General features: G+C 68.0%; 59 protein-coding genes and 1 pseudogene (1 of these 60 cut by a window edge). 33 read left to right on the forward strand and 27 right to left on the reverse strand.

The window, feature by feature from the left end:
• The 9 genes from SK571_RS21380 to SK571_RS21420 form a co-directional block, all read left to right on the forward strand.
• On the forward strand, window positions 1-786 hold the 3' portion of the coding sequence (locus SK571_RS21380; RefSeq protein ID WP_319985859.1) for a Gfo/Idh/MocA family protein. Its footprint begins 207 nt before the window's first position; only the last 786 of its 993 coding nucleotides appear in the window; the start codon falls outside the window, past its left edge; its stop codon occupies window positions 784-786.
• A gap of 112 nt (window positions 787-898) precedes the next feature.
• A complete protein-coding gene (locus tag SK571_RS21385; RefSeq protein ID WP_319985860.1) occupies window positions 899-1,096 on the forward strand; it encodes a hypothetical protein in 198 nt (65 codons plus the stop codon).
• A gap of 19 nt (window positions 1,097-1,115) precedes the next feature.
• Entirely contained in the window at window positions 1,116-1,760 is a 645-nt protein-coding gene (locus SK571_RS21390) for a DUF1707 SHOCT-like domain-containing protein (RefSeq protein ID WP_266039227.1), read from the forward strand.
• A complete protein-coding gene (locus SK571_RS21395; RefSeq protein WP_319985861.1) occupies window positions 1,760-2,074 on the forward strand; it encodes a hypothetical protein in 315 nt (104 codons plus the stop codon). The genes SK571_RS21390 and SK571_RS21395 overlap by 1 nt, the downstream gene beginning before the upstream one ends.
• 130 nt (window positions 2,075-2,204) lie before the next feature.
• Entirely contained in the window at window positions 2,205-2,543 is a 339-nt protein-coding gene (locus SK571_RS21400) for a hypothetical protein (protein WP_319985862.1), read from the forward strand.
• Window positions 2,540-4,699 (forward strand): bifunctional polysaccharide deacetylase/glycosyltransferase family 2 protein, encoded by a 2,160-nt coding sequence (locus SK571_RS21405; protein WP_319985863.1) that lies wholly within the window; start codon window positions 2,540-2,542, stop codon window positions 4,697-4,699. Before SK571_RS21400 ends, SK571_RS21405 begins: the two co-directional genes overlap by 4 nt.
• A 10-nt stretch (window positions 4,700-4,709) precedes the next feature.
• The gene (deoC, locus tag SK571_RS21410; protein WP_319985864.1) at window positions 4,710-5,666 is read left to right on the forward strand and encodes a deoxyribose-phosphate aldolase; all 957 of its coding nucleotides are present in this window, start codon (window positions 4,710-4,712) and stop codon (window positions 5,664-5,666) included.
• Between the two features lie 4 nt (window positions 5,667-5,670).
• Window positions 5,671-7,098, forward strand: a complete 1,428-nt coding sequence (locus tag SK571_RS21415; protein ID WP_319985865.1) for an aldehyde dehydrogenase family protein — start codon at window positions 5,671-5,673, stop codon at window positions 7,096-7,098.
• Entirely contained in the window at window positions 7,091-7,954 is an 864-nt protein-coding gene (locus SK571_RS21420; protein ID WP_319985866.1) for an aldehyde dehydrogenase family protein, read from the forward strand. The genes SK571_RS21415 and SK571_RS21420 overlap by 8 nt, the downstream gene beginning before the upstream one ends.
• A 5-nt stretch (window positions 7,955-7,959) precedes the next feature.
• Here SK571_RS21420 and SK571_RS21425 read toward each other — a convergent pair whose 3' ends face one another.
• The 3 genes from SK571_RS21425 to SK571_RS21435 are packed head-to-tail and all read right to left on the reverse strand — an operon-like array spanning window position 7,960 to window position 9,916.
• Window positions 7,960-8,166: a helix-hairpin-helix domain-containing protein gene (locus SK571_RS21425; protein WP_319985867.1), complete on the reverse strand. Its 207-nt coding sequence runs from the start codon at window positions 8,164-8,166 to the stop codon at window positions 7,960-7,962.
• On the reverse strand, window positions 8,163-8,789 hold the full coding sequence (locus SK571_RS21430) for a response regulator transcription factor (protein ID WP_319985868.1): 627 nt from the start codon (window positions 8,787-8,789) through the stop codon (window positions 8,163-8,165). The genes SK571_RS21425 and SK571_RS21430 overlap by 4 nt, the downstream gene beginning before the upstream one ends.
• Window positions 8,786-9,916, reverse strand: coding sequence for a sensor histidine kinase (locus tag SK571_RS21435; protein ID WP_319985869.1), 1,131 nt, complete (start codon window positions 9,914-9,916; stop codon window positions 8,786-8,788). Before SK571_RS21435 ends, SK571_RS21430 begins: the two co-directional genes overlap by 4 nt.
• A 109-nt stretch (window positions 9,917-10,025) precedes the next feature.
• Here SK571_RS21435 and SK571_RS21440 point away from each other — a divergent pair, with 109 nt between their 5' ends.
• The 5 genes from SK571_RS21440 to SK571_RS21460 all read left to right on the forward strand — a co-directional run bounded on the left by SK571_RS21440 (window position 10,026) and on the right by SK571_RS21460 (window position 14,649).
• Window positions 10,026-10,712 (forward strand): ABC transporter ATP-binding protein, encoded by a 687-nt coding sequence (locus tag SK571_RS21440; RefSeq protein WP_319985870.1) that lies wholly within the window; start codon window positions 10,026-10,028, stop codon window positions 10,710-10,712.
• Window positions 10,709-12,886 carry an FtsX-like permease family protein gene (locus SK571_RS21445; RefSeq protein ID WP_319985871.1) on the forward strand — a complete coding sequence of 726 codons (2,178 nt, stop codon included), beginning with the start codon at window positions 10,709-10,711 and terminating at the stop codon, window positions 12,884-12,886. Before SK571_RS21440 ends, SK571_RS21445 begins: the two co-directional genes overlap by 4 nt.
• Window positions 12,887-12,963: 77 nt before the next feature.
• The gene (locus SK571_RS21450; RefSeq protein WP_319985872.1) at window positions 12,964-13,485 is read left to right on the forward strand and encodes a VanZ family protein; all 522 of its coding nucleotides are present in this window, start codon (window positions 12,964-12,966) and stop codon (window positions 13,483-13,485) included.
• Between the two features lie 48 nt (window positions 13,486-13,533).
• On the forward strand, window positions 13,534-13,992 hold the full coding sequence (locus SK571_RS21455) for a hypothetical protein (protein WP_319985873.1): 459 nt from the start codon (window positions 13,534-13,536) through the stop codon (window positions 13,990-13,992).
• Window positions 13,993-14,058: 66 nt separating this feature from the next.
• A complete protein-coding gene (locus tag SK571_RS21460; RefSeq protein WP_319985874.1) occupies window positions 14,059-14,649 on the forward strand; it encodes a MarC family protein in 591 nt (196 codons plus the stop codon).
• Here SK571_RS21460 and SK571_RS21465 read toward each other — a convergent pair.
• On the reverse strand, window positions 14,646-15,182 hold the full coding sequence (locus SK571_RS21465) for an SMI1/KNR4 family protein (RefSeq protein WP_319985875.1): 537 nt from the start codon (window positions 15,180-15,182) through the stop codon (window positions 14,646-14,648). The genes SK571_RS21460 and SK571_RS21465 overlap by 4 nt on opposite strands.
• A gap of 92 nt (window positions 15,183-15,274) precedes the next feature.
• On the opposite strand from SK571_RS21465, the gene SK571_RS21470 reads away from it, so the two are divergent.
• Window positions 15,275-15,601, forward strand: coding sequence for a hypothetical protein (locus SK571_RS21470; RefSeq protein ID WP_319985876.1), 327 nt, complete (start codon window positions 15,275-15,277; stop codon window positions 15,599-15,601).
• Entirely contained in the window at window positions 15,598-16,779 is a 1,182-nt protein-coding gene (locus SK571_RS21475) for a C40 family peptidase (protein ID WP_319985877.1), read from the forward strand. The genes SK571_RS21470 and SK571_RS21475 overlap by 4 nt, the downstream gene beginning before the upstream one ends.
• 1 nt (window position 16,780) lies before the next feature.
• On the opposite strand, the gene SK571_RS21480 is transcribed toward SK571_RS21475, so the two are convergent.
• Window positions 16,781-17,203: a tautomerase family protein gene (locus SK571_RS21480; RefSeq protein WP_319985878.1), complete on the reverse strand. Its 423-nt coding sequence runs from the start codon at window positions 17,201-17,203 to the stop codon at window positions 16,781-16,783.
• Window positions 17,204-17,287: 84 nt separating this feature from the next.
• On the opposite strand from SK571_RS21480, the gene SK571_RS21485 reads away from it, so the two are divergent.
• The 6 genes from SK571_RS21485 (at window position 17,288) to SK571_RS21510 (ending at window position 21,764) form a co-directional block, all read left to right on the forward strand.
• Window positions 17,288-17,878, forward strand: coding sequence for a TetR/AcrR family transcriptional regulator (locus SK571_RS21485; protein WP_319985879.1), 591 nt, complete (start codon window positions 17,288-17,290; stop codon window positions 17,876-17,878).
• A gap of 5 nt (window positions 17,879-17,883) precedes the next feature.
• Complete coding sequence (locus SK571_RS21490) at window positions 17,884-18,237, forward strand: YbaB/EbfC family nucleoid-associated protein (RefSeq protein WP_256334565.1); 354 nt, start codon at window positions 17,884-17,886, stop codon at window positions 18,235-18,237.
• Window positions 18,225-18,671 (forward strand): YbaB/EbfC family nucleoid-associated protein, encoded by a 447-nt coding sequence (locus tag SK571_RS21495; protein ID WP_319985880.1) that lies wholly within the window; start codon window positions 18,225-18,227, stop codon window positions 18,669-18,671. The genes SK571_RS21490 and SK571_RS21495 overlap by 13 nt, the downstream gene beginning before the upstream one ends.
• A gap of 54 nt (window positions 18,672-18,725) precedes the next feature.
• On the forward strand, window positions 18,726-19,940 hold the full coding sequence (locus tag SK571_RS21500; RefSeq protein WP_319985881.1) for a primosomal protein: 1,215 nt from the start codon (window positions 18,726-18,728) through the stop codon (window positions 19,938-19,940).
• A gap of 91 nt (window positions 19,941-20,031) precedes the next feature.
• A complete protein-coding gene (locus SK571_RS21505) occupies window positions 20,032-20,775 on the forward strand; it encodes a GntR family transcriptional regulator (RefSeq protein ID WP_319985882.1) in 744 nt (247 codons plus the stop codon).
• Window positions 20,776-20,777: 2 nt separating this feature from the next.
• A complete protein-coding gene (locus SK571_RS21510) occupies window positions 20,778-21,764 on the forward strand; it encodes a dTDP-glucose 4,6-dehydratase (RefSeq protein WP_319985883.1) in 987 nt (328 codons plus the stop codon).
• Here the strand turns inward: SK571_RS21510 and SK571_RS21515 are convergent.
• Entirely contained in the window at window positions 21,754-22,842 is a 1,089-nt protein-coding gene (locus SK571_RS21515) for an adenosine deaminase (protein WP_319985884.1), read from the reverse strand. The genes SK571_RS21510 and SK571_RS21515 overlap by 11 nt on opposite strands.
• 359 nt (window positions 22,843-23,201) lie before the next feature.
• Between SK571_RS21515 and SK571_RS21520 the strand changes: the two genes are divergently transcribed.
• Window positions 23,202-24,647 (forward strand): hypothetical protein, encoded by a 1,446-nt coding sequence (locus tag SK571_RS21520; protein ID WP_319985885.1) that lies wholly within the window; start codon window positions 23,202-23,204, stop codon window positions 24,645-24,647.
• A gap of 396 nt (window positions 24,648-25,043) precedes the next feature.
• On the forward strand, window positions 25,044-26,504 hold the full coding sequence (locus tag SK571_RS21525) for a serine/threonine-protein kinase (RefSeq protein ID WP_319985886.1): 1,461 nt from the start codon (window positions 25,044-25,046) through the stop codon (window positions 26,502-26,504).
• Window positions 26,505-26,507: 3 nt separating this feature from the next.
• Here SK571_RS21525 and SK571_RS21530 read toward each other — a convergent pair whose 3' ends face one another.
• The 6 genes from SK571_RS21530 to SK571_RS21555 form a co-directional block, all read right to left on the reverse strand.
• Window positions 26,508-27,782 carry a thymidine phosphorylase gene (locus tag SK571_RS21530; protein WP_319985887.1) on the reverse strand — a complete coding sequence of 425 codons (1,275 nt, stop codon included), beginning with the start codon at window positions 27,780-27,782 and terminating at the stop codon, window positions 26,508-26,510.
• A complete protein-coding gene (locus tag SK571_RS21535; RefSeq protein ID WP_030478475.1) occupies window positions 27,779-28,168 on the reverse strand; it encodes a cytidine deaminase in 390 nt (129 codons plus the stop codon). Before SK571_RS21535 ends, SK571_RS21530 begins: the two co-directional genes overlap by 4 nt.
• Window positions 28,161-29,414, reverse strand: a complete 1,254-nt coding sequence (locus tag SK571_RS21540) for an ABC transporter permease (RefSeq protein ID WP_319985888.1) — start codon at window positions 29,412-29,414, stop codon at window positions 28,161-28,163. Before SK571_RS21540 ends, SK571_RS21535 begins: the two co-directional genes overlap by 8 nt.
• The gene (locus SK571_RS21545) at window positions 29,411-30,484 is read right to left on the reverse strand and encodes an ABC transporter permease (protein ID WP_319985889.1); all 1,074 of its coding nucleotides are present in this window, start codon (window positions 30,482-30,484) and stop codon (window positions 29,411-29,413) included. The genes SK571_RS21540 and SK571_RS21545 overlap by 4 nt, the downstream gene beginning before the upstream one ends.
• Window positions 30,484-32,064 (reverse strand): ABC transporter ATP-binding protein, encoded by a 1,581-nt coding sequence (locus SK571_RS21550; RefSeq protein ID WP_319985890.1) that lies wholly within the window; start codon window positions 32,062-32,064, stop codon window positions 30,484-30,486. The genes SK571_RS21545 and SK571_RS21550 overlap by 1 nt, the downstream gene beginning before the upstream one ends.
• An 81-nt stretch (window positions 32,065-32,145) precedes the next feature.
• Window positions 32,146-33,276 carry a BMP family lipoprotein gene (locus tag SK571_RS21555; protein ID WP_319986033.1) on the reverse strand — a complete coding sequence of 377 codons (1,131 nt, stop codon included), beginning with the start codon at window positions 33,274-33,276 and terminating at the stop codon, window positions 32,146-32,148.
• Window positions 33,277-33,819: 543 nt separating this feature from the next.
• Between SK571_RS21555 and sdhC the strand changes: the two genes are divergently transcribed.
• From sdhC to SK571_RS21575, 4 genes are read left to right on the forward strand one after another with little or no spacing between them, the layout of a single operon-like run.
• Complete coding sequence (gene sdhC, locus SK571_RS21560) at window positions 33,820-34,242, forward strand: succinate dehydrogenase, cytochrome b556 subunit (protein ID WP_189154410.1); 423 nt, start codon at window positions 33,820-33,822, stop codon at window positions 34,240-34,242.
• A gap of 2 nt (window positions 34,243-34,244) precedes the next feature.
• Window positions 34,245-34,652 carry a succinate dehydrogenase hydrophobic membrane anchor subunit gene (locus tag SK571_RS21565; RefSeq protein WP_406602013.1) on the forward strand — a complete coding sequence of 136 codons (408 nt, stop codon included), beginning with the start codon at window positions 34,245-34,247 and terminating at the stop codon, window positions 34,650-34,652.
• Window positions 34,653-34,674: 22 nt separating this feature from the next.
• The gene (gene sdhA, locus SK571_RS21570; RefSeq protein WP_319985891.1) at window positions 34,675-36,429 is read left to right on the forward strand and encodes a succinate dehydrogenase flavoprotein subunit; all 1,755 of its coding nucleotides are present in this window, start codon (window positions 34,675-34,677) and stop codon (window positions 36,427-36,429) included.
• Entirely contained in the window at window positions 36,429-37,211 is a 783-nt protein-coding gene (locus SK571_RS21575; RefSeq protein WP_319985892.1) for a succinate dehydrogenase iron-sulfur subunit, read from the forward strand. Before sdhA ends, SK571_RS21575 begins: the two co-directional genes overlap by 1 nt.
• Window positions 37,212-37,648: 437 nt before the next feature.
• Here SK571_RS21575 and SK571_RS21580 read toward each other — a convergent pair whose 3' ends face one another.
• Window positions 37,649-38,563, reverse strand: a complete 915-nt coding sequence (locus tag SK571_RS21580; protein WP_319985893.1) for a hypothetical protein — start codon at window positions 38,561-38,563, stop codon at window positions 37,649-37,651.
• A 40-nt stretch (window positions 38,564-38,603) separates the two neighbouring features.
• On the reverse strand, window positions 38,604-38,759 hold the full coding sequence (locus SK571_RS21585; RefSeq protein WP_319985894.1) for an LPXTG cell wall anchor domain-containing protein: 156 nt from the start codon (window positions 38,757-38,759) through the stop codon (window positions 38,604-38,606).
• Here SK571_RS21585 and SK571_RS21590 point away from each other — a divergent pair.
• Complete coding sequence (locus SK571_RS21590; RefSeq protein ID WP_319985895.1) at window positions 38,743-39,180, forward strand: hypothetical protein; 438 nt, start codon at window positions 38,743-38,745, stop codon at window positions 39,178-39,180. The two genes, SK571_RS21585 and SK571_RS21590, sit on opposite strands and share 17 nt — an antisense overlap.
• Window positions 39,181-39,277: 97 nt before the next feature.
• Here the strand turns inward: SK571_RS21590 and SK571_RS21595 are convergent, their stop codons facing one another.
• Window positions 39,278-39,628, reverse strand: a complete 351-nt coding sequence (locus SK571_RS21595; RefSeq protein WP_319985896.1) for a hypothetical protein — start codon at window positions 39,626-39,628, stop codon at window positions 39,278-39,280.
• A gap of 9 nt (window positions 39,629-39,637) precedes the next feature.
• Window positions 39,638-39,865, reverse strand: a complete 228-nt coding sequence (locus SK571_RS21600) for an SCO4848 family membrane protein (RefSeq protein WP_030478462.1) — start codon at window positions 39,863-39,865, stop codon at window positions 39,638-39,640.
• 61 nt (window positions 39,866-39,926) lie between these two features.
• On the opposite strand from SK571_RS21600, the gene SK571_RS21605 reads away from it, so the two are divergent.
• Window positions 39,927-41,192, forward strand: coding sequence for a D-alanyl-D-alanine carboxypeptidase family protein (locus SK571_RS21605; RefSeq protein ID WP_319985897.1), 1,266 nt, complete (start codon window positions 39,927-39,929; stop codon window positions 41,190-41,192).
• A gap of 57 nt (window positions 41,193-41,249) precedes the next feature.
• Here SK571_RS21605 and yhjD read toward each other — a convergent pair whose 3' ends face one another.
• The 5 genes and pseudogenes from yhjD to SK571_RS21630 all read right to left on the reverse strand — a co-directional run.
• Entirely contained in the window at window positions 41,250-42,236 is a 987-nt protein-coding gene (gene yhjD, locus SK571_RS21610; protein WP_319985898.1) for an inner membrane protein YhjD, read from the reverse strand.
• A gap of 24 nt (window positions 42,237-42,260) precedes the next feature.
• Window positions 42,261-43,286, reverse strand: a complete 1,026-nt coding sequence (gene trpS / locus SK571_RS21615) for a tryptophan--tRNA ligase (RefSeq protein WP_319985899.1) — start codon at window positions 43,284-43,286, stop codon at window positions 42,261-42,263.
• 27 nt (window positions 43,287-43,313) lie between these two features.
• Window positions 43,314-43,508: a hypothetical protein gene (locus SK571_RS21620; RefSeq protein WP_319985900.1), complete on the reverse strand. Its 195-nt coding sequence runs from the start codon at window positions 43,506-43,508 to the stop codon at window positions 43,314-43,316.
• 123 nt (window positions 43,509-43,631) lie between these two features.
• Window positions 43,632-46,154 (reverse strand): bifunctional FO biosynthesis protein CofGH, encoded by a 2,523-nt coding sequence (locus SK571_RS21625; RefSeq protein WP_319985901.1) that lies wholly within the window; start codon window positions 46,152-46,154, stop codon window positions 43,632-43,634.
• A 63-nt stretch (window positions 46,155-46,217) separates the two neighbouring features.
• Window positions 46,218-47,435 (reverse strand): annotated as a pseudogene (locus tag SK571_RS21630) (TIGR03767 family metallophosphoesterase); the annotation flags it as partial.
• Window positions 47,436-47,477: 42 nt separating this feature from the next.
• Here SK571_RS21630 and SK571_RS21635 point away from each other — a divergent pair.
• Entirely contained in the window at window positions 47,478-48,932 is a 1,455-nt protein-coding gene (locus SK571_RS21635) for a recombinase family protein (protein ID WP_319985902.1), read from the forward strand.
• A 218-nt stretch (window positions 48,933-49,150) separates the two neighbouring features.
• Here SK571_RS21635 and SK571_RS21640 read toward each other — a convergent pair whose 3' ends face one another.
• From SK571_RS21640 to SK571_RS21660, 5 genes are all read right to left on the reverse strand, one after another.
• Window positions 49,151-51,484 (reverse strand): P-loop NTPase family protein, encoded by a 2,334-nt coding sequence (locus SK571_RS21640; RefSeq protein WP_319985903.1) that lies wholly within the window; start codon window positions 51,482-51,484, stop codon window positions 49,151-49,153.
• Entirely contained in the window at window positions 51,481-51,816 is a 336-nt protein-coding gene (locus SK571_RS21645) for a hypothetical protein (RefSeq protein WP_319985904.1), read from the reverse strand. Before SK571_RS21645 ends, SK571_RS21640 begins: the two co-directional genes overlap by 4 nt.
• Window positions 51,813-52,157 carry a WhiB family transcriptional regulator gene (locus SK571_RS21650; protein WP_319985905.1) on the reverse strand — a complete coding sequence of 115 codons (345 nt, stop codon included), beginning with the start codon at window positions 52,155-52,157 and terminating at the stop codon, window positions 51,813-51,815. The genes SK571_RS21645 and SK571_RS21650 overlap by 4 nt, the downstream gene beginning before the upstream one ends.
• A complete protein-coding gene (locus tag SK571_RS21655) occupies window positions 52,154-52,306 on the reverse strand; it encodes a hypothetical protein (RefSeq protein ID WP_319985906.1) in 153 nt (50 codons plus the stop codon). Before SK571_RS21655 ends, SK571_RS21650 begins: the two co-directional genes overlap by 4 nt.
• 254 nt (window positions 52,307-52,560) lie before the next feature.
• On the reverse strand, window positions 52,561-54,048 hold the full coding sequence (locus SK571_RS21660; RefSeq protein ID WP_319985907.1) for a helix-turn-helix domain-containing protein: 1,488 nt from the start codon (window positions 54,046-54,048) through the stop codon (window positions 52,561-52,563).
• 261 nt (window positions 54,049-54,309) lie between these two features.
• On the opposite strand from SK571_RS21660, the gene SK571_RS21665 reads away from it, so the two are divergent.
• Together SK571_RS21665 and SK571_RS21670 are read left to right on the forward strand one after the other, a co-directional pair.
• On the forward strand, window positions 54,310-54,750 hold the full coding sequence (locus tag SK571_RS21665; RefSeq protein ID WP_319985908.1) for an Imm1 family immunity protein: 441 nt from the start codon (window positions 54,310-54,312) through the stop codon (window positions 54,748-54,750).
• A 450-nt stretch (window positions 54,751-55,200) separates the two neighbouring features.
• Window positions 55,201-55,437: a hypothetical protein gene (locus SK571_RS21670; RefSeq protein ID WP_319985909.1), complete on the forward strand. Its 237-nt coding sequence runs from the start codon at window positions 55,201-55,203 to the stop codon at window positions 55,435-55,437.
• A gap of 158 nt (window positions 55,438-55,595) precedes the next feature.
• Here the strand turns inward: SK571_RS21670 and SK571_RS21675 are convergent, their stop codons facing one another.
• Window positions 55,596-56,048 carry a metallophosphoesterase family protein gene (locus SK571_RS21675; RefSeq protein WP_319985910.1) on the reverse strand — a complete coding sequence of 151 codons (453 nt, stop codon included), beginning with the start codon at window positions 56,046-56,048 and terminating at the stop codon, window positions 55,596-55,598.
• Window positions 56,049-56,227 lie beyond the last annotated feature (179 nt).

The following is a 56,227-nucleotide window of genomic DNA, read 5'->3' on the forward strand; positions in this document are numbered from 1 at the left end:
GCCGTCTACAACCCGCTGCCCAACGGCCTGCACGGCAAGTGGACGCTGGCCGCGCTGGAGGCGGGCAAGCACGTGCTGTGCGAGAAGCCGTTCACCGCGAACGCCGACGAGGCCGCGTCCGTCGCCAAGGCCGCCAACGCGTCCGGCCTGGTGGTGATGGAGGCGTTCCACTACCGCTACCACCCGCTGGCGATCCGCGTCGCCGAGATCATCAAGTCCGGGGTGCTCGGCCCGTTGCGGCACGTCGAGGCCTCGGTCTGCTTCCCGCTGCCGATGTTCTCCAACATCCGCTACGACTACTCGCTCGCGGGCGGCGCGATGATGGACGCCGGCTGCTACGCCGTGCACATGGCACGGCTGCTGGGCGATGAGGAACCCGAGGTGCGGTCGGCGAAAGCGTTGCTGCGCGGGCCTTCCATCGACCGCGCGATGCGCGCCTCATTGCGTTTCCCCTCCGGCCACACGGGTTCCGTGCACGCCTCGCTGTGGTCGGCGACGGTGCTCAAGCTGTCGATGAAGGCGATCGGCGAGAACGGCACGCTGAGCGTCCTCAACCCGCTCGGCCCGCACGCGATGCACCGGTTGTCGTTGAAGCTCAAGGACAAGAAGTCGACGGAGACGTTCGGCAAACGCCCGACGTACGCCTACCAGCTCGACGCGTTCACCGGCGCCGTGCTGCACGGCAAGCCGTTCCCGACGACCGCGGACGACGCGGTGAAGAACATGACGGTGATCGACTCGATCTACCGGGCGGCCGGGCTGCCGCTGCGCCAGCCGACTCCGTGAAGCGTCCGATGACCACCTGATCAGGGGGCCGGACAACCCGATCCGGGCGTCAAGAATCGACAAAGCGACTCCGAAAAGTCTCGTAGCCAGTTGAGACGCGGAGGTACGAACGGTGACGATCGAACAGAAGCCCGTCCAGCAGTTGTGTGAATCCCCGCTGGTCATCCTGGGTGTTTCGGCGTCACTCGCCGTGTTGATCGGCGTGCTTCCGCTGACGTGGGGCTACAGCCCGGCCCTCGCGGCGGCGGTCGCCGCACTCCTCGTGATCGCTTTCGCGATCACCATCAAGTACGCACCGAACCGCAAGTGAGAGCTTTAGACTCGATCGGGTGAGCGACGAGCTGGTACCGGCTGACCAGAGTCATCTGCGCGCCTCCGACGCGGACCGGGAACGGATCGCGCAGGTGCTGCACCAGGCGACCGCCGAAGGCCGCCTCGACATCCACGAGCTGGACGAGCGGCTCGGGGCGGTCTACGCCGCGAAGACGTACGGCGAGCTCATCCCCATCACCGCGGACCTGGTGCTGAGCGGCCTGCCGCAGACCCCCGCCGTGCCGCAGTACCAGCCGGCGGTGAGCGACCGCATCGGCGGCGAGCCGGGCAGCGCGGTGTCGGTGGCCTTCTGGTCGGGCGTCAACCGCAAGGGCGGCTGGGTCGTCCCCCGGATGCACAACGCCGTCGCGATCATGGGCGGCATCGAGATCGACCTGACGCACGCCAACTTCGCCGAGGCCGAGGTGACGATCAGCTGCTTCGCGTTCTGGGGCGGCGTGGAGATCCGGGTGCCCGACGACATCAACGTCAAGGTCGACGGGTTCGGGTTCATGGGCGCGTTCGAGGAGCGGGTGCCGAGCCGCCGGCACATCCCCGGCGCGCCGACCGTGCGGATCACGGGCCTGGCGATCATGGGTGGCGTCGAGGTGAAGGGCCCGAAGAGGAAGAAGTCGAGCATCCTGCGCGAACTGCTCGACTGATGCTGCTGGCCGAGTTCGTGGAACTGGCGGAGATGGCCGGTGCGCGCATCTGGCTCAAGATGGACGGCGAACGCGCCACCCACCGGTGGACCGTGATCATCTCCAGTGCTCAGGCCGACTTCCGGCACCGGCGTGACGTCAACCGCCTCGACCACGTGCTCAAGATCGTGCGTGACGAGCTGGCGAAGCTGCCGGGCGACTGGTCCTGGCTGCACGAACCGATCGACGACCTGAACGAGGTCGCGGAGTTCTACGAGGAACGCGGCAGGGCCGGGGAGATCGTCATCATCGACCGGCCTGAACTGCTGCTCTGAAGAACGACTTCCGCTGGGCGGCGTAGCCGGTTAACCTCCGGCGTCCGCTCGCCTCTCCCCCGCGAAGGTCATGACGACTCCCTCTGACAGACCCGTGTTCGTTGATCCGAGTGGCCGCCGCCGCAAGGTGATGCGCATCGCCATGGGCGCAGTCGCCGTCGGTGTGCTGGCCTACCTGGTACTTCTCGTCGTCGCGCTCGCCGGTGGCCCGGTGAACCCGACGACCCTGCTGCCCATCCCCGAGGCAGCCGAGCCCGCCGTCACGACCACGACGGACACCCCTGCTTCGTCACCCGAAGCAACATCGTTGCCACGCAACGAAACCACCACCACGCCACCGGCCACCACCACGACACCTCCCGTGGCGACCACCACCGCGGCGACCACCACGGCCGAGAACGGCAACAAGCGGACCGATCCGCCGGGTGCGTCGAACCGGCCGAGCGAGCCCGGTCAGGGCAAGCCGTGAGGCCTCAGCCGCGCGCCCACTGGGTGCTGCTGGCGTTGAGCATGGTGGTGCTGCTCGGCGCGTTGTTGCTGGACACGTTCGTGGTCGGCCGCATCGGTCAGGGCGCCCAGCCCACGGCGGGGCCTTCCGGGACCGTGCCGGAGACCGTGCACCAGGGCGGTCCGCTGGTCGGTGACACGGGCTCCGGGCTCAGCTCGCGCTCGACGCCGGACCGCACGGTGGTGCTGACGTTCGACGACGGGCCCGACCCCGAGTGGACGCCGAAGGTCCTCGACGTGCTGCGGCGCAACGAGGTCAAGGCCACCTTCTTCGTGACCGGCGCGAACGCCGCGCAGCACCAGGACGTGCTGGAACGCGTCCACGCCGAGGGCCACGAGGTGGGGCTGCACACCTTCACCCACGTCGACCTGGGCAAGGTCGGCGACACCCGCGCCCGCGTCGAACTGGGGCAGACCGGGCTCGTCGTGGCCGGCGGCACCGGCGAGTTCAGCCGGCTCGTGCGGCCGCCGTACTCGAACCGGCCGGACGCGGTCGACGACGAGGACCTGGTCGGCATCGAGCGGATCACGACGGCCGGCAACCTCGTGCTGCTCTCCGACCTCGACAGCGAGGACTGGCGCACGCCCGGCGCGGACGCCATCGCCGCGAACTCCACGCCGAAGGACGACAAGGGCGCCGTGGTGCTGATGCACGACGGCGGTGGTGACCGGTCGCAAACCGTTGCGGCACTGGAGAAGCTGATCCCGAGCTTGAAGGAGCGCGGGTTCGCGTTCCAGACGGCCCGTGACGCGTTCGGCGTGTCGCACTCCCGTCCGGCGACGGCGACCGAACGCGCCGAGGGCACCGCCGTGTCGCTCGCGGTGCGGTTCTCGCGGTTCGTCACGGAGCTGCTGACGTGGCTCGTCGTGATCTCCAGCGTGCTGGCGCTCGCCCGCGCGGCGGTGCTGCTGGTGACGACCGCGATCCACGCGCGGCGCAAGCCGGGCAAGCACGCGCCGCGGTTGCGGCCGCAGATGGTGACGGTCCTGGTCCCTGCGTACAACGAGGAAGCCGGCGTCGAGGCGACCGTCCGCACGATCCTGTCCAGCACCTGGCCGGTGCACGTGATCGTGATCGACGACGGCTCGACCGACCGCACGTCCGAGGTGGTCCAGAGCCTGCGCCTGCCCAACGTCTCGCTGGTGCGCCAGCGCAACGCGGGCAAGGCGGCGGCGCTCAACACCGGTCTGCGGCACACCCGCACCGAGCTCGTCGTGATGGTCGACGGCGACACGGTGCTGGAACCGGAGACCGTCGGGAACCTCGTGCAGCCCTTCGCCGACCACGAGGTGGGCGCGGTGTCGGGCAACGCCAAGGTGGGCAACAGGTCCGGCCTGCTCGGGCGCTGGCAGCACATCGAGTACGTGATCGGCTTCAACCTCGACCGGCGGATGTACGACGTCATGCAGTGCATGCCGACGGTGCCGGGCGCGGTCGGCGGTTTCCGGGTGGAGGCGTTGCGCGAGGTCGGCGGCGTCCCGGAGGACACGCTGGCAGAGGACACCGACCTGACGATGGCCCTGGAACGGGCCGGGTGGTCGGCGGTCTACGAGGAGTCGGCGCGGGCCTGGACGGAGGCGCCGGCCAGCCTCGGGCAGCTGTGGCGGCAGCGTTATCGCTGGTGCTACGGCACGTTGCAGGCGATGTGGAAGCACCGCGGCGCGATCTTCGAACGCGGCCTCGGCGGCAAGCTCGGCCGCCGCGCGCTGCCGTACCTCTTCCTCTACCAGGTGGCGTTGCCGGTGCTCGCCCCCGCGATCGACGTGTTCGCGGTGCTGAGCCTGTGGACCGATCCGGTGGCCGGCGCGTTCGCGTGGCTCGGGTTCCTCGCGCTGCAGCTGATCCCCGCGGTGATCGCGTTCCGGCTCGACGGCGAGCGGCTGCGGCCGCTGTGGGCCGTGGCGCTGCAACCGATCGTCTACCGGCAGCTCATGTACCTGGTCGTGATCCAGTCCGTGATCACCGCGCTGGCCGGTGCGGTGCTGCCGTGGCAGAAGCTCAAACGCACGGGCAGCGCCGCCCAGGACGCACCGGAAATCGACGAGCGAACTGTGCCGCTCAACCGTGTTGACCTGCAGAAATCGCCTCACTTAGGACGGGCGTCCCATTCCGCTTAGACTCCAGGACATGGCTGCTCCAACGACACTGCCGTCGGCCCTGGCTGACGCCGTGCGCGACGAATCGTCGCTGCGGCGTTTCCTGCACGGGCTCCCCGGCGTCGACCAGGTCGGCGTCGAGCAACGCTCCGCGGGCCTCGGCACGCGGAGCATCAAGAAGGCCTCCAAGCTGCACGCCATCGACCTGGCGATCAGCATGGTCGACCTCACCACGCTCGAAGGCGCCGACACCCACGGCAAGGTGCGCTCGCTCGCCGCGAAGGCCCGCAGGCCCGACCCCGACCGGCCGGACGTGCCGAAGGTCGCGGCGGTCTGCGTGTACCCGGACATGGTGAAGACGGCGGCCGACGACCTGGTGGGCACCGGCATCAACGTCGCCAGCGTCGCGACCGCGTTCCCCAGCGGGCGCAGCACGATGGACATCAAGCTGGCCGACACCCGGTTCGCCGTCGAGCAGGGCGCGTCCGAGGTCGACATGGTGATCGACCGCGGTGCGTTCCTCAGTGGCCGCTACGGGCAGGTGTTCGAGGAGATCGTCAAGATCAAGGAGGCCTGCGGGGACGCGCACCTCAAGGTCATCCTCGAGACCGGCGAGCTCGTGACGTACGACAACGTGCGCCGCGCGTCGTGGCTCGCGCTGCTGGCCGGTGGCGACTTCATCAAGACGTCGACCGGCAAGGTGCAGCCCGCCGCGACGCTGCCGGTGACGCACGTGATGCTGCAGGCCGTGCGGGACTGGAAGGACCAGACCGGTGAGCTGCGCGGGGTCAAGCCCGCCGGTGGCATCCGCACGACCAAGGACGCGATCAAGTACCTGGTGGCCGTGCACGAGGTAGCCGGTCCGGAGTGGCTCGACCCGAACCTGTTCCGGTTCGGCGCGTCGACGTTGCTCAACGACCTGCTCATGCAGCGTCGGACCCAGTTGGACGGCCACTACAGCGGCCCGGACTACGTGACGGTGGACTGAAGACATGTGGGAATACGCCCCCGCGCCCGAGTCGCGGGACATCGCGAACCTCAAGCCGAACTACCGGATGTTCGTCGACGGCAAGTTCGTCGAGGGCACCGGCGAACCGCTCAAGACCATCAACCCCGCCACCGAGGAGGTGCTCGCGGAGGTCTCGACCGCGAGCGAGTCCGATGTGGACACCGCGGTCAAGGCCGCGCGCAGGGCCTACGACCGCGTGTGGTCGAAGATGCCCGGATCCGAGCGGGCCAAGTACATCTACCGGATCGCGCGGCAGATCCAGGAACGCGGCCGTGAGCTCGCGGTGCTGGAGTCGCTCGACAACGGCAAGCCGATCAAGGAGTCGCGCGACGTCGACGTCCCGACGGCCGCCTCGCACTTCTTCTACCACGCGGGCTGGGCGGACAAGCTCGGCTACGCGGGCTACGGCCCGGACCCGAAGCCGCTGGGCGTCGCGGGCCAGGTGATCCCGTGGAACTTCCCGCTGCTGATGGCCGCGTGGAAGATCGCGCCGGCGCTGGCGTGCGGCAACACCGTCGTGCTCAAGCCCGCCGAGACCACTCCGCTCACGGCGCTGGTGCTCGCGGACATCATCCAGCAGTGCGACCTGCCGCCGGGTGTCGTCAACATCATCCCCGGTGCCGGTGACGTCGGTGCCGCGCTGGTCGGGCATGCGGACGTCAACAAGGTCGCCTTCACCGGCTCGACCGACGTCGGCAAGATCATCCAGGGTCAGCTCGCGGGCACCTCGAAGAAGCTCACGCTGGAACTGGGCGGCAAGGCCGCGAACATCGTGTTCGACGACGCCCCGCTCGACCAGGCCGTCGAGGGCATCGTCAACGGCATCTTCTTCAACCAGGGCCACGTCTGCTGCGCCGGATCCCGCCTGCTGGTCCAGGAGTCCATCGCCGACGAGCTGGTCGAGAAGCTGCACGCGCGCGTCAGCACGCTTCGGGTCGGCGACCCGCTGGACAAGAACACCGACGTCGGCGCGATCAACTCCCGCGAGCAGCTCGCCAAGATCAAGGAGCTGACCGAGTCGGGCGAGGCCGAGGGCGCCACCCGCTGGACGTCCTCCTGCCCGTTGCCGGACAAGGGTTTCTTCTTCGCCCCGACCGTCTTCTCCGGTGTGTCGCAGGCGATGCGCATCGCCCGCGAGGAGATCTTCGGCCCGGTCCTGTCCGTCCTGACCTTCCGCACGCCGGAAGAGGCCGTGGCCAAGGCGAACAACACGCCGTACGGCCTGTCCGCCGGTGTCTGGACCGAGAAGGGCTCGCGCATCCTCTGGATGGCACAACGGATGCGCGCCGGCGTCGTCTGGTCCAACACGTTCAACCGCTTCGACCCGACCGCCCCGTTCGGCGGTTACCAGGAGTCGGGCTTCGGCCGTGAGGGCGGCCGCACCGGTCTGGAGGCCTACCTCGATGTCTGATCGCATCACGGTCGCGAAGACCTACAAGCTCTACATCGGCGGCAAGTTCCCGCGCTCCGAGTCGGGCCGCAGCTACCCGGTGACCGACGCGAAGGGCACGTTCCTCGCGAACGCCGCCCACGGCTCCCGCAAGGACGCACGCGACGCGGTCTCCGCCGCCCGCAAGGCCTTCGCGGGCTGGTCCGGCACGACGGCCTACAACCGCGGCCAGGTCCTGTACCGCGTGGCCGAGGTGCTGGAAGGCCGCCGTGAGCAGTTCATCGCCGAGGTCGCCGCCTCGGAGGGCGTCCCGGCGAAGAAGGCGCAGTCCCTCGTGGACACCGCGATCGACCGCTGGGTCTGGTACGCGGGCTGGACCGACAAGATCGCGGCCGTGCTGGGTTCCTCGAACCCGGTGGCGGGCCCGTACTTCTCGTTCTCCACCCCGGAACCGACGGGCGTGGTCGCCGTGCTGGCCCCGCAGCAGTCGTCGCTGCTGGGCCTGATCTCGGTGATCGCACCGGTGATCGCCTCGGGCAACACCTGCGTGGTCATCACCTCGCAGGACCGCCCGCTGCCGGCGATCACCCTGTCCGAGGTGCTGGCGACGAGCGACGTCCCCGGTGGCGTGGTCAACATCATCACCGGCCGCACGGCGGAGATCGCCCCGTGGCTCGCCTCGCACGGCGACGTGAACGCGCTGGACCTGACCGGGGCGCCGGAGTCGATCCGCGCGGACCTGGAGCGGTCGGCGGCGGGCACCGTGAAGCGCGTGCTGCGCAACAAGCCCAGCGAGGACTTCACCGTCACGCCGGACATGTCCCGCCTGCGCGCGTTCCTGGAGACGAAGACGGTCTGGCACCCGATGGGTGTCTGAGGAAGCTAGTCGGCGGCGTAGGCCTTGTCCTGCGCCGCCAGCTCCTCCCCCAGGATCCTGATGGCCTTCGGGCCGACGCCGTGGATCTTCAGCAGCGTCTTCTCGGACACCTTCGTCAGCGAGTCGTACGTCGTGTACCCGTTCGCGACCAGCTCGCGGTCGGCGACCTTGCCGATGGCCCGCGGGAACTCCGATCCCGGCTGCTCGCTCACGAGTTCACCAGCCCGGCCCGCCACGCCCACGAGGCGATTCCGACGCGGTTGCGCACGTTCAGCTTCGTCTGCACCGACGCCAGGTGCGTCTTCACCGTGGACAGCGACAGGAACAACGCGGACGCAATCTCCTGGTTGCTGAGCCCACGAGCCACCTCCCGGACCACGTCCTGCTCCCGAGCCGTCAGCAACGACAGGTCAGGCCGCTCGGCGGGCCGGGCGAAGTGCTCCAGCATCCGCACGGTCACCTGGGGCGAGATCAGCGCGTTCCCCGCGGCCGCTGCCCGGACGGCCTCGACGAGCAACGCCGGACCGGCGTCCTTGGTCAGGAACCCGGAAGCCCCGTTCTCCAGCGCCGTGTGGACGTACTCGTCCAGGTCGAACGTCGTCACCACGACGACCTTCGTGGTCGGGGACAGCTTCTTGGTCACCTCGAGGCCGTCCAGGCCCGGCATGCGGATGTCCAGCAGTGCCACGTCGGGCTTGTGCTCACGGGCGGCGGTGACGGCCGAGATCCCGTCGGGGACGTCCGCGACGACGGTGATGTCCGGCTGCTTCTCCAGGATCATCCGAAACCCGACGCGAACCATCTCCTGGTCGTCGGCGATGAGAACCGAGATCACTTCTTTCCTTCCAGGGGTAGCTCGGCGAGCACCTGCCAGCCGTGCTCACGCGGGCCCGCCGAGAACAGGCCGCCGAGCAGGTCGACCCTCTCACGCATGCCTACGAGACCGTAGCCACCCTGGTTCAGCTCGTGCAGCTGACCGTCGTCGGCCACGATCACGCGCAACGCCCCGCCGGGCGTCCGCGAGATGTCCACGTCGATCATGGTGGGCGAGACGGCGTGTTTGTGCACGTTGGTGAGCGACTCCTGGACCAGGCGCAACACCGAGCGGCCGAGCTCGGGGGCCACGTCGTCGGGCAGGTCGATGCGCAGGCGGGTCTCGAAGCCGAGCTCGCGGGTGCGTTCGACGGCCGCGATGACGTCGGCGGCCAGATCGGTGGTGGCGGCATCGTTCTCGCCCTGGCGCAGCGTGCCGACGAGGCGGCGCATCGCGCCCAGGGCTTCGGTGCCCGATCGGACGATGCCGGGCAGCAGGCGGTGGGCGGCGTGCGGGTCGTCGTCGGAGACCTCCAGTGCCGCCTGGGCCTGCACGAGCATGCCCGTCACGTGGTGGGCGACGACGTCGTGCAGTTCGCGGGCCAGGGCGATGCGTTCTTCCTTCTGCGCGTCGGTGACGGCGGCGGCGATCAGGCGGCCGCCTTCGGTGTCGCGGGCGCGGAAGTACAGGCCGGTGCCGACGGCGGTGAAGCCCAGGACGAGCGAGCCGAGCATCTCGTTGTAGTTGCTGCCCGAGATCCAGTTGTCCCGGACGATCGCGGCGAAGAAGCTCACCGCGACCAGCGAGCCCACCGACCACGTGGCGGCGCGGCGGGGTTCTTCTCGCACGACGACGGCCGTGATGACCAGGCACGCGGCGGTCTCGGCGACGGTCAGCGGGCTCAGCAGCGTCGGCAGGTTCACGTTGAACAGCCGGATGACGAACGACGACACGAAGATCGACGCGACGGCCACCGGGATCGTGAAGGCACGCGACTTGAACGAGGTGACGGCCACGATGCACACCGGCACGGTCAGCAGCCACACGAGCGCCTCGGCGCTGCCACCCCCGCTCATCAGGAGGAGCTCGCCGAGCATCAGCAAGGCGAGGACGGCGGCGATCGGCCATTGGCCCCGGTGACTGTCCACGGGAGACAACGGTAGGACCACCAGACCTCTCCGGCCTCGGTCATCCGGCTGATCCGGTGTGTCGTCAAGGCTGAGGTTTTCCGGCTCCGCGCACGGCACCTTGAGGACCATGAATTCGGTTCTGGCCGCTCGGGGCCTGGTCAAGACCTACGGCGACGTGCACGCGCTCGCCGGGGTGGACATCGACATCAAGGCCGGGGACGTGCTGGCGGTCGTGGGTCCGTCCGGCTCCGGCAAGACGACGCTGCTGCACGTGCTGTCCGGCATCCTGCGCGCCGACGGCGGCGAGGTGTTCCTCGACGGGCGGGCGATCGGTGAGCTGAACGAGACGGGCCGCAGCGCGTTGCGGCGCACGGCGTTCGGGTTCGTCTTCCAGTCGGGGATGCTCGTGGCCGAACTGACCGCCGAGGAGAACGCGGCCCTGCCGATGCTGCTCGCCGGCGGCTCGCGCGAGGAGTCGCTCGGCGCGGCCAGGCTCTGGCTCGCGCGGCTCGGCCTGCAGGGACTGGAGAAGCGGCTGCCGAGCCAGCTCTCGGGCGGGCAGGCGCAGCGCGTCGCGATCGCGCGGGCCCTCGCCCACCAGCCGCGGGTGATCTTCGCGGACGAGCCGACCGGCGCCCTCGACACGCGCACCGGCCAGGAGATGATGACCGCGCTCCTGCAGGCAGCGGAGGAGACCGGCGCGGCCGTCGTCATCGTCACGCACGACAAGGCGATCGCGGACCGGGCGCTGCGCGTCGTCGAGATCCAGGACGGCAGGATCGCTCAGAGGATCAACACGGGGGTGTCCGCGTGAGGATCGCTCTCGCGGTGCTGCGCAGGGACCGCCGCAGCCAGGTCGCGACCGTTCTCGTCGCGCTCGGCGTGATGATCGCGGTGTCGCTGGTCCTGTGGCTCCTCGCCGCACCGAACGGCCTGCAGGCGCGCGCCGACCGCACGGCGTGGCGCGACGGGATCGGCCAAAGCGACAAGGGCCTCATTTCCGTTGCCGCGACTCGGGATTCCTACGACGGCAAGCTCATCGAACGGTTCGACGTCGCCCGCACCGAACAGGGCGCCGTGCCGGTCGCGGCCGGCATCGCCGAGTTCCCGGAAGCGGGCGAGGTGCTGCTGTCGCCCGCGCTCGCGGACCTCGTGCGGAACACCCCGGCGGAGAAACTCGGCAACCGCTTCCCCGGCAGGCCGATCGCCGAGCTGGGGCCGGAAGCTCTCAAGTTCCCCGGCGAGCTCGTCGCGATCGTCGGCCACGAGAAGGTCGAGAGCGGCTATCCCGCGGCCGATCTGCGGGGCGGCGCGGGCTCGTACCGCGACGACTACCACGGGATGCTCTACCTGCTCACGCGCGTCGGGCTCGTGGTGCTGGTCGTGCCGTGCCTGGTGCTGGTCGCCTCGGCCGCCAGGCTGACCGCGGCGAAACGGGAACGGCGCCTCGCCGCGCTCAGGCTCGCCGGCGCCAGTCCACGGCAGGTGGTGGTGATGACCGCCGTCGAGACCGCGATCGGCGCGGTCGTCGGCAGCGTGCTGGGCGTGGTGCTGGCACAGCCGTTCAGCCACGTCACCGCCGAGGTGCCGTGGGAGGGCGGCACCTGGTACCCCGGCGACTTCGTGCCGGAGCCCGCGGTCGTGGCGGCGGTGGCCGTGCTCGCGCCGCTGCTGGTCGTCGGGGCCGCGGTCATGGGGCTGCGACGCGTGGTGAGCCAGCCGCTCGCGGCGGAGGCGAAGCGCGGTGTCAGGTCGTGGCGGCTGCTGACCATCGCGGGCGCGCTGGGCGTGTTCTTCCTCGGCATCGTGTACGCGCAGGAGGCCGGCGGCGACAGCCAGTTCACCGTCGTGCTCCTCGGCCTCGGTGCGGTGGCGCTCGCGCTGGTGCTGGCGGGGCCCGTGCTGACCGCTTGGGTCGGCAGGTTCTTCGTCGGGCGGTGGCACAGGCCCTCGACGTTGCTGGCCGGACGCAGGCTCGCCGGGGACCCGGTGGCGGCGTTCCGCGGCTCGGCGGGCGTGGTGATCGCCGTGTTCACCGGTTCGATGGCACTCACGATGCTGCCGGGGCTGGAGAGCCAGGTCCCGTACCGCGACTCGACGTGGCGGGAGAACGCGATCGTGGCGGAGCAGGTGACGCACGACATCACGCCGTTGCGCCTGGCGACCTCGGGACCGATCGTCACGATGCTCGACGGCACGATCAGGAGTGGCGACTACGGCACGTACGTCGTCGTCGGTGAGTGCGCCGACGTCGCGCAGGTGCTGTCCGGCCTCCACTGCCGGCCGGGACCCGCCGTCTACTCGCCAGGACCGTTGCAGGGCAACGAGTTCAAGCCGAGCGGAGGCGACGACGCGATGACCGCGCAGCTACCGGCGAGCTACGAGATGCGGCCTTTCGAGGGCAGCGGCCGGGTGAGCGCGGTCATCGACCGCGACCTGCTGCCGTCGCTCGCGGGCGAGCTGTCGATGGTCGGCGTGCCGACGACACCGGAGAACCGCGACGCCGTGCACACCGCGCTGATCGGCACGCTGCCGGGCGTGCGGCTGGTGGACGGCGAGCAGCGGGGTCTCCACGGCGACACGCTGATGGCGGACCTGCAGCGGGCCACGATCATCGGCCTCTCCATCGCGGCGGTGCTCGGCGGCATCGGCGCGGCGGTGGCCGCGGCCGGGTCGGTGATCGACCGCAGGCGCACTTTCGGTGCGTTGATCGCGGCCGGAACTCCCATTCGTGTGCTGGCTCACGCATTGCGCCGAGAAGTGGTGCTGCCGGTGTTCGCCGTCACAATCGCCGCGTGCGGTGCGGGAATTGTCGTGGGCCTCGGACTGCTCACTCTGGCGCGCGGACTGGTGGGCCACGGCGAAATGCCGATCACGCCGTGGGTCATCGCCCCGGTGGGCGTCGGCGTCGTGGTCGCGCTGGTAGCGGCCTTGGCGTGCGGTCCGGTACTACGCGGCATCAGCCCGAGGGATTACGCGGCGGAGTAGCACTCGGCCGGAAGTACGAGAACGGAACTGGCCCTCAGCGCGATGTGCGCGGAGGGCCATTTTCATACCTTTGATTCATGACGAATGCACAGCTCGCGAGCATCCAGTGGGGCGTTTTCCTGTCCGTCGTTTTCCTGGCCCCGCAGCTGTTGTTCCGTCAGCTGACCTTCCGCGGCGCCACCATCACCGTCTACGCGAGCATGCTGTTCGCGGCGACGTTCCTGCCGATGCAGACGGTCGCGCCGCGCCAGTCCGTGCAGCTGGTCCCGTTCCAGTGGATCGCCGACACGTTCCGCGACGGGCAGATCGCGTTCGACCAGATGACGCTGAACGTGCTGCTGTTCGTGCCGCTCGGCGCGATGCTGATGTTCTGGGGCAGGCGCACGATCGGCCAGGCCGCGCTGATCGGCTACGGCGTCTCGCTGCTGATCGAGGGCTCGCAGCTGTTGTGGGCGAACCGGATCTTCGACGTCGACGACCTGATCACGAACACCACGGGCACCGCGCTCGGCTGGCTCGGCGCGCTGACCGCCGTGAAGGTCTACGCCCGCGTGAAGACGGCCGCCGTGCCGCAGCGGGAGCTCGCCGGGGTGCGCTGACCTGCGGATTCCAGAAAACCTGCAAGGGCCGTCTGGATGCTGGGTCGCATGAGAGCCAAGCGAACGATCGCCGTCACCGCCGCCCTTCTCGGCCTGACCGCGATGACGGTGAGCCCCGCCTCGGCCGCGGCGGGCAGCTGGAAGGCGTACGGGAACACGAACCCGATCACGTCCAGCCCTCACAAGTGGGTCTGCGCCGGCAGCAAGTCGATCGCGACCGACGTCCTCGCGCAGGTGTGCGTGATCAGGTCGTCCAGCGGGGGTTCGGTGCAGGGCGCGGTGATCGTGCGCAACAACCGGTCCAGCGGCTTCTCCACGACGGCGACGGTCGACCTGTGGACCCGGGACAGGGGCCAGCTCGGTATCTGGGACTGCCCGTCGTCCGGTGTCGCGTTGAAATCGTGGTCGGTGTGCTTCGGCCGAAGCCAGTCCGTGCCCTCCAGCGACCCGGCCAACTCCGTCGGCTGGGCCCGCGACGTGTACCTCGGCGTGACAGGACTCGTCTGACCCCGCGTTCACCCGGCGGCGTGAGGTGACGCGCGCCGCCGGGCCCTTCACCTGATCATGACGGCCATGAAGTTCGTGGAGGCGTTCAGCATCCTGGTCGCCGTGGTCGGCCCGCCGAAGATCCTCCTGGCGTTCCTGATGGACACCGAGGGCTCCGACTCCCGCAGGCGGTGGCGGGTGGCGCTCACCTCGACCGCGATCGCGCTGGGCGTCGGCCTGTTCGTCGTCGTGGCGGGGCGGGTGCTGCTCTCGATCTTCCACATCAGCGAGGGCGCGCTGTACCTGGCGAGCGGTGTGATCCTGTTCGTGCACGCGCTGGACCTCGTGCTGGGCCGCAAGCAGGACCCGTTGCACGACGAGACCCGCGGCACCCACGAACTCGCCACCGCCTACTACGCGAACCCCGTGGCGCTGGCCTACCTGTTCCTGCTCTCGGACACGAAGTCGGTCGAGACGACGTTCGTGCTGGCCGGCGGCTTCGCGGCGGTGATCGCGCTGGACCTGGCGGCGATCGCGGTGCTCGGCATCGCCCTGCGCTGGGTCAAGATGACCTACGCCTGGGTGCTCGTCCGCGTGCTCGGCGTCCTGCTCGCGGCACTCGGCGTCGACCAGATCATCGAAGGCCTGATCACGCTGGGCATCCTCGAACGGGTCTAAGTGGTGCGCCAGCCCAGTTCGCCCGCGGTGTTGACCTCCGGCACGCAGTGCCCGACCGAGCCGCGCCCCTCCAGTGCCGTCGCCACCTGGTCGAACATCTCCACGATCGACGTCCACTCCGGCTTGACCATCTCGTTGCGCTCCTGGTCCCACTCGACCACGCAGCCGCGCAGCACGCCGGGGCGCAGGTCCACCGCGAGCACGTCGCCGGTGCCGTCGAACGCGATCGGGAGCCACTCGGGGTGGAACCCCGCGGTCGGCGCGCCCGCCTCGGACGAGTCCACGGGCTTGCTCACGTGGGTCTCCCTGAGCACGAACGCGCGGTCGGCGCCCAGCGGCGTGTAGAAGGGCGGCAGGATCTCGGCGAAGAGCCCCTCCTCGGTGCCGCCGTAGACGCTCCACCACAGCTGCAGATCGATCGGAACCCGAAGATCCGGCAGCGCGTCATACCTCGGACGCAACACGGCGCGGGTGGCCGGAGCGTGCTCCGCCAGCCATGCCAGGATCCGGTTCCAGTGCTCGATCACACCCACCGTTCCATGATCTTGGCGGAACGTCGGGCGAGGTACCGCCCATCGGGGCAGGATCAAGGCGAACAGGTCACTACTGGGGGAAGAGCTTTCAGATGGCGGAACAAGGCCTCAAGGTCGACTTCGACGCCTTGACCGGTTACGCGTCGGCCGTGAGCGGCCTGGCGAGCGAGGTCGGCACGGTCGGTACCGGCACGTTGAGCGGCACCACGAGCCTGCCGGGCGACTGCTTCGGCAAGCTGGGCAACGAGGTCGGCCTCAACGCCGCGTTCCAGGCGGCCGCGCAGGCGCAGCTCGACGCGCTGAAGGCCGCGTCGACGGGACTCGCGGGCCTCGGCACCGCGGTCTCGAAGGCCCGCGAGTCCTACATCGCGCAGGAAGAGGCGCACAAGGCGTCGATCAACAAGGCGGCGCAGGTATGAGCGTCGAAGGGCTGCTGAGCCAGTTCATCGCGCCCATGAAGGAGAACCTCGCGAAGCTCGACGGTGACACCGGCGGCGCGACGCGCGCGGGTGACGCCTTCGGCCGCGCCCAGACCGCGATGACCGACCTCGGCACGCGGCACGCCTCGGCCTCGACCGCCGTGCTGAACTCGTGGTCCGGCGACAAGGCGAACGCCTTCACCGCCCGCGTCTCCACCTTCGCGTCGGCGGCGAACCTGTTGTCCTCCAACGCTTCCACGATCAAGACCGCCGCCTCGACCGGCGTGACCGCGGTGACCGGCGGCCGCACCGCGATCCAGGGCCTCATCGACGAGTTCACGTCCAAGGCGACCCCGAAGCTCGCCGCCGCGCTCGCCCTGTCGCTCGTGGCCGGGCCGGGCGTGGTGCTGGCGGCCGTCGCCGACCTCGCCGGGATGGCCTCCGACTACCAGAGCAAGACCACCGCGGAACTGCAGAAGGTGCGCGGCCAGCTCACGCAGCTCGTCGGGCAGCTCAACGCCCTGCAGAAGCCGGACGCGGGCGCGCTGGCGAAGCTCGGCGACCCGCTCGGCGGCGACGAGGGCACCACCTCGACGGCCGGCGCCTCCGACACCCCGAAGCAGCAGGAATCCGGTCCTGGCTCGAACTCCGGCAACGGATCCGGCTCCGGTGGTGGCGGCGGTGGCGGTTCAGGCGGCGGTGGCGGCGGAGGATCGGGCGGCGGTGGAGGTGGCGGCGGCTCCGGCCCGCGCCTGCCCGTCGCGATCCCGCCGCAGCCCGGTGAGGGCGTCGGCGTGAACCTGCCGGACGGCAGCAGCGCCGAGGCACCGAACGAGACCGCGGCCAAGGCCGTGCGCAACGCGTTGTCCGCCTTGGGCACCCCGTACGTGTGGGGCGGCGCGAACCCGCCCCAGGGCACCGACTGCTCCGGCCTCACCCAGTGGGCCTACGGCGGCGCCGGGTTCGACATCCCGCGCCCGGCCTCGTCCCAGGCGATGGGTGCCTCGGTGCCGGCGGACCAGCTGCTGCCCGGTGACCTCGTGGTGTGGGACGGGCACGTGGCGATGGTGATCGGCAACGGCCAGATGGTCGAGGCCGGCGACCCGGTGCAGGTGCAGCCGATCCGCACGACGAACAGCGGGATGTCGTTCTACGGCTTCTACCGCCCCACCGGGTGAGTTACTTCGCGCCCTGGGCGAGGGCCTTGAGCTCGGCGAACTTCACGATCTGACCGCCGGCGCCCCAGGTCCCCTCCGGCTGCTCGTGGATCAGCACCCACACCCGCACGGCCTCGGCCTCACCCAGTCCGGCGGCGGCGAGCACCAGCGCCGTCGCCTCCTGCACGAGGCCGGCCTTGCGGCGATCGGACAACGCGCCCACCGGCACCCGGACGTCCACCCGGAACCGCGGCGCGTCGTCCTCGGCCGTCGTCTGCGCGCCCGCGGGCAGTTCGTGCAGGTAGGTCCAGGCGACCGAGCGGAAGAACTCGTTGTCCGGCGCGCCCTCCCACTTCAGCAGCAACGCGGCCAGGTCGCGCTGCACGGACGCACGCCCGGCCGCGGTCAGCGCTCCGGCCGGCGCGGTCAGTTCGATCATCGGCATGGCGATCCCCGATCTATGACGACTGTTATATCCCCAGGCGGACGCTAACCTATGACGAGCGTTATAGCCAGAGAGGCCCGACAGATGTCCCGAGAACAGATCGTCACCGGCGCGGCCGACATGATCCGGCGCCGCGGTCTCAACGCGACGAGCATCCGCGAGGTCGCCAAGCACGCGGGCACGCCGCTCGGCTCGACGTACCACTACTTCCCAGGCGGCAAGACGCAGCTCGCGGCCGAGGCGGTGCAGTGGGCGGGCGGCACCGTCTCGAAGGTGCTCACGGCGAAGCTCCGCAAAGGTCCGGTCGACGGTCTGAGAGCGTTCTTCGCGCTGTGGCGGCAGATCGTCACCGAGTCCGGTTTCCAGGCCGGTTGTCCCGTGCTCGCGGTGTCCATCGAGGAGAACGCCAGCCCGCAGGCGCTGGTGGCCGCGGCGGACGCGTTCAGGGCGTGGACCGGTCAACTCGCGGCCTCTCTCGAAGAGCACGGCGTGGCTCCAGGGCGTGCGCGCAGCCTCGCCAACCTGTGCGTTTCGGCGGCGGAGGGCGCCGTCGCGATGTGCCGCGCGGAGCGCTCCATCGACCCCCTCGACGATGTCGCCGCCGAACTCACGGCCTTGCTACAAGCCGCCACCGAAGATCCTGAAATGCGGCACACTGTCCACAACAGGGGGTGATCGGAGTGGACGACGACGTCCAGCGCGCCGCGCGGAAGGTGCGCGATGTCGAGCAGGCGGTGTCGGAACACGTCACGCGCAGTGGTCCCATCACAGGACGTGCGTCCTCTCCGGACGGTGCGGTGACGGTGGTCGCCACCCCCGGCGGTCCACCGCGGCAGATCTCGGTGAGTCCGGCTGCGTTGCGGATGGGCCCGCAGGGACTCGCCGCCGAGATCATGCGCATCGCCGACAAGGCCCAGCGCACCGCGAACACCCGCCTGCACCAGACGCTGGACCGGGTGGTCGACCCGCGCGAACTCACCGCGCTGGGTGTCGAACGCGGTCAGGACGAGGACGACTTCGGGTGGCAGCGGTGAACGAGGAACGGATGCGGGCCACCGAGCAGCTCCAGCGCGAGCTCGGCGTCCTCACCGCCACGACCGAGCACCCGAACGGGATGTGCATGGTCACGGCGTCGCCGAAAGGTGAGATCAAGGCGCTGCACCTGCACCCGGCGCTGCTGAACCAGGGCGCGCAGGCGGTCGGCCAGGTCGTCACCGAGACCGTCCAGCTCGCCACGAACGCGGCCGTGCAGGCCAGCTTCAACAAGATGGCACTGGCCCTGGGTGACGGAATGGCGATCGACGTCGAGTCCATCGCCGGCGACTCACCCTTCCGGTCGACCTGGAATCCGGTCGTACCGCCCAAAGCCCCTGCTGAGCAGGCACCACCGGAGCGCAGGCAGAGGTCGCCGCGCGTCGAGGACCCAGACGAAGACGCTTTCTTCGAGAACCCCTTGTGGCGCCGGTGATCAGCACCGTTAGGCTCGTCGACGGCATCAGGCAGGCGTGACCGGGAGGTCAGGATGGCGCAGGACATCGTCCCCATCGAGCTGGGGCTGACGCAGGGTGACGTGGTCACCCTGTGGGCACCCCGCTGGCGCGAGAAGGGCGAGGAGTGGGAGGCGTTCCTCGGCGACGAGGAAGACCTGTTCGTCTTCCCCGACGCCGCGCATCTCGCCGCCTTCGTGCGCACCGCCGAGGAGCACGACCTGACCGATCACCCCGCGTGGCCGGTCGTGCCGTCGCTGGGTGTCGCGGACCTCTCGCCGGACGACAACCACCAGTTCGACCTCGTCGGCGTGCCGGAACTCGTCGCGGAGGACCCGGACACCTGGACGATCGGTGAGCTCGCCGACGTCATCGCGATCGTGCGCGCCCTCGCGGACGTCTGCGACCTGGAGAAGGTCCACGAGGTGCTCGACAGCGCCGAGGGCTTCTCGCTGCTGCCGCAGGGCACGCTGCCGTTCAGCGGCCGTGACGGCGGCAAGCTGTGGGGCGAGCTGTCCGAGGTCGTCTCCGAGAAGTGGGACGAGGTCCTCGACGCGATCGACAGCGTGGTGAACACGCCGGAGGTCCCCGAGAAGGAGCTCGCGGTCGCCCAGGAGGAGCTCGCCGCGCTGGAGGCCGCCACGGCCGCTGCCGCCGTCGACGCCCCCGGCGAGTCCGAGGACGAGGACAAGGCCGAGCCCACCGGCTTCTGGGCCGAGGTCGGCGTCGACCCGATCAAGATCATCACGTCGGCCGGCGAGTTCTACACGCTGCGCTGCTACCTCGGCGACGACCCGGTGTTCCTGGGCCGCCGCGGCAAGATCGAGGTCTTCACCTCGCCGCGCGGCCTGAGCCGCTTCGTCGCCGAGAACGACGAGCACGACCTGGCCGAGGTCGAGACCTGGAACGACATCAAGGTCAAGGCCACCGCGGGCGAGCTCGACGTCGAGGTGGACGACGACAACGTCTACGTGCTGACCGGCATCGCCGAGGACATGGAGGAGGGCCCCGACGCCCTCGACCCGCAGCAGCTCGACCTCGCCGTCGAACTGTTCGAGGACGCGGCCGAGTGGGCTGACGACGAGTCGGTGAAGAACGCGCTCGCCTCGTCCGAGTCGCTGGGCTGGCTCGTGTCGTTCGTCGTGTCGCCGGACCCGACGCGTCTCGCGCCGTCCGCGCCGTACGACGCCGAGGTGGCCGCGTTCCGCACGCTGCAGGCCTCGTTCGAGGACCGGCTCAACACCAACTGAGTCCGTTGACGCGAAAGAGGGCCACCCGCTCGGGTGGCCCTCTTTTTGTTGCCGCCCCGAGCTGGTTGCGTCGCCTGTATGATACAGGTTTATGACAGGTTCTCGGTCGCAGCGCCTCGCCACCGAACTGCGCGAGCGCATCACGCTCGGCGACTACGGCCCGGCGGGGTCGATCGAGAGCGAGGCCGAGCTGGGCCGCCGCTACGAGGTCAGCCGCGTGACCGTGCGCCGCGCCTTGGAGCAACTGCGCGACGAAGGCCTGCTGGCCTCGCGGAAAGGCGCCGGCTGGTACGTGGTGTCGTTCGCGCAGCCCTTGGCGCTCGGCACGTTCCAGCACGCGCAGTCGGCCGTCGCCGAAGCCGGTGTCTCACTGGTGCGGACCGTTCTCGAGTACGGCTACCGCGAGGCTCCCGCCGGTGTCGCCTCGACGCTGGGTTCCGGCGAGATGCTGCGCGTGCGTTCGTTGCGCCGCACCGGGGACACGCCGCTGGACGTCGTGACGGAGTGGGTGCCGTTGGCGCTGGCCGCACCGGTCAGCCGCGCCGACGCCGAGTCGCCCGGCACGTGGGAAACGTTGCGCCGCAACGGAAATCAGATCGCCGTCGTCCGGCAGAGCATCGCCGCCGTCGCCGCGGGTGACCTCGGCTCCCTGCTCGGCGTCACGGCCGCCACGCCGGTGCTGCTGGTGCGCCGCATCGCCCTGGACGCCGCGGAGCACCCGATCGCCCTGTCCGAGCACCACTATCTGGGCCACCGGTTCCAGCTGGAGGTCGAGTTCCGCGGCTGGCCCGGCGCGGAACCTCCCGGCGTCGCCGCGATTCCCTCGGAGGACTGACCATGCGCGTGCTCGTCACCGGTGCGGCCGGGTTCATCGGCTCGCACTTCACCCGCTACTGGCTGCGCGAACACCCCGCGGACGAGGTGATCGCCCTCGACGCGCTGACCTACCGCGGCACCCGCACGAACCTGCCCGCCGACGTGCCGTTCGTGCACGCGGACATCGCTTCCGCCGATGTCGAGGGCATCGACGTCGTGGTGAACTTCGCGGCCGAATCGCACAACAGCCTCGCGGTGCTCGATCCCGGCCGTTTCTTCCGCACGAACGTCCTGAGCACACAGGCGTTGCTGGAGTCGTGCCGTCGCGCGGGCGTTCGGCGGTTTCACCACGTGTCGACGTGCGAGGTGTACGGGGATCTCGCCCTGGACGCCACCGAGGCGTTCCACGAGGAGTCGCCGTACCGGCCGCGCACGCCCTACAACGCGTCGAAGGCCGGCTCGGACCACGCCGTGCGTTCGTACTTCGAGACGTTCGACCTGCCGGTGACGATCACCAACTGCGCCAACAACTACGGCCCGAACCAGTTCCCCGAGACGGTGCTGCCGCTGTTCACGACCCGCGCGCTGAACGGTGAGCAACTGCCCGTCTACGCGTCGAGCGGCAACCGCCGCGAGTGGATCCACGTGCTGGACCACTGCCGCGCGATCGACGCGGTGCTGCGCGACGGCGTCGTCGGCCGGACCTACCACGTGGGCACCGGCGTCGAGGCGAGCGTCGACCAGATCGCGGACCTCGTGCTGGACGAGCTCGGGCTACCGCCGTCGTGCAAGCAGATCGTCGCCGACCGGCCCGGCCACGACCGGCGCTACCTGCTGGACTCCTCGCGGATCGGCCGCGAGCTCGGATGGCGCCCGGAGATCGACTTCGAGGCCGGCGTCCGGGACACCATCCGCTGGTACGCGGCCAACCGCGCGTGGTGGGAGCCGCTGCTGGAACTCAGTGCGATCGACGAGAGCGCCTGGGCCCAGCGATCGCTCACCCGGTGAGCGAGGCGTATCCCGGCTTGATCAGCTCGTTGATGATCGACAGCCGCTCGTCGAAGCCGATGAACGCCGACTTCATGGCGTTGATCGTGAACCACTGCAGGTCCGTCCAGCCGTAGCCGAACGTCTCGGTCAGCGCGGCGAACTCGCTGGAGAGCGAGCAGTCGCTCATCAGGCGGTTGTCGGTGTTGACCGTGACGCGGAACCGCAGCTTCGCGAGCAGGCCGATCGGGTGCTCGGCGAGCGTCGGCGCGGCGCCGGTCTGCAGGTTCGAGGTCGGGCACATCTCGAGCGGGATGCGGCGGTCGCGGACGTAGGCGGCCAGCCGGCCCAGCTGGACCGTGCCGTCGCCGGAGACCTTGATGTCGTCGACGATCCGCACGCCGTGACCGAGCCGTTCGGCGCCGCAGTGCTGGATCGCCTCCCAGATGGACGGCAGGCCGAACGCCTCACCGGCGTGGATGGTGAAGTGCGCGTTCTGCTGGCGCAGGTACTCGAACGTGTCGAGGCCCCTGGTGGGAGGGAACCCGGCCTCGGGGCCCGCGATGTCGAAGCCGACGACGCCGAGGTCGCGGTAGCGGACGGCGAGCTCGGCGATGCGCAGCCAGCCCTCGTTCTGGCGCATCGCGCACAGCAGCGTGCCGACGCGGATCTTGCGGCCGGTCTCGGCGACACGGGCGGAGCCGAGGCGGAAGCCCTCCTGGACGGCCTCGACGACCTGCTCCAGCGAGAGGCCCTTCTCGGTGTTCAGCTCCGGGGCGTACCGGATCTCGGCGTAGACGACGCCGTCCGCGGCCAGGTCCTCCACGGCCTCGGCGGCGACGCGGACGAGAGACGCCTCGTCCTGCATGACACCGCACGTGTGGGCAAAACCTTCGAGGTAGCGCACAAGGGAGCCGGAGTTGGCGTTGTCGCGGAACCAGCCGCCGAGGACGCCCGCGTCCGTGGTGGGCAAGCCCTGGTAGCCGGAGGCATCGGCGAGTTCGATCACCGTCTGCGGGCGGAGGCCACCGTCGAGGTGGTCGTGCAGCAGCACCTTCGGCGCGCTGCGGATGGTCTCCAAGGTAAGCGGCGTGGACATTGCTACACGTTACTCCAGGCGACACGCCGCCTCAGCGTTCGCCAAAATGATCTTGCTACCGATATGATCGTTTGTCGGTACAACGTCGTTGCAGATCCGTGATCAGCAACTTTCTGCAACCAATGCGAGGCTTGAGTCACCCCAAGGTAGGAACATCAACGGACGTTACTGCCTGCTTCCGGGCGGTAACTTGGCGTTGAGAGTAGTCGGGTAGCCTGATCGGGTTAGTTGCCCATCCGTACCCGGCCGTTTTCTGGCGGGGGTGGTACAGCGACGTCCCGTGACGCGGATAGGCTCCCGTGGTCTCCCCCTCCCCTGGACGAAGGCACTCAGCCGTGACAGAGAACAACAACTCCACGATGTCCTTCGATCGGATGCGCAACATGCTCACGCGCGCCGCGGAGATCCGTGAGAGCGAGCAGCAGCAGATCTTCGACGCGCTGGACGAGATCCACGCCCGGATGTCGCCTCTGGAGTCGCTGGGTTCGGTTCGCAAGCGCCTGTCGGAGCTGCCGGACCGCACCGAGGTCAGCGTTCTCGCTGAGCGCCTGGACGAGGCCCTCGCCAAGCTGGAGGCCCAGGACAACGCCGTCGCCGACATCGGTCGCGCGGTCGACGCCCTGGTGGACAAGCTCGCCAAGCCCTTCGCCCAGCTGGACGGCCGCCTCGACGGTGTCGCCGGTCGCTTCGAGGGTGTCGCCGGCCGCATGGACGGCCTGGAGGACAAGCTCTCCAGCATCCACAAGCGCATCGACGACCTCGACGGCCACCTGGACAAGCAGGACGGCAAGGTCGACTCGATCCCGGCCGCCGTCACCAACCCGCTGCGCGAGCGCATCGAGGCCCTCGAAGCCGCGCTGCGCGGCCGTCTCGACGAGGTCGACGAGGGCGTGCACGAGCACCTCGACGGCACCCGCGAGGCCCTGCAGAAGATCCTCGCCGAGTCGTTCTCGAGCGTGCACGGCCGCGCCGACGAGCAGCGTGACGCCCTCGTCGCTGCCCGCACCGAGCTGGTCACCGCCATCGCCGAAAGCCGCGGGGAGCTGGCCGGAGCGATCGCAGACAGCCGCGACAAGCTCACGTCCACCGTCACCGGCAAGCACGACCAGCTGGCCGCGTCGCTGGCCGAGACCCGCACCGAGCTGTCCGGCGCCGTGGCGGAGACCCGCGGCGAACTGGCCGGCGTCGTGGCGGAGACCCGCGACTCCCTCGTCGGTTCCCTGGCCGAGACGCGCGACTCGCTCGCCGGCTCGCTCGCCGAGACCCGCACCGAGCTCGCGACGGCCGTCGCCGACACCCGCGAGGTCGTGGGCGGCAAGCTCGACGAGGCCCGCACCGCCCTGTACGCGGCGATCGAGCAGTCCCGCGACCAGGTCGACTCGGCGGACCGCCTCGAGGCCCTCGCCGGCCGCCTGGAGCAGGTCACCTCGAAGCTCGACACCATGACGGACCGCCTCGACAAGGTCGAGGACGGCTTCGCCGCCCGCATCTCCGAGCTCGGCGGCTCCGTCGACGCGAGCCTGTCCAAGGTCGCCGAGACCGTCGGCGCCCGCCCGGACACCGATTCGCTGCAGTCCCTGGTCCGCAAGTCGAACCAGGAGTCGGAACTGCGCATCGGCGGCCAGCTGGACGAGGCCATGGCCACCTTCGCCGAGCTCATCCTCGGCGGCGGCTCGCCCACCCCGCCCCCGCCGCCCACCGCCCTGCCGCGCCCGCAGCGCCGCACCCGCAAGAACGGCGGCCCCAAGCCGGCGAACGGCGGCAAGGACATGGACGACGACGACCTGGCGGCCGAAGGCGCCTGATCGTCCGCCCACTGCGAACGGTCCCGGAGCAACGTCGCTCCGGGGCCGTTCCGCGTTCTCGGCCCTGGTTGTGCCGCGCTTGAAATCCGTTGCCGAAGTCTGAGGGTCGATGAGGGCACGGGCGCCCGCGAAAAGATTTGGACGGGTCGGATCTCCGGCGCGACAGACCAGCTCGTCGTGTGTTGAACGACGTGGTCGAACTGCCCATGAGTACGGGCGGCTGTGGGTGAGTTCGATCGGCGGTTCCAGTTCTCGCCGGTCATCCGCCCCGAATCGTTGCGCGCGGTGGTCGCGCCGTTGAACCAGTCATCGACGGCAGACGTGACCATGAGGAGAGCGCTCACACGACCGTCGTTATGCTCGCCGGAATCTGGGGGCGTCCAGGAGGGATGGTCCGTGCAGCAACAGCGACTCGTCGCCAACCGCTACGCACTGCTCGCCGAGCTCGGCAGAGGTGCGATGGGTGTCGTGTGGCGTGCTCAGGACCAGGTGCTCGGACGCGCGGTCGCGCTCAAGGAGCTGCACCCGCCGCAGGGCATCGCCGCCGAGGAACGCAACGTGCTCGAAGAGCGCATGCTCCGCGAGGCGCGCACGGCGGGCCGGCTGAACCATCCGGCCGTCGTCACGGTCTACGACATCGTCCGCGAGAACGACCGGACCTACCTCGCGATGGAGCTCGTCGACGCGCTCGACCTCGCCGGCATCGTGCAGAAGCACGGGCCGCGTGACTCGACCTGGATGGCGGGTGTCGCGTTGCAGGTGCTCGGTGCGCTGGAGGCCGCGCACTCGGCGGGCATCGTGCACCGGGACGTCAAGCCCAGCAACATCATGGTGCGCCCGGACGGGGCCGTGAAACTCACGGACTTCGGCATCGCGCAGGCGATGGACGACCCGCGGCTCACGCACAACGGCGGCATCGTCGGCTCGCCCGCGTACATGTCGCCGGACCGGCTCAGCGGCTGGGAGGCCTCGCCTGCGTCGGACCTGTGGGCGCTCGGCGTCACGATGGCGCACGCCGTTGAGGGTGTCAGTCCGTTCGAACGCACGTCCACCGCGTCCACGTTGCACGCGGTCATGAACGAACCGCCGGTGCTGCGGCGGGCCTCACCCGCGCTGGCCGACGTGATCCGCGGCTTCCTGACGGTCGACCCGGCTCGCCGGCTGACGGCACCTCAGGCGCGTCACATGCTGACGGCGATCGTCCAGGGCGCGCCGGCGGTTCCGTTGCCGCAGAACAAGAAGAGCAAGGGAACGGCCGTCAAGGTCGCCGCCGTGGTCGTGGGCGTCGCGGTGCTCGCGGGTGTCGCGTTCGCCGGATACCAGGTCTTCAAGCCCAAGGACTCCGCGTCCAACGCGGGCCAGAACACCGGCACCAGCCAGACCACGGAGAACTCCACCGAGTGGACCGAAGCCGCGGCGTTGCCGGTGGGCGCGCCGCTGCCGTCACGACGCGTCGCCACCTTCGGGCGCGGCGGCGACGTGCCCGAGTGGAACCTCTCCGGCACCCAGTGCGCCAAGGACTTCCTGACGCAAGGATCGCCGGTGCGGACGAACGTGCCGTGCGACGGGCCGCACGGCATCCAGCTCTTCTCGGCCGCGACACCGCTGTGGGACAAGCCGAAGGACGTCGCCTACCCCGGCACGAAGTGGCTCGCCGACTTCACCAAGAACTACTGCACCGAGCAGTTCAGGGCCATCGAGCCGAACATCAAGGAGCCCATCGGCTTCACCGGACTCGTCCCCACCCAGACGGAGTGGGAGGCGTACGAGGACGCCACGACGCCGGGCCGCCAGGAGGTCCTGTGCGTGCTGTGGAAGCAGGACAGGTCGCCCCTGGCGGGCTCGCTCGTCGGCTAGGCCTCAGCCGCGGATGGTGTCGATCACCAGTGGTGAACGCTCCGGCGCGGCGTCGGTGACCTCGTAAGCGCCTTCCAGCGCCTGCAGGGCTCCGTCGACCGCGTCCGGGGTGTCGGTGTACAGCTCCAGCAACGGCTGGCCGGCCTCGACGGCGTCCCCCGGCTTGGCCAGGCAGAGCACGCCGGCACCGAACTGCACCGGGTCCTCCTTGCGGGCACGACCGGCACCGAGCCGCCACGCCGCCACCCCGACGCCGTAAGCGTCCAAAGTGGACAGCACACCGGAGGCGGGCGCGGAAACCACGTGCTTGTGCGAGGCAACGGGCAGCGCAGCATCCGGATCGCCACCCTGAGCCCGGATCATCCGCGCCCACACCTCGTAGGCCTCACCGGAAGCCAGCACGGCGGCCGGATCGGCCGAGATCCCGGCCAGCGACAACATTTCCGAAGCCAGCGCGACCGTCAGCTCGACGACGTCGGCAGGTCCGCCGCCGCGCAGCACGTCAACGGACTCGGCCACCTCGACCGCGTTGCCGACAGCGCGTCCCAGAGGCACGGACATGTCGGTCAGCAGGGCCGAGATCCGCACGCCGTGCTCGACGCCGATGGCCACCAGGGCCTCGGCGAGAGCACGCGCCGAGGTCAGGTCCTTCATGAACGCGCCGGAGCCGACCTTCACGTCGAGCACCAGTGACTCGGCGCCCTCGGCGATCTTCTTCGACATGATCGAGGACGCGATCAGCGGAATCGCCTCGACGGTCCCGGTGACGTCCCGCAACGCGTAGAGCTTGCGGTCGGCCGGAGCAAGTCCTTCGGTGGCAGCGCACACCACGGCACCGACCGAGGAGAGCTGGGAGAGGATCTCCGAGGTGGACAGTGCGGCGCGCCAGCCCGGGATCGACTCCAGCTTGTCCAGGGTGCCGCCGGTGTGGCCGAGACCGCGACCGGACAGCTGCGGCACGGCAGCGCCGCAGGCGGCGACGAGAGGTGCCAGCGGCAGCGTGATCTTGTCGCCGACACCGCCCGTCGAGTGCTTGTCCACCGTCGGCCGGTCGACGTGCAACGCCAGCCGCTCGCCGGACGAGATCATCGCCTGCGTCCAGCGCGCGGTCTCCGCCGCCGTCATGCCGTTGAAGAAGATCGCCATGGCCAGCGCGGACATCTGCTCGTCCGCGACGGCACCGCGCGTGTACGCGTCGATGACCCAGTCGATCTGCGCATCGGTCAGAACCGCGCCGTCGCGCTTGGCGCGGATGACGTCCACCGCCGAGAAGCTCATGGCAGGTCCTCCGGTCCGAACGCGTCCGGCAGCACCGACGACATCGGCAGCACGCCGGAAGGCGTGTCCACCAGGCAGTCGCGGCCACCCAGCTCGTAGAGCACCTGGCGGCACCGGCCGCACGGCATCAGCAGCTCACCGGCACCCGAGCGACAGGCCACCGCGACGAACCGGCCGCCGCCCGTGAGCTGCAGCTGACCGGCCATCGCGCACTCGGCGCACAGACCGACGCCGTACGAGGCGTTCTCGACGTTGCAGCCCGTCACGATGCGGCCGTCGTCGCACAACGCCGCGGAACCGACCTGCAGCCCCGAGTACGGGCAGTGGGCGAACGACGCCGCTTCCACCGCCCGTGCTCGCAGCAGGTCCCAGTCGACCTCAGCCACGGCGGTACACCAGACCGTCGGCAGCCGGCATTCGCAACCGTTGTGATGCCACGGCAAGCACTGCCAGCGTCACCATGTGCGGCGCGTAGGACACGAACTCGCTGGGGATCTCGTCGAGGCTGATGTACAGCAGGTACATCAGCACGGCCACGACGATGGCCGCCGCCGCGGAGAACCACTTGCGGCGGATGAGCTGCCACACCACGATCACGCCGAGCAGCAGCACCACGCCGTAGACCAGCGCCAGCACCGTCTCGCCGCCCGAACGCAGCTGCAGGCCGTCGGCGTAGCCGAACAGCGCCGCACCACCCAGCAGGCCACCTGGCCGCCAGTTGCCGAAGATCATCGCGGCGAGGCCGATGTAGCCGCGGCCGCCGGTCTGTCCCTCCAGGTAGGACAGCTGGCCGGGGTTGAGCACCAGCGCGGCGCCACCCAGACCGGCGAGACCACCGGAGACGATCACGGCGACGTACTTGTGGAAGTACACCTTCACGCCCAGCGAGTCCGCCGCGTGCGGGTTCTCGCCGACCGAACGCAGGCGCAGGCCGAAGCGGGTGCGCCAGAGCAGGAAGTACGAGAGCGGCAGCAGCAGGATCGCGATCATCGTCAGCGGCGAGACACCGGTGACGAGGCCGCGCAGGATGCCGGCGACGTCCGAGATGAACAGGAGCTGCCCGGCTTCGAGCTCGCCGAGCCAGTCACCAAGGCCCGCCGCCGAGAACGTGTCGAACGACTGGACCGGCGGCGACTGCCGCGGGTTGCTCGACAGCGGCAGGAAGATCAGCGTCGACAGGTACTTCGTCAGCCCGGCACCGAGCAGGTTGATCGCCACACCGGAGACGATGTGGTTCACGCCGAACGTGACGGTGGCGATCGCGTGCAGCAGGCCGCCCAGCGAACCGAACACGACGGCCGCGACGAGAGCAGCCCACGGACCCCACTGGTACCCGGCCCACGCCGCGCCCCAGGTGCCCATGATCATCATGCCTTCGAGGCCGATGTTGACCACACCGGCGCGTTCCGCCCACAGGCCGCCGAGACCGGCGAGCAGGATCGGCAGCGCGAGCCGGACCGCCGTCTGGGTCGTGCCCGACGACGTGAGCTGCGGGAAGTGGGTCTGCATCGACGTGATCGACAGCAGTGCGATCGCACCCGCGACACCGAGCATGGCCACGGCCCAGCCGGGCACCTTGCGCTTGCGAGGCGCCGCCGGGATGTGCGGCTTCTCCTCCAACGTCGTGATCACGCCGCACCTCCGACAGTTCCGAGCTCACGGCCGACGCGACGCTGCTCCGAGGCGAGCTCGAACCGGCGCACCACCTCGTAGGCGACGACGACCGACAGGACGATCGAGCCCTGCATGATGGTGACGATCTCCCTGGGCACACCGACGTTGTCGAGCGCGAGACCCGACTTGTCGAGGAACGCCCAGAGCAGCGCGCCGAACGCGATGCCACCGGGGTGGTTGCGGCCGAGCAGCGCGATCGCGATGCCCGAGAAGCCGATGCCGGCGGAGAAGTTCAGGCTGAACGTGTGGTCGCGGCCGAGCAGTTCCGGCAGCGAGATCAGGCCCGCGATGGCGCCCGAGAGCAGCATCGAGACCAGGATCATCTTCTTGGCGTTGACGCCACCGGCCGACGCGGCGGTCGAGGACTCGCCGGACGCGCGCAGCTCGAAGCCGAACCGGGTCTTGTTCATCATCACCCAGTAGCCGATGCCGAGGGCGATGGCCACGAAGATGAAGCCGAACATCGTGCCGCTGCCGCCGAACGAGATGCCGGGCATCCAGCCGCTCTCCGGGATCTCCGCGGTGCGGATGTTGTTGCCCCGCAGCTCACCGAAGACGTCGCGGCGGATCAGGTAGGCGGACAGGCCGATGGCCAGGCCGTTCATCATGATCGTCGAGATGACCTCGTTGACGCCGCGCGTCACCTTGAGGATCGCGGGGATCGCGGCCCAGGCGGCACCGGCGATCGCGGCCACGATGATGATCACCATCGTGTGGATGCCGGTGGGCAGCGCGATCGAGCCGCCGACGACCGCGGCGATGACGGCCGCGACGCGGTACTGGCCCTCGACACCGATGTTGAACAGGTTCATCTGGAACCCGATCGCCACCGCGAGCGCCGCGATGTAGTAGATGCCCGTCGAGTTGACGATGTCGACGAGCGTCGTGCCCTTGCCGACCTGCGTCACCATCGCACCGAACGCGTCGAGCGGGTTCGCGCCGGAGATGATGAGCGCCACGCCGCACAACAGCAGTGAGAAGACGATCGCCAACGCGGGCGGCAGGAGTTTGCCGCGCAGGTGTCCCATCAGTTCGCGCCTTCCTCGACGACGGCGGTCTCCTGGACCGCTGCGCTCGTGCTGCCCGCACCGGTCATAGCGCTGCCGAGGTCCTCGGGCGTGACGGTGTTCGGGTCGGCGTCGGCCACCAGGCGTCCGCGCAACATGACCTTGATCGTGTCCGACAGGCCGATCAGCTCGTCCAGGTCGGCGGAGATCAGCAGCACGGCGAGACCGGCGGCACGGGCGCGCTTGATCTCGTCCCAGATCAACGCCTGCGCGCCGACGTCCACACCGCGGGTCGGGTGCGACGCGATCAGCAGCACCGGGTCGCCGGACAGTTCCCTGCCGACGACGAGCTTCTGCTGGTTACCACCCGAGAGGGCGGCCGCGGGCACGTCGATGCCGGGCGTGCGGACGTCGAAGTCCGCGACGATCCGCTCGGTGTCCTTCTTCGCGCCGTCGGTGTCGAGCCAGATTCCCCTGGCGGTCGGCTGACGGGTCTGGTAGCCGAGGATCCGGTTGTACCAGAGGGGTTGCGTGAGCAGCAGGCCGTGGCGGTGGCGGTCCTCCGGCACGTAGCCGATGCCCGCCTCGCGCCGGGCCAGCGTCCCGAGCTTGGTGAGGTCCTTGTCCTGCAACGTGATCGTGCCGCTGCCGGCCTTGCGCATGCCCATGATCGTCTCGACGAGCTCGGTCTGCCCGTTGCCCTCGACACCGGCGATGCCGACGACCTCGCCGGAGCGGACCACCATGTCGATGTCGTCCAGGATCGGCCGCGAGCCGTCCGGCGTCATCAGCCTGAGGCCCTTGACGTCCAGCACGACCGTGTCGGTGACGGTGGACTCGCGGGTCTCCGGGCTGGGGAGCTCGCTGCCGACCATCATCTCGGCGAGCTGCCGGGAGCTGACGGTCTTCGGGTCCGCGCTGCCCACGGTCGTGCCGCGGCGGATCACCGTGACGGAGTCCGCGATCGCGCGGACCTCGTCGAGCTTGTGCGAGATGAACAGGAACGTGTAGCCCTGCTCCTGCATGCCGCGGACGGTGTCGAAGAGCTCGTTGACCTCCTGCGGCACGAGCACCGCGGTCGGCTCGTCCAGGATGATCACCTTGGCGCCGCGGTAGAGCACCTTGAGGATCTCGACGCGCTGCCGGTCCGCGACGCCGAGCTGCTCGACCAGAACGCCGGGGTCGACGTTGAGCCCGGTCCTGCCGGAGAGCTCGATGATGCGCGCGCGGGCCTTCTTGCCGATGCCGTGCAGGGCCTCGGCACCCAGGACCACGTTCTCCTGGACGGTGAGGTTGTCGGCCAGCATGAAGTGCTGGTGCACCATGCCGATGCCGGCCTTGATGGCGTCGGACGGCGTGCGGAAGCGCACCTGCTCACCGTTCACCTCGATGGTGCCCTCGTCCGGCGGCTGCATGCCGTAGAGGATCTTCATCAGGGTGGACTTGCCCGCGCCGTTCTCACCGCACAGGGCGTGTACCTCGCCACGGCGGACGGTCAGGTGGACGTCGCTGTTGGCGACCACACCTGGGAATCGCTTGGTGATGCCTGTGAGCACCACCGCGGGGTGTTCGTCCGTCCCAACGGACGTGGAACTGCTCATCGTCGAGTGCTCCTCCTACCACGCACCAGGCCCTGTGAGGGCGAAATCCTCACAGGGCCCGGTGTGCGTGCGGCTTTCGGACTACGGCTTGTCCGCGACCTTGATCTTGCCCTCGATGATCTGGGCCTTGTAGCCCTCGAGGATTCCCTGCAGCTTCGCGTCGATCTTGCCACCCGACGTGGAGTAGCCGACACCGTTCACCTTCAGGTCGAAGACCTTCGGCAGCGAGGCGATGTCGTTCTTGGCGACGGCCTTGACGAAGTCGTAGACCGCGACGTCGACGCGCTTGAGCATGGACGACACGATGACGTCCTTGGTGTCGGCGACGGTCGCCTGGTTGTACTGGTCGGAGTCGACGCCGATGGCCAGCACGCCACCCTGCTTGGCGGCCGAGAAGATGCCCTTACCGGAGGCACCGGCGGCCTGGTAGATCACGTCGGCGCCCTTGTCGATCTGGCCCTTCGCGGCTTCCTGGCCCTTCGGGGCGTCCTGGAAGCCCGTGAAGTCACCGGCAGGCGTGATGTACTTCTTCTCGACCTGGATCTTCGGCGCGGCGGCCTTGGCACCCTGGAAGTAGCCGGCCTCGAACTTCTGGATCAGCGGGATCTCGACGCCGCCGACGAAGCCCACGTGGCACTTCTTGCTCTGGTACGCGGCGATGACGCCGGCCAGGAAGGAGCCCTCCTGCTCGGCGAACAGCAGCGGCGTGACGTTGGCGGCACCCTCGACGGCCGAGTCGACCAGACCGAACTTGACGTTCGGGAACTCCGCGGCGACGAGCTTCATCGACTCGGCGTAGGCGAAGCCGACACCGATGATCGGGCTGAAGCCCTCGGAGGCCAGCTGGCGCAGACGGGTCTGCTTGGCGGACTCGTCCTCGTTCGGAGCGGCGGAGAGCTCGCGCGTGTTCTCCTTCTTCACGCCCATGTCCGCGATGGCCTTGTCCAGACCGGCGGCGGCGGAGTCGTTGAACGACGCATCGCCACGGCCACCGATGTCGTAGGCCAGACCGATCTTCAGCGCACTCGCGTCCACCTTGTCACCGTTGGCGGCGCTGGTGTTCGAGGTAGCAGGCGCGCTCGGGGCCTCGGCGAACTCGCAAGCGGCACCACTGCCGGTGTTCGAGTTCGATCCGCCACCCGAGTCCTTCGCGCAGGCGGCCATAGTCATCACGCTGGTCAACGCGATCGCGGCGACCGCGACACCACGCATACGACGACGCACGGCTCGTCTCCTCCCTGAGGTTCCTCCCCAACGACGTTGTTGGGTCCTAGACGCGGCACCGTACCTCTTAGTAACCAACCCCGTTGCCGCCAGCACCTACAAAGACCCCTATCGGTTACGCATTCGACGCTTTGGCCGTACGAGTGGTGATCAATCGTGTTCAAGGCGTTGCGAAAAGTCATCTTCAGCCGCTTCGCCACACCGATCTTCGCCCGAACGGCCCAGTTTCGCTCGGTGTTGAACCGGCGACGGCCCCGCCGCCGTGTACGGGGTGGCAAGTGCCCTTGCCGACGACGGCGGCCCGGACCAAGGCGGAGGTCCCGGCCGCTGTCCTCTTTCGTGACCGTTTTGTGGCGTGGACCGCATTTCGGGATCGATAAAGACCGCTTGGCCGATCGACAGCGTGTCTCATCGATCACAGAGCGGGTGCGCCTGCTGGGTTGGTTCCGACGTGCGGGACTAGGATTTTCCGGTCATGGTCGGGAAGAACTGTTGCCGACCCACCACCACTGACGTTGGAGGTCGCGGCGCATGACCAGCGCAGGCGCACCCGAGCGGTCGGGCACCACCCGAGGGGGTGGGACGCTCTACCGCGGTGATCTGGGCATGTGGTCCTGGGTCGCCCACCGGATCACCGGTGTCCTCACGTTCTTCTTCCTCTTCACCCACGTGCTCGACACCGCCCTCGTGCGGGTGTCCCCGAACGCGTACGACGCGGTGATCGAGACCTACAAGAACCCGATCGTCAACCTCTTCGAGGTCGGTCTGGTCGGCGCGGTTCTCTACCACGCGCTCAACGGCATCCGGGTCATGCTGGTCGACTTCTGGGAGAAGGGCGCCAAGTACCAGCGCGCCATGCTCTGGACCGTGCTCGGCGTGTGGATCGCCGTGATGATCCCCGGCGCCTACTTCATGCTGGTGCGCACGATCTCCGAGCTGGTTGGGGGCCACTGACCATGTCACTCGCACTCGACAAGCCCCGCTCGCCGCGCCGCCCCGCGGCCCGCCGCAGCAACGGCGAGCTCTACAGCTGGCTGTTCATGCGCCTGTCCGGGCTGCTGCTCGTGATCCTGGTGCTCGGCCACCTGTTCATCATGAACATCCTCGACGGCGGCATCCACCGCATCAACTTCGGCTTCGTGGCCGGCCGGTGGGCATCGCCGTTCTGGCAGTTCTGGGACCTCGCGATGCTCTGGCTCGCGCAGATCCACGGTGGCAACGGCGTCCGGACGATCATCAACGACTACGCCCGCAAGGACGCCACCCGGTTCTGGTTGAAGATGCTGCTCTACGTGTCGATGGTCCTGATCATCTCGCTCGGCACGTTCGTGATCTTCACCTTCGACCCGAACATCTCGAACTGACCCGCGCGGGGAGCCCACCACAATGCAGTTCCACAAGTACGACGTAGTCATCATCGGCGCTGGTGGTGCCGGAATGCGCGCGGCGATCGAGTCCGGCCAGCGCGCCCGCACCGCGGTGCTCACCAAGCTTTACCCCACGCGTTCGCACACCGGCGCGGCCCAGGGCGGCATGTGCGCCGCCCTCGCCAACGTCGAGGAGGACAACTGGGAGTGGCACACCTTCGACACGATCAAGGGCGGCGACTACCTGGTCGACCAGGACGCCGCCGAGATCATGGCGAAGGAGGCGATCGACGCCGTTCTCGACCTCGAGAAGATGGGCCTGCCGTTCAACCGCACGCCCGAGGGCAAGATCGACCAGCGCCGGTTCGGCGGCCACACGCGCAACCACGGTGAAGCCGCCGTGCGCCGCGCCTGTTACGCCGCGGACCGCACCGGCCACATGATCCTGCAGACGCTCTACCAGAACTGCGTCAAGCACGGCATCGAGTTCTTCAACGAGTTCTACGTGCTCGACATCTGCCTGACCGAGACGGAGAACGGCCCGGTCTGCACCGGCGCTGTCGCCTACGAGCTCGCGACCGGCGAGATCCACGTCTTCCAGGCCAAGTCCGTCGTGTTCGCGACCGGCGGTTTCGGCAAGGTCTTCAAGACCACGTCGAACGCCCACACGCTGACCGGCGACGGCATGGGCATCGTCTTCCGCAAGGGCCTGCCCCTGGAGGACATGGAGTTCTACCAGTTCCACCCGACCGGCCTCGCCGGTCTCGGCATCCTGCTGACCGAGGGTGCCCGAGGTGAGGGCGCGATCCTGCGCAACGCCTCGGGTGAGCGGTTCATGGAGCGCTACGCCCCCACCATCAAGGACCTGGCGCCGCGCGACATCGTGGCCCGTTCGATGGCCCTCGAGGTGCTCGAAGGCCGCGGTGCCGGCCCGAACAAGGACTACGTGCTGCTCGACTGCACGCACCTCGGCGCCGAGGTGCTGGAGACGAAGCTGCCGGACATCACCGAGTTCGCCCGCACGTACCTCGCGGTCGACCCGGTCGTCGAGCCCGTCCCGGTGTACCCGACCGCGCACTACGCGATGGGCGGCATCCCGACGAACATCCACGGCGAGGTGCTGCGGGACAACGACAACGTCGTTCCCGGCCTGTACGCCGCGGGTGAGTGCGCCTGCGTCTCCGTGCACGGCGCGAACCGCCTCGGCACGAACTCGCTGCTGGACATCAACGTCTTCGGCCGCCGCGCGGGCATCGCCGCCGCGGAGTACGCGCTGTCGCGCGAGTCGCACGTCGACCTGCCGGAGAACCCGGCCGCCGCCGTCGAGGCCCAGGTCGCGCTCGCGTTGTCGGAGCACGGCCAGGAGCGCGTGGCGGACATCCGCACCGAGCTGCAGGCCACCATGGACGCCAACGCGTCCGTGTACCGCACCGAGGACACCCTGAAGACGGCGCTGCACGACGTGCAGGCCCTCAAGGAGCGTTACGCCCACATCTCCGTCCAGGACAAGGGCAAGCGCTTCAACACCGACCTGCTGGAGGCCGTCGAGCTCGGCTTCCTGCTGGAGCTGGCCGAGGTCCTCGTGCACGGTGCGCTCGCGCGCAAGGAGTCCCGCGGCGGTCACGCCCGCGAGGACTACCCGAACCGCGACGACACGAACTTCATGCGCCACAGCATGTTCTACAAGCAGGGCGACGGTCTCTCGGCCGACATCCGCATGGACTACAAGCCCGTGACCTTTACCCGGTACAAGCCGATGGAGCGCAAGTACTGATGACCGCCACCGCTGAAACCACTGCAGGCTCGCGCGGCTCCCAGCCGCCCGTTCCGGACGGCGCTGTCACGGTCACCGTCAAGATCCGCCGGTTCAACCCGGAGATCGACGACGAGCCGCGCTGGGACGCGTTCGACATCCCGGCGCTCCCGTCGGACCGCGTGCTGAACCTGCTGCACCACATCAAGTGGTACGTAGACGGCACGCTGACCTTCCGGCGTTCCTGCGCACACGGCATCTGCGGCTCGGACGCCATGCGCATCAACGGCGTCAACCGCCTGGCGTGCAAGGTGCTGCTGAAGGACCTGCTCGAAAAGGGCGACAAGCACACCACGATCACCATCGAGCCCATCAAGGGCCTGCCGGTGCACAAGGACCTGCTGGTCGACATGGAGCCCTTCTTCGAGGCGTTCCGCGCGGTCAAGCCGTACCTCGTGACCTACGGCAACGAGCCGACGCGCGAGCGCATCCAGTCCGCCGCCGACCGCGAGCGGTTCGACGACACGACGAAGTGCATCCTGTGCGCCTGCTGCACCACCTCCTGCCCGGTCTACTGGACCGAGGGCTCGTACTTCGGCCCGGCGGCGATCGTGAACGCGCACCGGTTCATCTTCGACTCGCGTGACGAGGGCGCTGAGGAGCGGCTCGACATCCTCAACGACATCGACGGCGTGTGGCGGTGCCGGACCACCTTCAACTGCACCGACGCTTGTCCTCGTGGCATTCAGGTGACGAAGGCGATCCAGGAAGTCAAGCGCGCGCTGCTGTTCAAGCGCGTCTGAGTTCTTCTCGGTGCGAGGCGCCGCGTTCCCCCTGGGGGCGCGGCGCTTCGTCGTTTCCGGGGTGGCCGGTTGAGCGTGCGCGGGTCGGCTCGCGTCGGGTTGGTGGCGGTGCGGGTCGGCTTGCGTTGGGGCGCGGGTGAGCTTGCGGGCGTTCGTCGCGTTCCAGCGGGGTGGGTCGCGTTCCTGGCGTTCGGTCGCCTTGCGAGGGTGCGCGCGCAGGTCGTGACGAAGTGCGGGGTTGCGATTGGGGCGCACCGCTACCCGGCGCCCTAGGTTCAGACGGCTCGCTCCGCATCGCCACGCCAGGACTCGTACGCGGTCGCCTTGCGTTGGCGGGCGCCGGTTGGCACCGCGCGGGGCCGGTTGCGGCGGCTGGCGCCGGTTCCAGCGGAGGGGTCGCCTGCCCGTGCTGGCCGTCGCCTTGTGAGGGTGGTTGCTCAAGTCACCTCCACGACGTGCACCGGCGGGCGTGGTCTGGCCGCAGCCGCCCGATGCGCCGCCTTCAGCTCACGCGCCACCGCGTCCGGGTGGTCGCGCAGGCGGGTCGGCAGGGTCTGCACCACGAGGATTCCCGCTGCCGCGTAACGGCTGTTGCGGGCGAGGGTGCGTTCGTGGTCGCGCGGGCCGTAGTGGAACGCGCGGGAGTCGATCTCCCAGGCCAGGCCCACGTCGTCGTACCAGGCGTCGGGTCTGCCGATGATGGCGCCGTCGGCGCCGGCGATCGTGGTGTTCCAGTGCGGTGTGGTGAGGCGGAGCTTGCGGGAGAGGCGGCGGGCGTCTCGTTCCGCCACCGATTCCGCACGGCCCAGGTCTTTGAGGACTGTTCGGACGAGCTTCGTGCCGAAGCGGTTGGTGCGGGCCTCTGCCTGGAGGTCTGCGGGCGTGCAGCGGCCTCGCTGGATGGCGGCGGCGATCAGGGCGGTGGCCTCGTCCGCTGAGCGCATGAAGCGGCAGGCGTCCACGACGGCTCTGGCCGCGGACACCACCGGGAAGCCGCCCACGTCGGAGCTAGGAGGTACGGGCGTGGCTCGTTCCAGGACGAGCGTGCCGGTGCCGCGTGCCGTGCCCGGCACCAGGAGGTGGATTCCCTGGGCGCGGGCGGGCAGGCCGTGCCGGCGGCAGGCCTCCACCCCGGTGACCACGGCTTCCGGGCCCGCTCGAAGGAGGGCCGCGGTCAGCTGTTGGTCCGGGGTGGGCGGGCCGTTGTGCAGCAGCACCACACCTGGGTACATGCGCTGCCACGGCCCGCCCGAGGCGCACCTCCGCCACGGGTCACTGACACCCAGTGACTTCAGGGTGCCGGCACTGATGACGCCGAGATCGCTGCGTTCGCGCAGGTGTTCGATTCGCACGTCATCAGTGTGACGAGGAGCACCGACAGTTTTTGGGCGGTCAGCGCCGGGTGAGTCGCCTGGCGCGGTCGAGCAACATCAGAGCCGTGCCGCCGACCAGGAGCAGGACGCCGAGCAGCAGCATCCACGTGGTCGAGGCACCGGTGTTGGCCAGACGGTTGTCCTGGTGGACCACTGGCGTGACCGTGGTGGTCACCGGCGGAGTGGTGATGTGCGGCGTGGTGCTGGTGGTCACCGGAGGAGTCGTCGAACCCGACGTGGTGGTCGTGGAACCGGTCGTCGTCGTGGTCGAGGACGACGACGGCGGGGTCGAACTCGACGTCGTGCTGGTCGTCGTGGTGGTTGTGGTCGTGGACTCGGTCGTGGTGGTGGTCACCGGTGACGTCGTCGTGGTGGTCGAGGTCGTCGTGCACGGGGTGGTGGTGGTCGTCGGGGTGGTCGTGGACGACGTCGGAGGCTCTTCACCTCTCGGCGACGGCGCACGCCATCCCGGACGTTCCTTCGGGCACCACGCAGCGGCGCACACCTGGCCATCCCCGGAGGCCGAGGCCTCCGGGGCGGCACCGTGCAGTGAGACGACCGTCAACACTGCCCCGGCGGCGAGCACACCGATATAGGCGATACGTGACATGCCAGGGATGGTTGCGCGCAGGTACAACACCTGGTGCGAAAAGCACCCCTACGTCACCCGGCAGTGCGGGCGACATCCCCCGATCAGGTCCAGAAGACCGCGACGCCCACGTTCAGCACGACCAGCGAAGCGGCCGTCGGCAGCAGCCAGGACGGGGCCTTCGGCTTGTTGACGTTGATCGCCACGACGACGGCGATGGCCACGACGACCAGCAGCTTGACGCCGATCTTGATGTGGTCGTACTTCACCGCGTCGACCAGCGGGTCGATGCCGACCAGCGCGACACCGGTGAGCAGCTGCAAGGCCGCGCCGTGCAGCCAGCCCTTGTTGACCGGCGCGTCCTTGCCGGCCTTGGCCTGCAAAAGGATCATCGCGACCAGCATGCCCATGCCGAGCAGGTGCAGGAACACCAGCAGCAGGCGTACGAACTCCACAGCTTTTCCCTATCGACGTCGAGTGGCCAGGAAACCCCGCACGCCCAGCACGCCGATGACGGTGCCGAACACGAGCGAGGCGATCACGAGCACCAGGTGCACCGTGAAGAAGGCGGTAGGTCCGTCGCTAAACGAACGTGGGTCCTTCCAGATGTTCTTCAGGAACGTGGGCCAGATCACCCACGACCACACTCCGAAAGCCACCAGGAAGAGTGACATCGGGCGCGAGAGCTTCACGTTCACCAGTATCAGACGTGGTGCGTGCAAGCGGCTAAACGGGGGTGGATAGCCTGAACGTGTGCCCTTCCCAAAACGGCTCATCGTCGCCCTGGTCCTAGCAACGGCCACAGCCGCGTTCGCCGCACCGACCGGCACCGCACAACAGGCCGCCGGCTCGGCACAGTGTGCGAACCGCGAGACCCCGCCGCCACCGGTGGACACGTCCGAGCAGCCGGCGCCGGGCCAGAAGGCCCCGACGCCGCTCGAGGTGCCGGAGAAGCCCGTCGGCGGTGACCGGCTCGGCGAGTGCGGCCTGATCCTGCCGCCGAACTCGGCGCAACCGCCCAGCGGCATCACAGCGGCCTCGTGGTTGCTCGCGGACATGGACAGCGGCGCCGTCATCGCCGCGTACGACCCGCACGGCCGTCAGCGCCCCGCCAGCGTCATCAAGGTGCTGCTCGCGATGGTCGTCGCCAAGGAACTGCGTGGCGACCTCGTCGTCACCGCCAGCGCCGAGGACACCCAGCAGGAGTGCACCTGCGTCGGCCTGAAGGACGGCGGCCAGTACACGGTCCGCCAGCTGCTGCACGGCCTGCTGCTCACCTCGGGCAACGACGTGGCGCACACGCTGGCCCGTCAGCTCGGCGGCGTGCCGAACGCCCTGCGCAAGATGAACGCGATGGCCAAGGAGCTCGGCGCCCTCGACACCCGCGCCGTGACCCCGTCCGGTCTCGACGCCCCCGGCACCAGCACCTCGGCCTACGACGTCGGCCTGATCTTCCGCGGCGCGATGAAGTACGACGAGTTCGCGCAGGCCATCAAGCTGCAGCAGTCGCAGTTCCCCGGCCGCAACGGTGGCACGATCATGCTGCAGAACGACAACCGCCTGCTCCAGAACTACCAGGGCGCGCTCGGCGGCAAGACCGGCTTCACCGACGACTCGCAGCACACCTACGTGGGCGCCGCGGAACGCAACGGCCGCCGCCTCGTCGTCGTGCTGCTGCGCGGCCAGCAGACACCCACGCGCATCGACGCCCAGGCCGCGAAGCTGCTCGACTACGGCTTCGCCATGGGCCCCGGCGGCGTGGGCAAGCTCGTCGACGGCGCTCCGCAGCCGAAGCAGAACGTGGTTCCCACGCAGAGCACCGACACCCAGGACGACGCAGCCGCCGTCGACTCGCGCACGGGCCGCCCCACGCCCACCGCGTTCGGCACCGTCGGTCTCCCGATCACGGCCGCGGCGGGCATCGGCCTGCTGGCCGGTCTCGTGCTCTTCATCCGCAGCAAGCGCGCCAGGGCGGCCAGGGCCCGCCGACAGGCCGCGCAGGCGGCACAGGGCGTCTGAGGCACCAAGGACGACGGCCCCAGCGCACACGCGCTGGGGCCGTTCTCGTTCTGAACGCTATTTGCGGCGCCACCGGAGGCCGAGCACCGCACCGACCACAGCTCCGGCGCCGAGCATCAACGACGGTGACGGCCCGGATCGCACGGAGATGACCGGTTCGATCACCGCGGGCGGCGGCGGCTTCACGACCTCGGGCTCGCGGTTCTCCTTCGCGGTGGCCGTCCAGGCCGTGATGAACAGGATGAACTGCGCCACCAGGTTCGCGAACACCAGCACACCGATGACGGACCCGAACGCGGCCGAGGTCGGCGACCTGGTCGTGAACGACAGGAAGATCGTCGCCGTCTGCTTCAGGATCTCGAACCCGACCGCGCCGGCGAACGCGCCGCGGATCGCGCTGCGCCACCCGACGGGCTTGCGCGGCAACCGCGAGAGCACCCACAGGAACACGAGCCAGTTCGCGAGCAGCGACAGGACGATCGTGCCGATGCGCAGCAGGACGTGCGCCCAGCCGGCGTTCTCCAGCCCCAGCCACTCCAGGACCTGTTCCGCGAAGCCGGTGCCGAGCGCCGTGATGCCGAACGACAGCACGATCGCGAGGCCCAGGCCGACCAATGCCAGCAGGTCGCGCCACAGCGTGCCGAGGAACGGCAGGTTCTCCTTCGCGTGGCCCCACTGCGCGGTCAGGGCGTCGCGGAGGTTGCTCATCCAGCCGAGACCGGAGTAGGCGGCGCCGAGCAGGCCGATGATGCCGACCACGCCCTTGGAGTCCAAGGCGGAGTTGACGGCCTCGTTGACCTGCTTGCTCAGGTTCGGGTCCGGCACCGCCTCGGCGATGGCTCCGCGCAGCTCAGCGAGCAGGTCCGGCTGCGACTGCAGCACGAAACCGGCGACCGCGAACCCGATCATCAGGATCGGCACGAGCGACAGCACGCTGAAGTACGTCACCGCGGCGGCGTAGTGCGTGCCGTACCTCTCGGTGAAGCGCTCGTACGCCAGCATGATGTGGTCGAGCCACGCGTACTTCCGCCGCCACTTGTCCACGCGCAAGACGCTAGTGCAAGTGCACTACTCAGGCAGAACAAAGCCGATCTTGTCGTACGTACGGCGCAACGTGACGGAGGCGACCTCACGCGCGCGCTCGGCGCCACGGGCCAGGATCTTGTCCAGCGACGCCACGTCGTCGAGGTACATGCGGACGCGTTCCTGCACCGGCGCGACCCACTCGGTGAAGACCTCGCCGAGGTCCTTCTTCAGGTCGCCGTAGCCCTTGCCGTCGTAGTCGACGACCAGCGACTCGACCGTGCGGCCGGTCAGGGCCGAGTAGATCGTCAGCAGGTTCGAGACGCCCGGCTTGTTCTCGACGTCGAAGATGATCTCGCGGCCCGTGTCGGTCACCGCGGAACGGATCTTCTTGGCCGAGCGCTTCGGGTCCTCCAGCAGCTCGACGACGCCGCCCGGCACCGACTTGCTCATCTTCGCCGTCGGGTCCTGCAGGTCGAAGATCTTGGCCGTGTCCTTGACGATGTACGCCTCCGGCAGCCGGAACGTCTTGCCGTGACGCGAGTTGAAGCGCGTCGCGAGGTCGCGCGTCAGCTCCAGGTGCTGGCGCTGGTCCTCACCGACCGGCACGTAGTGCGCCTGGTACAGCAGGATGTCCGCGGCCTGCAGGATCGGGTACGTGAACAGGCCCACGCCGACGGACTGCTCCTGGCGCGCGGACTTGTCCTTGAACTGCGTCATCCGCGACGCCTCGCCGAAGCCGGTCAGGCACTGCATGACCCAGCCGAGCTGGGCGTGCTCCGGGACGTGCGACTGCACGAACAGCGTCGCCCGATCCGGGTCGATGCCCAGCGCGAGCAGCTGCGCGGCCGAGACGCGCGTGTTCTGGCGCAGTTCCTTCGGGTTCTGCTCCACGGTGATCGCGTGCAGGTCGACGACGCAGTAGAACGCGTCGTGCGCTTCCTGCAGCGCCACCCACTGCCGCACCGCACCCAGGTAGTTCCCGAGGTGGAACGACCCGGCCGTCGGCTGGATGCCGGACAGGACGCGGGGACGCTTTGCGGGCTCTGCGGGTGCGTTCTCCGTGGACACGGACGAAATCTTCTCAGACCAGGTGGATCAGTTGTGCGCGGTGTCCTGCTGGACCAGGTCGATGCGCTGGTTGGCCGCCACGACGGGCGCCGGCTTGCGCCGCTTCACCAGGCCGTAGACCAGACCGCCCACGCCCGCGGTGACCGCGATCAGACCCACGGGACCAGCAGCAGCGGTACCGGTCATGCTGCTCTCGACCGCCGCGCTCAGAACCAGACTCATGCCGTGCACTTGCCGAGCCTCCCCAAGGCACAGACTCACCCCGGAACGGGTGAACCTTGCTGACTGATTGGCCGCCAAGCTACCGATGGCCGGTAGCGTCTATGCGCCGAATCAGACTATCGGTCACGGATGATCGGTTCGCACTCGCCCATATGTCGTAGTCCGCTGACGCGCGTTACGCCCTGCTAGTGAAGCCAGGGTCTCAAGCTCACTCACCGTGCGCGCCGACCCGTGTTCGGAGCCTGCCATGCGGCTGATGGTCTCCTCCATCAACGTGCCGCCGATGTCGTTCGCGCCGCCGTTGAGGATCTCCGCGGTGCCCTCGTCGCCGAGCTTCACCCAGGAGCACTGGATGTTGTCGACGCGTCCGTGCAGCGCCAACCGTGCGAACGCGTGCACGGCCCGGTTGTCGCGGCGGGACGGGCCGGGACGGGCGACTCCGGCCAGGTAGATCGGGGCATTGCGGTGCACGAACGGCAGCGCGACGAACTCGGTGAGCCCGCCGGTCCGGTCCTGCAGGTCCGCGAGCACCCGGAAGTGCGTGAGCCAGTGGCCGGGGTGGTCCACGTGGCCGTACATCATCGTCGAGGACGAACGAATGCCCAGCTCATGGGCGGTGCCGACGACCTCGAGCCAGGTCGCGGTCGGCAGCTTGCCCTTGGTCAGCACCCACCGGACGTCGTCGTCGAGGATCTCGGCCGCCGTGCCGGGAATCGTGTCGAGGCCGGCTTCCTTCAGCTCCGTGAGCCACTCACGGATGCTCACGCCCGCCTTCGCCGCGGCGGAGACGATCTCCATCGGGCTGAACGCGTGGACGTGCATCTCGGGCAGACGCTTCTTGATCGCGCGCACGACGTCGGCGTAGTAGGTCACCGGCAGCTTGGGGTCGATGCCGCCCTGCATGCAGACCTCGGTGGCGCCGTCGTCCCACGCCTCCTGCGCGCGGTCGGCGACCTCCTCGGCCGACAGCCGGAACGCGTCCGCGTCGCGCTCGCGCTGGGCGAAGGCGCAGAAACGGCACCCGACGTAGCAGACGTTGGAGAAGTTGATGTTCCGGTTGACCACGTACGTGACGTCGTCGCCGACCACCTCGCGCCGCAGGTCGTCGGCGAGGCGGGTCATCTCCTCCAGCGCGTCGCCGTCCGCGGTCAGCAGCGCCATCGCGGCGTCGGTGTCGCCGAGCAACGCGCCCGGGTCGTTCGCGGCGATCTTCAGTCCACGTTGGACGTCTTCGGAAAGACGTTGCGGCGCAACGGGAATCTTCAGCTCGTCCCAGTCGCCGTAGACCTCGTCGAAGTCGCCGCGGCGGTCGCTCGTGCGGCCTTCGGTGTCGATCGCGGTGTGGAGGTCCGCGCGCCCGAACGTGTCGAGCCCGCCGTCCGGCTCCTGCCACTCGCGGCCGACCACGGGAGCGTCCGGGTTCGCGAGGCCGTTTTCCAGTGCCAGCGCGGAAACGTGCGCGGTGAGCCGGGTGTCGATCCACTGCCCCGCCGCCGCGCGGACGTAGCGCGGGTAGACGTTCAGCCGTTCCTGCAAGGAGAAACCGGCCTCGCGGGTGATCTCCGCGAGCTGGTCGACCTGCGGCCACGGCTTCTCGGGGTTCACGTGGTCCGGCGTGATCGGCGAGACGCCGCCCCAGTCGTCGACGCCCGCGCGCAGCATCAGGTCGAACTCACCACCGACGAGGTTCGGCGGTGCCTGCACGCTCACGGTCGACGGCATCACCAGGCGTGCAACGGCGATCGTCGCCGCGAGCTCCGTCAGATCGGCGTCGGGCATGCCGCGCATCGCCGTGTCCGGCTTGGCGCGGAAGTTCTGGATGATGACTTCCTGGATGTGCCCGTACTGCTTCGCGATCTGACGCATCGCGAGCAACGACTCGGCGCGCTCGGCGATCGTCTCGCCGATGCCGATGAGGATCCCGGTGGTGAACGGGACGTTCACGCGGCCGGCGTCGGTGAGGACGCGCAGCCGGACGACGGGGTCCTTGTCAGGGCTGCCGTAGTGCGGGCCGCCCTTCTCGCTCCACAGCCGCTCGGCCGTGGTCTCCAGCATCATGCCCATGCTGGACGCGACGGGCCGCAGCCGCGTCAGCTCCTCCCAGCTCAGCACGCCGGGGTTGAGGTGCGGCAGCAGGCCGGTCTCCTCCAGCACCGCGATGGCGCTGGCGCGCACGTAGTCCAAAGTGGACTCGTAACCGCGCGCGTCCAGCCACTCCTTCGCGGCGGGCCAGCGGTCCTCCGGCCGGTCGCCGAGCGTGAAAAGCGCTTCCTTGCAGCCCTGCGCGGCGCCGGCGCGGGCGATCGCCAGCACCTCGTCGCGTTCGAGGAACGCGGCGGGCAGCTTGTGCGGCACCGTCGCGAACGTGCAGTAGTGGCACCGGTCCCGGCACAGCCTCGTCAGCGGGATGAACACCGACCGGCTGTACGTGACGATCCCGGCACGCCCCTCCGCGAGCAGGTGCGCGTCCCGCACCTTGCCCGCCGCTGTCAGCAACGCGTCGAGGTCGTCCTCGCGCGCATGCAGCAACACAGAGGCTTCCGTCGCGTCGAGCACGGCACCGTCGGCGGCCCTGCGCAGCGCACGCCGCATGGCCGCCGCACTCGGGCGGGGCTGCGGTGGGGTTAGCGAGATGTCCACTGCCACGTAAACGACCTTAGGCCGCCAAAATTCCTGACCACCTCGCACCGGGTGTGGGACATCCCACTGTCAGCGCACCGCGACGAGCAGTTCCGCGTTCCGGTCGAGCGGCGTGCCGAGCGGGTTCGTCCGCGAGTGGATGTCGTTGTAGGTGATCTCCCGGCACAGGCTGGCCAGGGCCTCGTCGCTGCGGTCGTCGTAGTCCGCCTGGTAGGGGGCGTCCGCTTCGAGCAACGTCGTGAACAGCGACAACGTGCCGTCACCGTTGTCCGCCACCTCGATCACGCGGGCGTGCTGCGGGTAGTCGACGTGCGCGGCGGTGTTGATCTCCCAGAAGCTCCGGGACGGCGTGCCGTGCCGATGCGGGGTGATCACGTTGCGGTGCGTGTGGCCGTTGACCCACGCCAGCACGTTCGGGAAGCGGTGCAGGAGGTCGACCAACGCGTCGCCGTTCACACGCGGGTCCAACGGGCGGCGCTTGTCCGGCAGCACGTTGCCCATCGTCGTGCTCGTGTGATGGCTGAAGAGCACGAACAGCTCGTCGGTGACGTTCTGCCGTTGCGGCAGACCGAGCCAGTCGTAGTAGAGCGAACTGTTGCGCTTGAGGGTCCTCTCGATCCAGTTGAGCTGGTGCAGCCCGATGGAGCCCGTGGAGAACCCTGCGAGGTTCGTGGTGTCCATGCTGATGCCGGTGACGCCAGGCGCCATCCGGAACGTGTAGAAAACGTCGACGCCATCCGCGTTGGCGTCCGTGTAGCCGTGTCCGCCCGTCGGCAGATGCTTGCGCACGTACTCACCGGTGTTGAACAGCCTGCGCCGACTGTCCGGCGTCACGGTCCGAACGACGCCACCGCTCGCGAGGATGGCCATCGCTTCCGGGATCGCCTTGGGGTCGTTGAACGCCTGCGCGACCTTCGCGTTCTGCACGGGGTCGCCGAACCCGACGATCTTCTTGTGGCCGGTGTACCAGCTGTCGAGCAGCCCGTCCGGCAGCGCGCCGACCACGCTGTCGTCGTGGTTGCCGATCGTGGAGTACCAGGGGATGTCCAGACCAGGGCTGGTGAACTCGCGGACCGCCGCGTCGAGCAGACCTGGGAGTTGCGGGAACCCGGCGGCCTTGTAGTCGTCGCTGCCGCTCAGCTCCGGCTGCCAGAACGTGCTGATGCCCGCGTTCTGCACGCCCTCGTACCGCGAGCCGCCGGTGTTCGGCGTGATGCGGCCGCCGTTGAGGACCGTGAGGTACCAGTCGAGCTCGATGTTCTCGTGGTTGTCGGTGTTGTCGCCGGTTGCGGATTGCAGGCTAGACGTAACCGGCGCACGATCGGTGCCATGACCAGGTATGTAGCACTGTATTGCCGCATCTCGATCGACCGCTCAGGCCGGAAGGAGGGGGTCAAGACTCAGGAGACCTACGGTCGGGAGTACGCGGCTCAGACGTGGCCTGGTGTACCCGTGCGTGTTTTCTCCGACAACGACCTGTCGGCGGCGAAGGACGACGTGGTCCGTCCCGACTACAACGAACTACGTCAGGCTCTCGAACGCCGCGAGGTGGCTCACGTGTGGGCCATTGAGCAGTCGCGTATTGAGCGGCGCGAGGTGCAGTGGTTCGAGTTCGCCGCGTTGATGGACGGGGCAGGCATTTCGGAGCTGCACACCAAACGTGACGGCATCGTCCACGTGCGTACGGCAGTGGCGGGCATTAAGGCCGTACTGAACGCCGAGGAAGTCCGCGTCATCAAGAGGCGAATCCAGGACAAGTTCGACGCGAAAGCGGCACGCGGAGAGCCACCAGGCGGGCCTAGCTTCGGCTTTAGGCACGCCACGCGTGAGGACGGAGTGAAAACGTACGCACAGCATCCGGAAGAGGCGAACGCGATACGACGCGCCGCAGACTGGGTGTTGTCCGGCTGGTCGCTTGGCAACATCGCAGCACAGCTGAAAGAGCAGGGATTTCGCGGCGCGAAAGGAGGTGCGGTTACCGTGAACACGGTACGCAGCATGGTAACCAGGCCCGCCGTTGCCGGTTACCTCGTTCGCCAAGGACGCGTGATCGGGCGAGGAAACTGGGAGCCAATCCTGACCGATGACACATGGCAAGCCTGCCGCCTAAAGCTCTCCGAGCCGCGCAACGTTCGCAAGGCTGACGGCACTGAGCACAAGATCCTGAACCCAAAGCGCAGCACTGCGCCCGGCAGGAAGTACCTCCTTACGGGAGGACTGGCCGTGTGCGGCGTCTGCGGAAACCCACTTTCCGGAACCATCCATCGCGTCGGCAAACGCGGAAAGATTCCTTACCTGCTTTGCCACACCACCAAAGGTGGGCGCGCTTGCACCGGCATCATGCTCAAAGAAAGCGAGGAGTACGTAGCTGAGCGCTTGTTCGCAGAGCTGGACAAGCCGGAATTTCTGAACGCGATCGGAGCCGATGAGCACGGGCCGCGCAGGATGGAAATCATCGACGCACTGGACGCGATCGAGAAGCAACGCGGCGAGTTGGCAACCCTCTGGGCTAAGCCCGGCGAACTGACGTTCGGAGAATGGCAGGCGGCACGTAGCGCTCTGGGCGAACATGAGCAAATGTTGCGGAATGAGCTAACAGAGCTACCACCGCCAGTAGTGAATATCGACATCGAGGGCGCCCGCGAAGCGTGGCCTGAGATGACGCTCGACGAGAAGCGGGAGTTCCTTCGACTGTTCATTGACAAGGTCGTTCTCCACAGAGCACGTCCGGGAACCCGTAGCTTCGACGGCGACCGTCTAGACATCAAGTGGCGCTACACATAGAACCAACACCAACGGCCCTCTCCGAACGGAGAGGGCCGTTGCTTTTCGAGAACTACCGACTGTTCTCCCGGTCTTGCTCGATCCGCTCCCTAGCAATTCTCCGCCTGGCAAGCGCTAGACGGATAATGCGCGCCGCTCTCGTCAGGGTGTAGGCGTCGTCTACCGCACGGGTCTGAGCTTTACCTTGCGACGTTCTAGCGTCGCCCGGACCGGACGGCTCATTCACTGTCTGGCGACACCTCCTCCCCCTCAGGGAGGGAGTCGCCTTCGTGCCAGCGAACGGCCCGATTCCGGCCAGTTGAGAGGCCAGCCTCAGACCGGCCGCCACCCCTCCCTGTCGCGTGTTCTCGCTGATCAGCAGAGGGAGTCAGCCCCAGGGAGGCGCCAGGGAAAGCTCCCTGACTCCCTGACGCCTCCCTGCCGTCCACTGTGGCCTGAACGTCGACACCCTCACGGTTCCTGCGAGCGATTGCATCCGCCACATCCTCATTGCGGACGACCATCGAACCGTCAGACTTTCTCGGCCGAATTCCGAACCCGAGAAGTGCGGCGCGAAGGTCGCGCGCCGTCCACGGTTCATACTCCCTGGGATTGAGTGCGACGAGTCGAGCAAGAACAGTTTGAGTGCGAACACGGGATTCCCCTTCAAGCGCAACCTGGATATCAGTCAGATGATCAACAGCCGCAAGACTCTCAATTTCTTTCAGGGTCCAGCCGGCCGCGACCGGCAATATTTCTAGATTTGCCAGCGCGCGAGCAATGATGGGAGTAACTTCATCAACGCCGTCTTCAAATGGAAGATAGAACGTGCGGACAAGTTCAAACGCATTATGGGTGACACCGACGGCAACGCAGGTTCCCCGATCGGTGTGCATCCTCAGTTCGGTTGCGCGCACACCCGCGCGATACTTTCCCGATCCCAACAGTCCGTCATTGGCGATGTGGTCCGCCACAGCAAATGCAGCGCCGCACGACACGTTCCGCGTGATCTCCTTGGGGATGCTGTCTTTTGTCGGCGACTGAGTAGCCAACAGAAGAATGACTGCATATTTGCGGCCGCGCTTGATCAGTTTGACTGCGAGTTCCGCCGCGCGCTTTCCATGCTTCGGATGCTGGAACAGTTCGTGGCACTCGTCGATCGACAAAATTATCGGATGCAATCCCAACTTGGGATTGTCGGCAAGCCTGCGGGACACTTTCGGCGGTCGTCCCGGCTGCCCTCCGAGAACACGGCCGCGTCGCTCCATTTCGTTGAGAAGGTCCTCTAGAGCATGAACGGCGTCGGCGGCAACCGCATCATCCATTCCCATCCGATAGCGACTCAAGCGCGGTGCGAGCGGTTCGAAGTCTGGACTTTCGCCCATCACGAACGCCCAGAGTTCGGCGGTCGGATCAAGTGCCGCACCGACCATAAGCACGCGGAGAAGGTTGGTCTTTCCCTGCCCCGGTCGACCACCGACCAACCAGTTATTTCCGATCAACGGCGCGTTGATCACCAGACCGCGTTGCGTCTGCCCGAACGGAACACCCTCGAACACATCAACGACCCCGTCATGCAACAGCGGCCATTCACCAGCGCCACCGGAAAGCGTGCCCTTGTCAGCCACCCACAGATCTAGAACTCCGTCTTCCTCACCCGTGGTGGGCCACGTCTCCAATGACGCACGCCCAAGGTTCGCTGCCAACACCTTTCGCCGATCGGACACCATTTCTGCCGTCACTCCGAGCGGCAGACGGATCTGCGCCTGAGTTCCCTCACCGTCCTTTCGAGCCGCAACGGTGTAGACGAGTTCACCGCCACCTTTAAGGAACGAGTTCAGCGGCGCGATTCCGAGGTGCGCAAGCGCCCTGGTGATCATCCTTTCGTCCACCCAGGAATCGGAATCGTCGCGGTCGGGCCGTGTCAGCCATCCCGCACCCGGTGTGCGGTCACGGCCCTCCCACACGGCCGCGCCGACCAGCCACGCCACCGTGAGCGGTGGCACCCACGGCCACGCCGCCGACACAGCGGCCGTCAGAGCGTCCCTGACGGCGTAGACGGCCTGAAGCCACCCAGGCATAGCCGAGCGGTCCAGAACGGCGTCCACGAGCGCCATGAGGACCAGCAACGCCGTCACGCCCGCTGCGCCGACAAACACCCTCCGGAGGAAGATCCCCAACTTGGCCCACCGCGCCCGTGCGTCGGACCTGATCAACTCCTGGGCCGTGCGACGCGCCTGCACATCCCCGGTCATCCGTGCCGCCCGTGCGTCGGCACGAAGGTCCGCGTACGACGCCCACCGCCAACCACGGGCGATCCAGCGCCCGGTCCCCCGGGTGAGGAACCACAGCAGGCGGGCGACATCACGCGGCGCGTTGAGCGCCCGATACGCGATCACCGATCGCGCCCGGACCACCCCGTCAAGATCCGCAATCGACCTCACCGCGGTCGTGATCATGGGAGGAGATTTCCGTTGTGGTGCAACGGTTTCATCGTCGCTGACGAACTCTCCATCTAGGACTTGACGGACGAGCTCACCACTCGGCTTTTCAAGATCATCTTGGTGGGTCATCGCCGGCGCCGACCCCGAAGATGATCTTCGTTGGAGACCACCGTCAACGCCCGCACCAAGACCCACGAGGCGAACAGCGCGGGCACCATCAGAGCGGCGAGCTTCGCCCACCCCGACGAGTTCGGATGCGTGAGCGCCAACCACTGCACGCCGGAGATGAGCGCTGCGCCGACAAGGACCCGACCAGTCAGGGACAGCAGGCGCCCGCCACGACGGGTGGCCTCAGCGGCCTTGCGTGCCCGCCGGACCGACAGACGCCATGCCGCCCAGAGCACCAGCACGGCGACCAGCCCGGCAAGCATGAGCGGCGGGGAAAGCTCGATCCCGGTCATGGCCGCTCACCCGCCACAGTGCCGCCGTCGCGGCGTTCCTCCCAGCACCCGTAGACCGCGCGGCGCGCGTCCTCCGGCAGGGGACCCCACACGCCCGACGTCGCGTGACCACGGGTGCGGAACTCCCATTCCAGGCACTCACGCTGTACCGGGCACTCCGCACACACCTGCACGGCCAACTCACGATCCGACCGGAACTCTCCAGTCCACTCGGGATACTCACCGCTGGCCGACAACCACCCGCACAGGCCCGTGTTGCGGACCGTGTGCGCCAACTCCTCGTCAGCCAGCTCCGCGAACTCGTCAAGCTCTGCGGCCACCCGCTCGTAGTGCTCGTTCATCGGCGGACACCGCCCATCGGCGAATCCGCCAGGTGCACCACCGCGTCGGCCGGAATCCACACCCGGTCACGCCGCCACACCACGGGAAGCGTGCCGACACGGATAGCGCGGCACACGCTCGCCACGCTGCCACCGGTCAACCACGCCACTTGCCTAATAGAAAGCAGGTTTGTATGCGACAAATTCATGATTGTGTTTCCTTGCTTGATGTGCGACTCGCGGATTTGCGGGCCGCTGCATCAAGTACGCCGGAACACAACGACGAACTCTATGCCGAGATCTAGATATCGATATGCCGTGGCAACATATGCCTGGTCAGGCAGGGTGCGCGCAGGGGCAACATTCCGAGTTTGAATAAGCAGGCGTACGGATATTCACCACTGACATGTTGATCAGCGGGCTGTCAGTCACCACTAGCGCCAGGCTGACCCTTGGTTTCTTTGACCAGCTTGAACAAGTCGCGGAAGTCAGCGCCCGCGCGTGCGCCGTACGCGCTTAGCTCGTCGTCCAACTCGGACGCGACCATGAGAAGCGACGGGCGACTCTGACGGCCATGCCGCAAGGCTTCTGCGCCCAATGCTGCGGCCTCTTCAACGTCGCCCGCTCGCGCTGCAACGACAGCCAGAGTTAGTTGGGCTTCCGTACTACGCATCGGCGAAACAACGAAGCCATCCGAGTTCACGCTGCGCCGGATTACTTCCTCGGCGTTTCGCTTGGCCAAGTCGTCGCGCCCAACGATCCGGTATGTATCCATTGCGTAGAAGTCGAACTTGTCAGGGTCTACCACGAAGTGATTCTCGGGTCGCTCTGGATACGGCAATTCGCCCAACAATTCACTACCACGCTGCAATGCCTCATAGACCTCATCCGCCATTCCCATACGCGCGTAGGCTTTGGCTTGCTGTCCATAAAGCTGCACAGCGACGGACTGTGACGGAGCGGCGATGATCCCTGCTTGTGCAAGAGGGATGACTGCTCTGTAGTTTCCTGCCGTGAGGTTGAACCAGGCCAGCATTTCGTGTGCCCAGCCCACGATCGAGGCGTCCCCCGATTCGGAACCCAGCTGCATCGCCATCTTCCGCGTTGCCTGAGCAGCTTTCTGGTCGCCGAGGTCATATTCCAAACAGCCAACCAGTAGCGCGAGCAGGCCCGCATTATGCAGTACCTCACGGTGTTGAGGCAGGGTCAGCTGTTTCCCCAGCAGCTCCGTGACCTTTCTCAACCACGCCTGACCCTTACGCATGAGTTCTCGCGCGTCGGCATGTGAGTAGTCACAACACATCTGCTCTACGGTAATACTCAAGGCATCAATTGTCGGCTGATCAATTGCTGATGCACGGACACGCTGCACTAGCTCTGCGGTGTTTATACCAGTGTTCGCGATCAGTATTTGGTTGTGCGCATCAGCGTCAATCAACCCTGCCGCGTCTCGACCAGACGAAACCGGCGGAGTAAGCCGACTCTGCCCAGGAAGATCGAACCACAGAAGATGTTGAGGAAGATGCAGAGTTCGCGCCCAGTTTTGAAGCCAGAAAAGATTTGTTTCAGCTGGGCCATTCTCGATACGACTGAGCTTCGACTGCGTCAGGTTCAACCATCGCGCAAGTAGTTCTTGCGTAAGCGCCCGACCGTAAAGCGTCAAATGACGCGGGTGATTTCGGTAGGCCTTGAATACGTGGCCGATGTGTTGCTCCGCGAACGCGGCGCGAAACTCGTCCGTCTCAAAGAACTCATGCCGCAACTGGGCGGGCGGCGTCCGAAGCTGGTCACGCTGATCTCGGTGGCAGCGAGCGCAGAGATTCGCCGAGTTGGCCGGAGGAAGCCTGTCATCGCAACCCTGACAACGACGAGCTTCTCCAGTGCTTCCACCTTGTGGAACAGGTGTCGTCATCTCGTGTCTTCCCCCGTCAGCGTCTGCGGCGGATGCGCTGCCTCTGACCAGCGTACATACGCACCGCAGGCGACACCATCGGGTTGCGCCGATCGAGGCTTCGCGCCTGCTTACCAGGCGTTATACCTGGATCTGCATAGGCCATGCAGATCCAGGTATAGACATCGGCCGGACAAGGTTCGACGGTAGACGTGAAAGAAGTCCGTTAGCGCATTTCCCCTCTTATCTACGAAGGTGGCGCCCGAAAGTCAGCGGGAACGCATGATCGTGACGGCTGTGCTCACGACTGGAATTGTCCGAGTTGCGAGCGGACTTGAGCAGTCCCAGCAATTGATCGATGAGGTGCTGCGCACAAACCACGCTAAGTGGGAAACGACGATGTTCGTTGGGGACGCCGAGTTTCGCAGCACAAAGGAAGGCCCACAACCGGACCATCAACTACGGATTAGCGTCATCCCTTCAGCGGGACTTGCAGCACTCAACTACATGGACCATGACGATCCAGAAATGGTGATTGCGAACTCATACAACCCAGCGCGGCCACTACCTGAGGTCAGTCTTCTATTCAACGGGGAGACAGGCGCAGTATTTCCGCGCACAGCATCGATACCGATCGCCGACGCTCGCACGGCAATGATCGAGTGGATACAAACGCGCAAGCGCCCGAAATGCATCCAATGGCGCCCATACGACAACTACTGAGAACAACCTTCCCCTAAGGGGATTCCGTGACGGCGATAACCGTAATCGTCGGCCTTGTCGCGGTCGGCGCGTGGACATGGATCATCGGAGATTACTACGACTGGTGGGGACGCATGTCTACACACCTCAGGAATCGAAGGAAAACGTAGCGTGACAAACGAACTGGTCCCCCGCCAATACGAGCTAACGCCTCAAGGCGTGTTCACACACACGATGGCGGAAAAGTGGCTCGCCTTGACCAACGAGGAGCGAGACGAACTGCTGCACCAGTTGCGACAGAGATCCCTCCAGCAACAGCAGGAGCCTCGCGAGCCGACTGAATTTGATGCACGTCCGTGGGTTCAGCCTTGACCAGGGAACAGGCGCTGGACAACAACCAGTCGGCAAGCGATCCACCAGCGCCCCAAGGAAAACTTGGGGCGCTCGATATTACGCAGAAAGGCCGCCGTCGTGGCTGCGGAAATTCTAACCGAAGAGCTGTTGCGCACTTCGCTGATGCGGCTGTCGCGTGAAGTCGCGAAGTCTCATCCCGAGTTCAGCGAAGTGCTCGCGCTGCACACCGTACGTACGTGCAGTCTGGTTCCCGACCCAAACCGGGCGGAGTACTTTCGTGAACTCGGCGTATTGCTCATAGATCTCGGGCGCCTCTATCTCGCAGAGTCGGACGAGCTCAAGCCGACCATCTGAGGAACCTGGGTATGGCGGTGCCTCAAGTACAGCAGAGGACGATCATCGCGAACAGCTGAAGCTAGAGTGACCACCGCACCCTCAAACCGTTGGGGCACTTGACTTTCACGCCGTGCCTACCGCCTCCACAGCGCGCGGCCGTTGGTTACGTCTTCGCCTCAGTTGACGGTCGTCATGAGGAAGTCGAAAGGCCTGCCGGTCAGCGGACCGTTCTTGACGGCGTTGACCCGCCGCACGAGGCTCGTCGAGCCCTGTGTCGTCAGGGCCTCCTGCGGCCGGTGCGCGCTGGAACCCATGATCGGGTGCAGGTACTCGAACCGGAGCGGGCTTTGCGCGTCGCAGATGTGCATGTCGCTGAACTGCACGAAGCTGGTGAGCGCTTTTCGCCTCGCTTCCCGGTTGGACTTGGCTGGGACGAGATCGCCGCGCACGACCGTCGGCCAGCCCGGCCCCGCGGTGAGCCTGCGGTAACCGCTGGTGCCGATCGGCGTGGCCGTCACGTCGAGCGTCGTGCCCGCGGGCGACGCAAACGCTTGGCGGTCCAGGAGCGGCACGCCTGCGGCGCCCATGCCCATCGCCAGGAGGAAAGAACGCCGGTTGAACCCTGCCATGAGCCGCTCCCGATTCATCGATGGTGAATCGTGTTCATGTTCAGGGAGCGGCGGGGTTGAATCGAGCCGTCAGCCGGGTGACAAGAGCGATAAAGGCTGGTCGGGCTGAGTCAGTCGGAGTACACGACGGTCACCGGGGCGTGGTCCGACCAGCGCTCGGCGTACGTGGCCGCCCGCTC

The sequence above is a fragment of the Lentzea kristufekii genome (assembly GCF_033949925.1).
GTDB classification, from domain to species: Bacteria; Actinomycetota; Actinomycetes; order Mycobacteriales; family Pseudonocardiaceae; genus Lentzea; species Lentzea kristufekii.

Coding starts and splice junctions, on each gene's coding strand:
- SK571_RS21395 (WP_319985861.1), top strand. CDS start 1,760: ATGCTGCTGGCCGAGTTCGTGGAACTGGCGGAGATGGCCGGTGCGCGC.
- SK571_RS21400 (WP_319985862.1), top strand. CDS start 2,205: ATGCGCATCGCCATGGGCGCAGTCGCCGTCGGTGTGCTGGCCTACCTG.
- deoC (WP_319985864.1), top strand. CDS start 4,710: ATGGCTGCTCCAACGACACTGCCGTCGGCCCTGGCTGACGCCGTGCGC.
- SK571_RS21415 (WP_319985865.1), top strand. CDS start 5,671: ATGTGGGAATACGCCCCCGCGCCCGAGTCGCGGGACATCGCGAACCTC.
- SK571_RS21420 (WP_319985866.1), top strand. CDS start 7,091: ATGTCTGATCGCATCACGGTCGCGAAGACCTACAAGCTCTACATCGGC.
- SK571_RS21440 (WP_319985870.1), top strand. CDS start 10,026: ATGAATTCGGTTCTGGCCGCTCGGGGCCTGGTCAAGACCTACGGCGAC.
- SK571_RS21450 (WP_319985872.1), top strand. CDS start 12,964: ATGACGAATGCACAGCTCGCGAGCATCCAGTGGGGCGTTTTCCTGTCC.
- SK571_RS21455 (WP_319985873.1), top strand. CDS start 13,534: ATGAGAGCCAAGCGAACGATCGCCGTCACCGCCGCCCTTCTCGGCCTG.
- SK571_RS21460 (WP_319985874.1), top strand. CDS start 14,059: ATGAAGTTCGTGGAGGCGTTCAGCATCCTGGTCGCCGTGGTCGGCCCG.
- SK571_RS21470 (WP_319985876.1), top strand. CDS start 15,275: ATGGCGGAACAAGGCCTCAAGGTCGACTTCGACGCCTTGACCGGTTAC.
- SK571_RS21475 (WP_319985877.1), top strand. CDS start 15,598: ATGAGCGTCGAAGGGCTGCTGAGCCAGTTCATCGCGCCCATGAAGGAG.
- SK571_RS21480 (WP_319985878.1), bottom strand. CDS start 17,203: ATGCCGATGATCGAACTGACCGCGCCGGCCGGAGCGCTGACCGCGGCC.
- SK571_RS21485 (WP_319985879.1), top strand. CDS start 17,288: ATGTCCCGAGAACAGATCGTCACCGGCGCGGCCGACATGATCCGGCGC.
- SK571_RS21500 (WP_319985881.1), top strand. CDS start 18,726: ATGGCGCAGGACATCGTCCCCATCGAGCTGGGGCTGACGCAGGGTGAC.
- SK571_RS21505 (WP_319985882.1), top strand. CDS start 20,032: ATGACAGGTTCTCGGTCGCAGCGCCTCGCCACCGAACTGCGCGAGCGC.
- SK571_RS21510 (WP_319985883.1), top strand. CDS start 20,778: ATGCGCGTGCTCGTCACCGGTGCGGCCGGGTTCATCGGCTCGCACTTC.
- SK571_RS21515 (WP_319985884.1), bottom strand. CDS start 22,842: ATGTCCACGCCGCTTACCTTGGAGACCATCCGCAGCGCGCCGAAGGTG.
- SK571_RS21520 (WP_319985885.1), top strand. CDS start 23,202: ATGTCCTTCGATCGGATGCGCAACATGCTCACGCGCGCCGCGGAGATC.
- SK571_RS21530 (WP_319985887.1), bottom strand. CDS start 27,782: ATGAGCTTCTCGGCGGTGGACGTCATCCGCGCCAAGCGCGACGGCGCG.
- SK571_RS21545 (WP_319985889.1), bottom strand. CDS start 30,484: ATGGGACACCTGCGCGGCAAACTCCTGCCGCCCGCGTTGGCGATCGTC.
- SK571_RS21550 (WP_319985890.1), bottom strand. CDS start 32,064: ATGAGCAGTTCCACGTCCGTTGGGACGGACGAACACCCCGCGGTGGTG.
- SK571_RS21555 (WP_319986033.1), bottom strand. CDS start 33,276: ATGCGTGGTGTCGCGGTCGCCGCGATCGCGTTGACCAGCGTGATGACT.
- sdhC (WP_189154410.1), top strand. CDS start 33,820: ATGACCAGCGCAGGCGCACCCGAGCGGTCGGGCACCACCCGAGGGGGT.
- SK571_RS21565 (WP_406602013.1), top strand. CDS start 34,245: ATGTCACTCGCACTCGACAAGCCCCGCTCGCCGCGCCGCCCCGCGGCC.
- sdhA (WP_319985891.1), top strand. CDS start 34,675: ATGCAGTTCCACAAGTACGACGTAGTCATCATCGGCGCTGGTGGTGCC.
- SK571_RS21575 (WP_319985892.1), top strand. CDS start 36,429: ATGACCGCCACCGCTGAAACCACTGCAGGCTCGCGCGGCTCCCAGCCG.
- SK571_RS21620 (WP_319985900.1), bottom strand. CDS start 43,508: ATGAGTCTGGTTCTGAGCGCGGCGGTCGAGAGCAGCATGACCGGTACC.
- SK571_RS21635 (WP_319985902.1), top strand. CDS start 47,478: ATGACCAGGTATGTAGCACTGTATTGCCGCATCTCGATCGACCGCTCA.
- SK571_RS21640 (WP_319985903.1), bottom strand. CDS start 51,484: ATGACCCACCAAGATGATCTTGAAAAGCCGAGTGGTGAGCTCGTCCGT.
- SK571_RS21645 (WP_319985904.1), bottom strand. CDS start 51,816: ATGACCGGGATCGAGCTTTCCCCGCCGCTCATGCTTGCCGGGCTGGTC.
- SK571_RS21650 (WP_319985905.1), bottom strand. CDS start 52,157: ATGAACGAGCACTACGAGCGGGTGGCCGCAGAGCTTGACGAGTTCGCG.
- SK571_RS21660 (WP_319985907.1), bottom strand. CDS start 54,048: ATGACGACACCTGTTCCACAAGGTGGAAGCACTGGAGAAGCTCGTCGT.
- SK571_RS21665 (WP_319985908.1), top strand. CDS start 54,310: ATGATCGTGACGGCTGTGCTCACGACTGGAATTGTCCGAGTTGCGAGC.
- SK571_RS21675 (WP_319985910.1), bottom strand. CDS start 56,048: ATGGCAGGGTTCAACCGGCGTTCTTTCCTCCTGGCGATGGGCATGGGC.